40 protein-coding genes and 1 riboswitch are annotated in these 40,741 nt (G+C 69.9%); of the genes, 18 read left to right on the top strand and 22 right to left on the bottom strand.

Going from position 1 to position 40,741, the window contains the following annotated elements; genetic code table 11:
* The first annotated feature begins 124 nt into the window (after window positions 1–124).
* On the top strand, window positions 125–1,354 hold the full coding sequence (locus tag ABT367_RS24125) for a sensor histidine kinase (protein ID WP_352255168.1): 1,230 nt from the start codon (window positions 125–127) through the stop codon (window positions 1,352–1,354).
* The gene (locus tag ABT367_RS24120) at window positions 1,351–2,037 is read left to right on the top strand and encodes a response regulator transcription factor (RefSeq protein ID WP_352255164.1); all 687 of its coding nucleotides are present in this window, start codon (window positions 1,351–1,353) and stop codon (window positions 2,035–2,037) included. Before ABT367_RS24125 ends, ABT367_RS24120 begins: the two co-directional genes overlap by 4 nt.
* Window positions 2,038–2,060: 23 nt before the next feature.
* Here the strand turns inward: ABT367_RS24120 and ABT367_RS24115 are convergent, their stop codons facing one another.
* The 4 genes from ABT367_RS24115 to ABT367_RS24100 all read right to left on the bottom strand — a co-directional run bounded on the left by ABT367_RS24115 (window position 2,061) and on the right by ABT367_RS24100 (window position 4,009).
* A complete protein-coding gene (locus ABT367_RS24115) occupies window positions 2,061–2,363 on the bottom strand; it encodes an immunity 53 family protein (RefSeq protein WP_352255163.1) in 303 nt (100 codons plus the stop codon).
* Window positions 2,364–2,426: 63 nt separating this feature from the next.
* Window positions 2,427–2,570: a hypothetical protein gene (locus ABT367_RS24110; RefSeq protein ID WP_352255162.1), complete on the bottom strand. Its 144-nt coding sequence runs from the start codon at window positions 2,568–2,570 to the stop codon at window positions 2,427–2,429.
* Between the two features lie 158 nt (window positions 2,571–2,728).
* Complete coding sequence (locus ABT367_RS24105) at window positions 2,729–3,148, bottom strand: hypothetical protein (RefSeq protein ID WP_352255161.1); 420 nt, start codon at window positions 3,146–3,148, stop codon at window positions 2,729–2,731.
* Window positions 3,149–3,442: 294 nt separating this feature from the next.
* Window positions 3,443–4,009, bottom strand: a complete 567-nt coding sequence (locus ABT367_RS24100; RefSeq protein ID WP_352255160.1) for a histidine phosphatase family protein — start codon at window positions 4,007–4,009, stop codon at window positions 3,443–3,445.
* Between the two features lie 245 nt (window positions 4,010–4,254).
* Here ABT367_RS24100 and ABT367_RS24095 point away from each other — a divergent pair, with 245 nt between their 5' ends.
* Entirely contained in the window at window positions 4,255–4,494 is a 240-nt protein-coding gene (locus ABT367_RS24095) for a hypothetical protein (RefSeq protein WP_352255159.1), read from the top strand.
* A 229-nt stretch (window positions 4,495–4,723) separates the two neighbouring features.
* Complete coding sequence (locus ABT367_RS24090; protein ID WP_352255158.1) at window positions 4,724–5,206, top strand: hypothetical protein; 483 nt, start codon at window positions 4,724–4,726, stop codon at window positions 5,204–5,206.
* Window positions 5,207–5,297: 91 nt separating this feature from the next.
* On the opposite strand, the gene ABT367_RS24085 is transcribed toward ABT367_RS24090, so the two are convergent.
* The 3 genes from ABT367_RS24085 to ABT367_RS24075 all read right to left on the bottom strand — a co-directional run bounded on the left by ABT367_RS24085 (window position 5,298) and on the right by ABT367_RS24075 (window position 8,325).
* The gene (locus ABT367_RS24085) at window positions 5,298–6,110 is read right to left on the bottom strand and encodes an ABC transporter ATP-binding protein (protein WP_352255167.1); all 813 of its coding nucleotides are present in this window, start codon (window positions 6,108–6,110) and stop codon (window positions 5,298–5,300) included.
* 50 nt (window positions 6,111–6,160) lie between these two features.
* The gene (locus ABT367_RS24080) at window positions 6,161–7,180 is read right to left on the bottom strand and encodes an ABC transporter substrate-binding protein (RefSeq protein ID WP_352255157.1); all 1,020 of its coding nucleotides are present in this window, start codon (window positions 7,178–7,180) and stop codon (window positions 6,161–6,163) included.
* A gap of 281 nt (window positions 7,181–7,461) precedes the next feature.
* Window positions 7,462–8,325 carry an ABC transporter permease gene (locus ABT367_RS24075; RefSeq protein ID WP_352255156.1) on the bottom strand — a complete coding sequence of 288 codons (864 nt, stop codon included), beginning with the start codon at window positions 8,323–8,325 and terminating at the stop codon, window positions 7,462–7,464.
* Between the two features lie 297 nt (window positions 8,326–8,622).
* Between ABT367_RS24075 and ABT367_RS24070 the strand changes: the two genes are divergently transcribed.
* The 3 genes from ABT367_RS24070 to ABT367_RS24060 all read left to right on the top strand — a co-directional run bounded on the left by ABT367_RS24070 (window position 8,623) and on the right by ABT367_RS24060 (window position 12,749).
* Window positions 8,623–9,798: a mandelate racemase/muconate lactonizing enzyme family protein gene (locus ABT367_RS24070; RefSeq protein ID WP_352255155.1), complete on the top strand. Its 1,176-nt coding sequence runs from the start codon at window positions 8,623–8,625 to the stop codon at window positions 9,796–9,798.
* Between the two features lie 272 nt (window positions 9,799–10,070).
* Window positions 10,071–10,709 (top strand): LysE family translocator, encoded by a 639-nt coding sequence (locus tag ABT367_RS24065; protein ID WP_352255154.1) that lies wholly within the window; start codon window positions 10,071–10,073, stop codon window positions 10,707–10,709.
* A gap of 765 nt (window positions 10,710–11,474) precedes the next feature.
* Entirely contained in the window at window positions 11,475–12,749 is a 1,275-nt protein-coding gene (locus tag ABT367_RS24060) for an acyl-CoA dehydrogenase family protein (RefSeq protein ID WP_352255166.1), read from the top strand.
* A 58-nt stretch (window positions 12,750–12,807) separates the two neighbouring features.
* Here the strand turns inward: ABT367_RS24060 and ABT367_RS24055 are convergent, their stop codons facing one another.
* The 6 genes from ABT367_RS24055 to ABT367_RS24030 form a co-directional block, all read right to left on the bottom strand.
* Complete coding sequence (locus ABT367_RS24055; protein WP_165334170.1) at window positions 12,808–13,377, bottom strand: GAF domain-containing protein; 570 nt, start codon at window positions 13,375–13,377, stop codon at window positions 12,808–12,810.
* Window positions 13,374–13,985 (bottom strand): GTP-binding protein, encoded by a 612-nt coding sequence (locus ABT367_RS24050; RefSeq protein WP_165334171.1) that lies wholly within the window; start codon window positions 13,983–13,985, stop codon window positions 13,374–13,376. The genes ABT367_RS24055 and ABT367_RS24050 overlap by 4 nt, the downstream gene beginning before the upstream one ends.
* Window positions 13,963–14,340, bottom strand: a complete 378-nt coding sequence (locus ABT367_RS24045) for a DUF742 domain-containing protein (RefSeq protein ID WP_199546054.1) — start codon at window positions 14,338–14,340, stop codon at window positions 13,963–13,965. Before ABT367_RS24045 ends, ABT367_RS24050 begins: the two co-directional genes overlap by 23 nt.
* Before the next feature lie 2 nt (window positions 14,341–14,342).
* Window positions 14,343–14,771 carry a roadblock/LC7 domain-containing protein gene (locus ABT367_RS24040; protein ID WP_165334173.1) on the bottom strand — a complete coding sequence of 143 codons (429 nt, stop codon included), beginning with the start codon at window positions 14,769–14,771 and terminating at the stop codon, window positions 14,343–14,345.
* A gap of 95 nt (window positions 14,772–14,866) precedes the next feature.
* Window positions 14,867–16,774, bottom strand: coding sequence for an ATP-binding protein (locus ABT367_RS24035; protein WP_352255153.1), 1,908 nt, complete (start codon window positions 16,772–16,774; stop codon window positions 14,867–14,869).
* A gap of 324 nt (window positions 16,775–17,098) precedes the next feature.
* Window positions 17,099–19,246: a GH36-type glycosyl hydrolase domain-containing protein gene (locus tag ABT367_RS24030; protein WP_352255152.1), complete on the bottom strand. Its 2,148-nt coding sequence runs from the start codon at window positions 19,244–19,246 to the stop codon at window positions 17,099–17,101.
* Between the two features lie 55 nt (window positions 19,247–19,301).
* On the opposite strand from ABT367_RS24030, the gene ABT367_RS24025 reads away from it, so the two are divergent.
* Complete coding sequence (locus tag ABT367_RS24025) at window positions 19,302–19,673, top strand: iron chaperone (RefSeq protein WP_352255151.1); 372 nt, start codon at window positions 19,302–19,304, stop codon at window positions 19,671–19,673.
* 47 nt (window positions 19,674–19,720) lie between these two features.
* Here the strand turns inward: ABT367_RS24025 and ABT367_RS24020 are convergent, their stop codons facing one another.
* Together ABT367_RS24020 and ABT367_RS24015 are read right to left on the bottom strand one after the other, a co-directional pair.
* Entirely contained in the window at window positions 19,721–21,283 is a 1,563-nt protein-coding gene (locus ABT367_RS24020) for a glycoside hydrolase family 53 protein (RefSeq protein WP_352255150.1), read from the bottom strand.
* Window positions 21,284–21,457: 174 nt separating this feature from the next.
* A complete protein-coding gene (locus tag ABT367_RS24015) occupies window positions 21,458–23,503 on the bottom strand; it encodes a beta-galactosidase (RefSeq protein ID WP_352255149.1) in 2,046 nt (681 codons plus the stop codon).
* Between the two features lie 284 nt (window positions 23,504–23,787).
* Here ABT367_RS24015 and ABT367_RS24010 point away from each other — a divergent pair, with 284 nt between their 5' ends.
* The 4 genes from ABT367_RS24010 to ABT367_RS23995 are packed head-to-tail and all read left to right on the top strand — an operon-like array spanning window position 23,788 to window position 27,972.
* Entirely contained in the window at window positions 23,788–25,119 is a 1,332-nt protein-coding gene (locus ABT367_RS24010) for an ABC transporter substrate-binding protein (RefSeq protein WP_352255148.1), read from the top strand.
* The gene (locus ABT367_RS24005; protein ID WP_352255147.1) at window positions 25,116–26,042 is read left to right on the top strand and encodes a carbohydrate ABC transporter permease; all 927 of its coding nucleotides are present in this window, start codon (window positions 25,116–25,118) and stop codon (window positions 26,040–26,042) included. Before ABT367_RS24010 ends, ABT367_RS24005 begins: the two co-directional genes overlap by 4 nt.
* The gene (locus ABT367_RS24000; protein ID WP_352255146.1) at window positions 26,039–26,944 is read left to right on the top strand and encodes a carbohydrate ABC transporter permease; all 906 of its coding nucleotides are present in this window, start codon (window positions 26,039–26,041) and stop codon (window positions 26,942–26,944) included. The genes ABT367_RS24005 and ABT367_RS24000 overlap by 4 nt, the downstream gene beginning before the upstream one ends.
* Window positions 26,941–27,972, top strand: coding sequence for a LacI family DNA-binding transcriptional regulator (locus ABT367_RS23995; protein WP_352255145.1), 1,032 nt, complete (start codon window positions 26,941–26,943; stop codon window positions 27,970–27,972). Before ABT367_RS24000 ends, ABT367_RS23995 begins: the two co-directional genes overlap by 4 nt.
* A 92-nt stretch (window positions 27,973–28,064) precedes the next feature.
* Here ABT367_RS23995 and ABT367_RS23990 read toward each other — a convergent pair whose 3' ends face one another.
* On the bottom strand, window positions 28,065–29,249 hold the full coding sequence (locus tag ABT367_RS23990) for an MBL fold metallo-hydrolase (RefSeq protein ID WP_352255144.1): 1,185 nt from the start codon (window positions 29,247–29,249) through the stop codon (window positions 28,065–28,067).
* 302 nt (window positions 29,250–29,551) lie between these two features.
* Here ABT367_RS23990 and ABT367_RS23985 point away from each other — a divergent pair, with 302 nt between their 5' ends.
* The 4 genes from ABT367_RS23985 to ABT367_RS23970 all read left to right on the top strand — a co-directional run bounded on the left by ABT367_RS23985 (window position 29,552) and on the right by ABT367_RS23970 (window position 32,860).
* Entirely contained in the window at window positions 29,552–29,956 is a 405-nt protein-coding gene (locus tag ABT367_RS23985) for a hypothetical protein (protein WP_352255143.1), read from the top strand.
* Window positions 29,957–30,179: 223 nt separating this feature from the next.
* Window positions 30,180–30,950, top strand: coding sequence for a pentapeptide repeat-containing protein (locus tag ABT367_RS23980; RefSeq protein WP_434975522.1), 771 nt, complete (start codon window positions 30,180–30,182; stop codon window positions 30,948–30,950).
* A gap of 64 nt (window positions 30,951–31,014) precedes the next feature.
* Entirely contained in the window at window positions 31,015–32,196 is a 1,182-nt protein-coding gene (locus ABT367_RS23975) for a glutamate dehydrogenase (protein ID WP_352255142.1), read from the top strand.
* A 43-nt stretch (window positions 32,197–32,239) separates the two neighbouring features.
* Window positions 32,240–32,860, top strand: coding sequence for a TetR/AcrR family transcriptional regulator (locus ABT367_RS23970; protein ID WP_352255141.1), 621 nt, complete (start codon window positions 32,240–32,242; stop codon window positions 32,858–32,860).
* 66 nt (window positions 32,861–32,926) lie between these two features.
* Here the strand turns inward: ABT367_RS23970 and ABT367_RS23965 are convergent, their stop codons facing one another.
* Window positions 32,927–33,691: an SIMPL domain-containing protein gene (locus ABT367_RS23965; protein ID WP_352255140.1), complete on the bottom strand. Its 765-nt coding sequence runs from the start codon at window positions 33,689–33,691 to the stop codon at window positions 32,927–32,929.
* Between the two features lie 315 nt (window positions 33,692–34,006).
* Between ABT367_RS23965 and ABT367_RS23960 the strand changes: the two genes are divergently transcribed.
* The gene (locus ABT367_RS23960) at window positions 34,007–34,378 is read left to right on the top strand and encodes an STAS domain-containing protein (protein WP_352255138.1); all 372 of its coding nucleotides are present in this window, start codon (window positions 34,007–34,009) and stop codon (window positions 34,376–34,378) included.
* A gap of 61 nt (window positions 34,379–34,439) precedes the next feature.
* Here the strand turns inward: ABT367_RS23960 and ABT367_RS23955 are convergent, their stop codons facing one another.
* The 3 genes from ABT367_RS23955 to ABT367_RS23945 all read right to left on the bottom strand — a co-directional run bounded on the left by ABT367_RS23955 (window position 34,440) and on the right by ABT367_RS23945 (window position 38,895).
* On the bottom strand, window positions 34,440–35,264 hold the full coding sequence (locus tag ABT367_RS23955) for an SGNH/GDSL hydrolase family protein (protein ID WP_352255137.1): 825 nt from the start codon (window positions 35,262–35,264) through the stop codon (window positions 34,440–34,442).
* A gap of 179 nt (window positions 35,265–35,443) precedes the next feature.
* Window positions 35,444–36,361, bottom strand: a complete 918-nt coding sequence (locus tag ABT367_RS23950; RefSeq protein WP_352255136.1) for a M23 family metallopeptidase — start codon at window positions 36,359–36,361, stop codon at window positions 35,444–35,446.
* A gap of 3 nt (window positions 36,362–36,364) precedes the next feature.
* Window positions 36,365–36,529: riboswitch (cyclic di-AMP (ydaO/yuaA leader) on the bottom strand.
* A gap of 275 nt (window positions 36,530–36,804) precedes the next feature.
* Window positions 36,805–38,895, bottom strand: coding sequence for an alpha-galactosidase (locus tag ABT367_RS23945; protein ID WP_352255135.1), 2,091 nt, complete (start codon window positions 38,893–38,895; stop codon window positions 36,805–36,807).
* 250 nt (window positions 38,896–39,145) lie between these two features.
* On the opposite strand from ABT367_RS23945, the gene ABT367_RS23940 reads away from it, so the two are divergent.
* Complete coding sequence (locus ABT367_RS23940; RefSeq protein ID WP_352255134.1) at window positions 39,146–39,943, top strand: tyrosine-protein phosphatase; 798 nt, start codon at window positions 39,146–39,148, stop codon at window positions 39,941–39,943.
* Between the two features lie 34 nt (window positions 39,944–39,977).
* Here the strand turns inward: ABT367_RS23940 and ABT367_RS41480 are convergent, their stop codons facing one another.
* Both ABT367_RS41480 and ABT367_RS23930 read right to left on the bottom strand, forming a co-directional pair.
* The gene (locus ABT367_RS41480) at window positions 39,978–40,202 is read right to left on the bottom strand and encodes a DUF6126 family protein (protein WP_434975521.1); all 225 of its coding nucleotides are present in this window, start codon (window positions 40,200–40,202) and stop codon (window positions 39,978–39,980) included.
* A partial coding sequence (locus ABT367_RS23930; protein WP_352255133.1) for a helix-turn-helix domain-containing protein occupies window positions 40,199–40,741 on the bottom strand: 543 nt, incomplete at its 5' end. The genes ABT367_RS41480 and ABT367_RS23930, both read right to left, overlap by 4 nt.

The raw sequence follows: 40,741 nt of genomic DNA, 5'->3' as shown, positions 1-40,741 counted from the left end.
TGATTGTTTTTCTGTGTTGTGCTCTTCCTTTTTGTTCACCGTCCGCCCGCGGGCGGCGGGGCGGGGGGCGGGGGCCCGCGGGGCCGGCGGGCGGGCGGCGCGCGGCCCCGCCGACGAGGTCACGCTGTCGAACCGCCGGCCCCTGCGGCCCACTCGGGGCGCCTGGCTGTTCGATGTGCTGCTTGTGCTGGCGCTCGGGATCACCACCGTCTATTACGGCATCGACAACGCCGGCAACGTGGTCGTACGGGAGATCGCACCCGGCGTCCACAGCGTCGTGCCGCGCCCGAGCGGCCCCGGCGGCATGGCCTTCATGGTCACGCTCGCCCTCATCGCCTCGGGCGCCCTGGCCCTGCGCCGCCGGTACCCGCTCGCCGTGCTGTGCGTGGTGACGGCGGCGACGCTCGCGACACCGTCGAGCGTCCTGCGGCTGACCTTCTACGCGTTCGTCATCGCCGTGTACAGCGCGGCCGTCTACAGCCCGTACCGGATGACGACCCTCGCGGCGCTGGTGGTCTCGGTCGCCCTGGTCGGCACCTCGGGGAATTCGGTGACGCCGATCCTTCCCAACGAGTACGTGGTCCTGCTGATCCTGGCACCGATGGCCGTGGCCGCCGTCGGACTGCGCAGCTGGAAACTGCGCACCGACGAGAGCCGCACCCGGCTGTCCGCGCTGGAACGGGAACAGGCCGATTCGCTGCGCCGGGCCGTCGAGCAGGAGCGGGCCAGGATCGCCCGCGAACTGCACGATGTGGTCACGCACAACGTCAGCGTGATGATCATCCAGGCGGGCGCCGCAAGGAAGATCATGAAGAACTCACCCGACCAGGCCGCGGAGGCATTGCTCGCCGTGGAGGCGGGCGGACGGGCGGCCATGACCGAACTGCGGCACGTCATGGGCCTGCTCACGATGCCCGACACGGACCTGGCCGACGGGGACCCTGCCGGCATGGAACCGGTGCCGGCGCCCCAACCCGGCCTCGACCAGCTGGAGTCGCTGGTCGCACGGGTCCGCGACACGGGACTCGCCGTCGACCTGACGGTGACCGGGACGCCGCGTCCGCTGGCGCCGGGCATCGAACTCGCCGCCTACCGCGTCGTCCAGGAAGCCCTCACCAACACCGTGAAGCACGCGTCCGGAGCGACCGCCCACGTGACCGTCTCCCACGCGCCCGACCGGCTCCGGGTGGAGGTCACCGACACCGGCGGGCACCCGGGCGAAGGCACCGGAAGCGGCCGAGGCCTGATCGGGCTGCGCGAACGCCTCGCCGTCCACGGCGGAACCCTGACCACCGGCCGACGCCTGACCGGCGGTTACCGCGTGGAAGCCCTGATCCCCTTGGAGACACCATGACCGAGCCGCTGCGGGTGCTCCTCGCCGACGACCAGACCCTGGTGCGCACCGGGTTCCGGCTGATCCTCGGCGCCGACGGCATCGATGTGGTCGCCGAGGCGGTCAACGGCGAGGAGGCCGTCGACGCGGTCCGCCGGACCCGTCCCGACGTGGTCCTGATGGACGTCCGGATGCCCGAGATGGACGGCCTCGAGGCCACCCGCCGCATCCTCGCCGGCGCCCCCGGCGAACCCCGCGTCATCATCCTCACCACCTTCGACCTCGACCGATACGTCTACGCGGCCCTGTCGGCCGGAGCGAGCGGCTTCCTGCTCAAGGACGTGACGCCCGAGCAACTGACCGCGGCCGTACGCACCGTCCGCACCGGTGACGCGCTTCTCGCACCGGCGATCACGCGCCGCCTCGTGCAGCGGTTCGCCAAGCGCGGCGACGAAGCCGACGCACTCCACCGCGATCTCGCCTCACTCACCCCGCGCGAAGTGGAGGTGCTGGGACTGCTGGCCCGGGGCCTGAGCAACGCCGAACTCGCCACCCGCCTCCACCTGGCCGAGACCACCGTGAAAACCCACGTCGCCCGCATCCTCGCCAAGCTCGGCCTGCGCGACCGGGTCCAGGCGGTCATCGTGGCGTACGAGACGGGCCTGGTCAGCGCGGGCGACCGTGAGGCCTCCGAGGGGGCCTAGAGGTGCGGTGGCTCCCCAGGCGGCTACGCGCCTTCGGCCCAGGCGCGAAACATGGTGAGTACCTCGGTGAGGCTCTTCGGTCCGCAGGAGGCTTCGAAGCGGCGCTCTCGCACACGGGTGAAGATCCAGTCGGTTTCGCTGCGTCGCACGCTCTGTGCCGAGTAGCCCCTGTCTTCGAGCGAGGTCTCCTCGAGATCGATGGCAACCGTCCACCCCGGGTTGTCGAGTGGCCCGATCTTGACGCCCCATGAGTGCTCCCAGTCGCCGTCGCACTGCTCGGCATACCAACGCTGGAGCCAGTCGAAGACATGCTCGGTGCTGTTCACGGCCTGGATCTTAGGCAGGGCATGTTCGATGGTCGAAGACCTTCGCCACGCATCCGACAGAGCTCACGTGAAGTCCGGCATGTCGCTGTCCTGGGTCGGCAGTTGTGCGACGGCCGCGGCCCTCAAAGCCCGACGGACTGCCTGCCGGCCGTGCTCCTGCTCCAGGCCGCTGTCATCGACGGCCTTTCGAAGGACGCCCCCGCTCATCTCGCAAGCGTCAGGTGCGGGTTCTCAGCTTGGGAAGCTCGTGTGATCTAGGGCCTGTTGGGCATCTGACCTGCGGCGGGCCGCCCTGATGGCCTCCAACTTCGCTGAGCCGCCTCCCGATGTTCCCCGTGGTTTCCCGCTCAACCTGGCACGGCTCGTCAGGAATTCTGCGGTCCGACGAGAGCCTCCTCTAGGGCTTCGCCCCTCATCTCGACGATGACAGCATCACGTTGCATAGACGGCGGCAGGTCTGCGTACTCCTCTGTGCGACATACGACCCCAGCCCGGCTCGGATTGATGACAATCGCACCGAGCTGTGAGACCAGCTCCGCGACGATTGACCACACGCCGCCAGCGTGAGGGCGATGTACTGCGATGCCCAAATCATCAACAAACAGCTCGGCTTCGCTGCCGTCGGGAGCCCGGATCCAAAACTGAAGGCTCCCGTCCTCACACACCTTCAGCTCAGGGTTCCCGACATCGTGTGGTTCCAGTACGGCCCGCACCAGCTGCAGATCCAGCGGAACGGGGGATTCGCCACCGTCGACGAACTTGTAGATGTACGGGCTCCAACCCACGATTCCCCCAGTTGTCCAGGTGGCGCACATTACCCGGAGGTCCGCAGAGCCGACCGCCCCAGCCGCAGAAGGTGTCTCCTATCCCATGCCCGCATACGCGAGCGCGCCGCCGTGCGCGGGCTCTTGATGATGTAGGGAAATTCTGTCCGCGTCGCGGACCTTCGGTTGTCCTGCGTTCACGTGATGCTTAACGCTCCGACGCCACTTGACGCTTGACGGCTCCGTTGCCAGGTTGGCTGTCCGCGACTGCTGTCGTGGGGAGGTCCGGGATGATCTCGATGGAGTGGAACGTAATCAGGTACGCGGTGAGGCAGCGCTCGGGGCTCGGTGCAGCTGGGCGCTGACGAATCGCCCATCCTCGAAGTCGAGCCGCACACCGTCCAGATGGCTGAACGGCGCACCCCACGACGCATGATCGGCGTCGGGTAGGCAGCTCACCAGCGCCGGTTCGATGGAGCCGCCGTGTGCGACGACGAGCGCGGTCATGCCGTCTGGTACGGACCGGACCGTCTCGGTCCAGATGTTCCGGTGCTCCGCTGCAACGTCGGCGAGTTCACCGCCACCAGCGATCAACTCGGCGTAGCGGACGTATGGCTGCGGCCAGCCCCACTGGTCGTGGTGCTCGACCTCGCCCGGTACATACCCGGACGGCATGTCGGCGGTATCGTCCACAGCCCATCCCATGGCGACCGCCGTCTCGATCGCCCGCGGCGATGTGCTGGTCACCACGAACGCGAAGGGTCCCAACTCCGCGCCGACAGCTCGCGCGAGCGCGACCCCGTGCGCGGACAGATGCGAGCCACGGCCGCGAGCCGTTCCCTTTTTCGTCGGCGCATGCCGTCGAACCTCAAGCCACCGCATTCCACAACCCTACAAAGACGGGTACGCCGGCCTCGGTCGAGTGCTCGAGGCAAGAGCCCAGGTTGCCTTCAAGATTCGTGCAAGATCGCGATGTCGGGCTCGATTGACTGGAAACCGCCAGTCCTCATCCGACGCAGAAGCGTCAAGATGCGTCTGAAATAAGGCAGTAGCGATTCCGCCGGAGGCTGGTGCGCGCCGGATTCGCTGTGTGATCGGCTCAGGCCGCCTTACGAAGAGGGTTGAGAGTGATCACGTGTCGTGACTGCGGTGAGGGTGTCGTCACGGCGTTCCGTCTGATCAAGGGTGGGCGCCGACTGTGGGTCTGCCATGAGTGCGACTCGGTGTGGCTCGGTGATGCCCCACCCGCCGGCCGCTCGGAGGGCACGCTCTATCTGTACGTCGAGCCCTATGACGGCCCGGGAACACCCACGGACTGGCAGCAGATCGAACGCGTCGGTGCGTGCGTACCTCATGAAGGCGGGTGACGAGAATCGAACTCGCGCTCTCAGCTTGGGAAGCTCAGGTGATCTAGGGTCTGTTGGGCACCTGAGCCGCGACGGAGGGCGTTGGCGCTCCGTCTCCGCACGGATCGGCACCCCGGTGTTCCCCATGGTTCCCCGCGCAACCTGGTACGAGTCCGGCACGGTGGCCGCGGTCACATCGGGCATTGCTGTACCGCGTCCGACTGTCAGTACTGCATGACATTGTGCCGCCGTGACGACAACGACCGAGCTGACCCTCTTCGCCGACTACTTCCAGATACACCTAGCCGATGCTGACTCGGACGCTGATCTGGGCGATGCATGGACGGACAAGGCCGTTGCCGATCACCTTGCGGTTGCCCGGGATGCACTGGGTATCGGCACGACTGTCAACGTCGACGTTGCTGTGACTGTCGCCATCCTGTCCCAGGAGCCGGATGACGACAGTTCAGAGTGTGATCACGTTGTCGAGGGCAGCCTTTACATCTCGGCAGGGCGCCTGACAGTTCTTGGCTGTACGGATTACGGCCCAGATGCCGCCATCTTCGACGTTCGGCCAGGCTGGAATCGTGTCCGAGTGTCTCGAAGCAACCTGGCTCGGGCAGCCGAGGCCGATGTCGACTCTGCCGACAGTCCTGAGACCATCGAGAAGATCCGTATCCAGGTGTGGGCGACTTCGGAGCTTCCGGTAAAGGTCATTAAGCGGTGGCGGTGACCGGTTACGGCGAGATGCAAAGGTTTTGGAAAGCGCCCCGCCCCTTCGTCAGGAAGGGGCGGGGCGCTTTCGTACGGGACCGGGGCGGGTGTCAGTCGTCCTCCGCCGTCGTCCCGAGCAGTCCGCGGATATGTGTGGTCGCGTCGCGGAACTCCGCGCGGCCCATGGTCTCCGCGTAATCCCGCTCGGCCGGCAGGTCCACCTGGATGATCTCCTGGATGGTGCCGGGGCGCGGGCTCATCACCACCACGCGGTCCGCCAGGTACACGGCCTCCGCGATGGAGTGCGTGACGAGGAGCACCGTGGTGCCCGTCTCCCGCCAGATCCGGTGGAGTTCGACGTTCATCTGCTCACGAGTGAGCGCGTCGAGGGCACCGAACGGCTCGTCCATCAGGAGCACCGGCGGCCGGTGAAGCAGCGCACGGCACAGGGCCACACGCTGCTGCATGCCTCCGGAGAGCTCATGCGGCAGCGCGTCCTCGAAGCCTCCGAGGCCGGTCATCCGGATGAGTTCGTCCGCGCGCGCCCGGGCCTGGGCGGCCGGCAGCTTGCGGATCTCCGCCTGCAACAGGATGTTCTTCAGCGCCGAGCGCCACTCGAGCAGAGCGGCCCGCTGGAAGACGTATCCGATGTCATGGCGGGGTCCGGCGACCTGCTCGCCCTGCAGCCGCACCTGGCCGGACGAGGACTTGAGCAGACCCGCGACCAGCTTGAGCAGCGTGGACTTGCCGCACCCCGACGGGCCGACGATGGCCACGAACTCGCCCGGTGTGACATCGAGCGACACATCGGTGAGCGCGGTGACGTCCCGCTTCTTGCTGCGGAAGCGGACGGCCACGTCCTGGATCCGTACGGCCGGTTCCGGTCCGCTGTCCGCTGTCTTGTCCTTGACGAGTTGGGTCATGTTCGCCCCGTCGGGCTGGTCGATTTCCGACATCTGAGCTCCCGGCATGATCAGCTCTTCGGCGCCAGGTCCTGGGCCCAGTAATCGGCCACCGGCTTGGCGTTCTGGACCAGACCCGCGTCCTTGAAGACGTCGATGGTCGTCTGCCAGTCCTCCTCGGTGTTCGCACCGGGGGCCTGGCCTTCGGTGGCGTCCGTGTGCAGCAGAGTGAGCGTGGTCTTGAACTGTTCGGTCAGGACCTCCTCGGGCGGCAACTGCTCCGAGGCACCGTCCATCGACTTCACCGCGTCGGCGGGCGCCTTCTCGGCGGCGGCCCAGGACTCGCTGACGGCCTTCGCCATCCGCTTGGCCAAGTCGCTCTTGGCGAGGGTCTTCTGACCGGCGATCAGACCGTTGGAGTAGAAGTTCAGACCGTGCTCGGAGAAGCGGAGGTACTCGACGTCCTTCTTCGCCTTGTTGGCCATGGTCGGACCCTGGTCGCTCGCGTAGCCGAGCAGGGCATCCGTCTTCCCGGAGATCACCGCGGCGATCTTGCCCGCCGGGTCGGTGTTCTGGACGGTGACGTCCGATTCCTTCAGGTCGTTGGCCGCGAGGAAGGCCGGGAAGGTCTTCGACAGCGCGTCACCCGTCGTACCGGCGATGACCTTGCCCTTGAGGTCGGCGGGCGACTTGATGTCCTGGTCGGCGAAGAACTGCACGGAGGCCGGTGTGGTCTGCAGGAAGACGCCGAGGCTCTTGACGTTCACGCCCTGCTCGACGCCGGCGAGCACCGCGGGGGTGTCGGCCCAGCCGAAGTCGGTCTGTCCTGCGGCGGTGGCCTGCACGGTCTTCTGGGAGCCCTGGCCGGCCTGGATGGTCAGGTCGATGCCGTTGTCCTCGAAGATCTTCTGCGCCTTGCCGTAGTAGAACGGCGCGTGCTCCCCGTACGGATACCAGTTGAGCGTCAGAGTCACCTTGTCCAGCTTCTTGCCGTCCTTGCTGGTCGTGGTGCCGGAGTCATCCCCACCGCAGGCCGTGGCGGCGACCAGGAGCAGCGGGACGAGGCCTATCAGGGTTCTGCGCGGGTGCATGGTGGCCTGCCCTTTCACGAGCGGACGTCGGGGTCACTTGCCTGAAGTGCGGGACGGGGCTTGCTGGTTGTGCCGGTCATACGTGGCGGACGGACCGGATCTTTGCGGTTCGGGTTCGGGGGTCGCACGCCTTTGCGGTGCGGGTTCGGGGGCGCATGCCTTCGCGGTGCGGGTACGGGGGCGCATGCCTTCGCGGAGCGGGTACGGGGATCGCATCCCTTCGCGGAGCGGGTACAGAGGTCGCACGCCTTCGCGGTACGGGTACGGGGATCGCATGCCGGTCAGAACGCGGTCGTGACGCCGGACTCGCGGCGGCTCGCGTGCCAGGGGAGCAGCAGCTTCTCGGCGATCTCGACGATCACGAACAGCACGACGCCGATCAGGGACATCACCAGGAGGCCCGCGAACAGCATCGGGGTGTCGAGGTTGCCGTTGGCCTGCAGGATCACATAGCCGAGGCCCTCGTTGGCCCCGACGAACTCCCCGACCACGGCTCCGGTCACGGCCAGCGTGACGGCGACCTTGAGGCCGGAGAACAGATGCGGCAGGGAGGCGGGGAAGCGGATCTTCACAAAGGTCTGCCAGGGGCTCGCGCCCATCGTCGAGGAGAGCTGGAGCATCTCCGGGTCGACGGCCTTGAGTCCGGTCACCATCGAGATCACCACGGGGAAGAACGCGATGAGGACCGCGATCACGATCTTCGGTGCGATGCCGAAGCCCAGCCACACCACGAACAGCGGCGCGATGGCGATCTTCGGTACGACCTGGGCGAAGAGCAGGATCGGGTAGAGCGTCTTCTCCACGGTCGAGGAGTAGACCATGATCACGGCGGCGAACACCCCGATGGCCACCGCCACGACGAAGCCGATCAGCGTCTCGTAGGTGGTCACCCAGCTGTGCTGCCAGAGATAGTCCGGCTTCTCGACGATCACCTCGAAGGTCTTGCCGGGCGAGGGCACCAGATACGGCTCGACCAGCTCCAGCGCGGCGATCACCCACCAGGCCACGAAGCAGGCGAGCAGCAGGGCCACGGGACGCCAGCTCTTCTCGGCGGCGTCGGCGAACCGCTCACGCGCGCTCGGGCTTTCACGTAGCGCGACACCCGCGGTCTTCACGGGTGCCGAGGACAGTGCGCTCTGACTCACGAGGAACTCCCCTGAGGGTGACTGCAGTTGACGGAGAGCTGGTTGCTCGGGATGGTGCTCGGGCTTTCATCCGATCTTTCATCGGTACCTGGGCCTGCTCTGTGACCTGGTTGCGCTCGGGCTCTGATCGGAAACGCTTTCAGAAAGCGCTTTCTGGTACGCTCCCGGTCACGCTAATGACCGCCCGAGTGCACGGTCAATAGGTCGTGCACAGGTTTCCGCGCCGTCGGCCCCGCGCACCTCGGGGCCGAGGGGTCGCGCGTCCGCAACTCCCCGATCGAGAGGCCTGTGTTGGACATGGAACCGACCGGAGCAAGCTCGCAGCCGGCCGCACTCGCTTCGCTGGTCATCGACCGCGTCGAGACCTTCGCGGTGGCACTCCCCACGCACCGCTCCTTCGGCGTCTCCGGCGGCGCGGTGGCCGTCGCGGGACTGCCGAGCATCCGCGTCCTGGTGAAGGTGAGCGCCGACGGGGTGCACGGCTGGGGCGAGGCGACCCCGATACCCGCCTGGACGTACGAGACGTCCGAGTCGATCGTGACGACCATCGACCGCTATCTCGCCCCGGCCATCACCGGCCGTCCCGCCTGGGACCTCGACGGGGTCGACCGCGCCTTCGACCGCGCGGTGAACCGAGGTTTCAGCATCGGCGCCCCGCTCGCCAAGTCGGCGGTGGACGTGGCCCTGCACGATCTGCTCGGCCGCGCCGCCGGGGTGCCGTTGGGTGTGCTGTGGGGTCAACGGCGCGTCGAATCACTGCGGTTGGGCTGGATCGTGTCGGGCCAGACGCCGTCGCAGGTGGGCGAGAGCGTCGCCGAAGGCCTGGCGCTCGGCTACCAGGCCTTCAAGGTCAAGATCGGGCTGCACGACGAGGAGACCGACCTCGCGGTGGTCGCCGCCGTACGCGAGCACGCGCCGACGGCGCCCCTGTGGGTGGACGCCAACCAGGCGTACTCCGTGCACAGCGCCCTGCGAGTCGCCCGCCGTCTGGACGAGTTGGGCGTCACGGCCTTCGAACAGCCGCTGCCGGCCAACGATGTGGCCGGACTGCGCCGGCTGCGCGACACGTCTCCGCTGCCGGTCGCGCTGGACGAGTCCCTGCGCCACCCCTCGGACCTGGCGACCTTCGTGCGCCTGGAGGCCGTGGACGTGGCCATCGCCAAGGTGCAGCGCAGCGGCGGACTCACCCTGTCGCGGCGGCTGTGCCAGCTGGCCGAGGACAGCGGGGTGCGGCTGATGGGCTCGGGCCTCACCGACTCCGATCTGGGGCTCGCCGCCTCGCTCCACCTGTTCGCGGCCCATGGGATCGACACGCCCGTGGACCTCAACGGCCGCCAGTTCATCGGCTCCCCGTACGCCGGACCGACCGTGACGGTCGACAAGGGCGTGGCCCATGTACCCACGGGGCCGGGGCTCGGGGTCGAGGTGGACGAGGATGTGGTGCGGGAGTTGGCGGTGGACGTGCTGGCGTAGAGGCTGACTCACCGGGGGCGAACCCCAGGCGTCGGGGCCGGCGCGGCACGCCGAGGCCGGCCCGGCAGACGCGGTGGCTCGGCGTGAGCGGCTGACCGACCGGCAGGCGGCCCGGCAGACGCGGCGGGCCGACAGGCAGGCGTCCCAGCAGGCGAGGCAGGCCGGCAGGCGTAGGACGGATCCCGCTCCATCGGCCCGTTCTCAAGCCGCAGCTCCAGCAGGAGAAGGGCGCGCGCTCAGGCCGTGGGACCGGTGTCGTAGGCTGGCCGTCCATGGCAACAAGCACCTCACTGTGGTCCTTCGCCCTCGTCGTAGGGCTTCTCACCCTGACTCCCGGTCTCGACACCGCCCTGATCCTGCGCACCTCGGCCCTCGGCCGGCGCAGACGGGCCTGGGGCGTCGTCCTCGGAATCCAGACCGGCACTCTGCTCTGGGGTGCGCTCACCTCCCTGGGGGTGACCGCGCTCCTGACGGCCTCGCACCTCGCCTACACCACCTTGCGCTGGGTCGGTGCCGCCTATCTCGTCTGGCTGGGCGCCCGCATGCTGCGGGACACCTTCCGCGGCAGGCCCATGGCCGGGGAAGGCGACCCCGGCCTACTCGGCGGGGAGGACTCGGTCACCGGAGGCTGGCGGCAGGGGACGCTCACCAATCTCCTCAACCCGAAGATGGGCGCCTTCTACGTCGCGGTCCTGCCCCAGTTCATCCCCGTCGGCGCCCACCACTTCGCGATGGGGCTGGTACTCACGACCGTGCACGTCCTGCTCGGTCTGCTGTGGTCGGCCGCTCTGATCGGCTTCGCCCGCGTGCTGCACGGCTGGCTGCGCAGGCCTCGCGCCCGCCGTCTGCTGGACCGGATCACCGGGACCGTCATCGCCGCCTTCGGCGTCCGCCTCGCTCTCAGCGACTGAGCTCCACGCTCGGCCGAGCGCAGCGCCTGGGCCAACCGCAATGCATCGCCCAAGCGCAATTCCTGGACTGAGCACCACGCCCGGACCGAGCACCACACCCACCAGCACCCAGACAAAACGCGCCCCCTTCACGCCCCCTCACGCATCCACACGCCCACCCAGCCGCCTCCGTACCAACGTGTAGCCGAACCGTTCCTGCAGCACACGCCTTCCGGACAGCGAACACCCGTTCCCTTTCGGCGGGGCACCTGGGGCGGGCGAGTCCGGGAATGATCTGCGCAACGGCTGTGCCCCGGGCCCGAAACCCCGGCACTCCGGACCTACCCCGGCACTCCCGTATCCCCGTCTCAGGATGCGGAACGCGGATGGCTCATTCCGTGAGTCCAATTCCGGACCGGACAAGGGCGACTGTGTCCGAATTCTGTCGCCCAAGATGGACACTCTGAGCGTTCCGGGCCGATCCGACGACCCGGTCTGCCATATGCCGCGGAAACTGTTGCCCGAGGCATGTGGCAGCCGGATGGCCGAGGGGAATGCCTCGGGCGTGGACCGGATGGACTCACCGCACCCGACGCCGACCCGGCGTATGTCAACTGTCCGCTTTTGCGCCAAAGTTGCGAGACGATCTTGTGGTTGCCTCAAGCTTCAACAAGATGGTGTGGTGGCCTGTTCGGGACGGGACCACTTCGAAGAAAACTCCTGCTCGAACAACCCTGCGAGCAGGCTTTTCACGGAGGAAGGCTCGCGATGGACACCATGGGAACCATGGACAGCTACTTCACCAGCCGACGGCACCATCAACTCCGCGAAGAGGTCAGGAGTTTCGCCGAACGGGAGGTCCTTCCGCGGGTCCCGGCGATGGAGGAGTCGCGTTCCACTGCCCATGGCATATCCCGGCTGATCGCACGGCAGGGCTGGCTGGGGGCGACCATCCCCGAGGAGTACGGCGGGATGGGTGCGGGGCACCTCGCCAAGACCCTCATCATCGAGGAGCTGTCACGGGTCAGCGGAGCGATGGGCGCGATGGTGCAGGCCTCCCAGCTGGGCGTCGCCAAGATCGTGCACTTCGGCAACGACGACCAGAAGAAGACCTGGCTCCCCGCCGTGGCCGCCGGTCACTGCCTGCCCACCATCGCGGTCACCGAGCACGAATCGGGCGGACACGTCCTCGGGATGGCCGCGAGCGCCGTACGGGACGGTGACGACTACGTGCTCAACGGCCGCAAGGTGTACGTGGGCAACAGCCATGTCGGCGATCTGCACGGCGTCATCGTGCGCACCGGGCCGGGTTCCAAGGGGCTCACGGCCTTCCTGGTGGAGTCGGACCGTCCGGGCTTCTCCCTGGGCGAGCAGCAGCCGGCGATGGGGCTGCACGGGTTCAGCTTCGGCGAGCTGATCTTCGACAACTGCCGTGTCCCGGCGGCCAATCGGCTCGGCGCCGAGGGGGACGGCCTCTCCGTCGCGTACTCCTCCAGCGTCCTGTACGGCCGGGCGAACCTCACGGCCGTATCGCTGGGGATCCATCAGGCGCTCGTGGAGGAGACGACCCGCTTCTGCGCGGAGCGCGAGCGCTACGGCAAGCCGCTGCACGCGCTGTCCAACGTCAAGATCAAGCTGGGGCAGATGCAGTCCCGGCTGATGACCGCACGCCTGGCCGCCTATCACGCGGTGCATCTGCTCGACCAAGGCGCCGACTGCGACGCGGAGTTGATGAACGCCAAGGTCGTCAATGTCGAATCGGCCCTGGACTCGGCGCGCAACGCGATGGAGATCCATGCCGCGGCCGGCCTCTTCACCAACCGGCCCATCGAGCGCTTCCTGCGCGACGCGCACCACATCTTCGCGCCCGCGGGCACCTCGGACGTCCAGCTCCTTCGGCTGGCCGAGGTGGCCCTCGGCACGGCGAAGGGCAGCTGGTCGGAGCGGCTCAGTGAGCTCGTACGCAATCAGCCGACGGGTCCGGATCAGGACCTGGACTGGGCGGACGGCAGCTGGGGTCAGGTCCCGCCACAGCGCACGCACTGTGCCGGCAAGGTATGAACTCCCTTGCCGTGAACGGAACCTGTGTCCCCGGGCGGCTCGCCTGAGCGCACCGCGATCAGATGCGACCGTCCTCCCGGCGGTGGATCTGCTCGATCAGCTCGGCGGCCAGGGACTTGATCGTCTCGAGCCCCGCCCTCCCCCAGGGGCGCGGCTCGGTGTCGACCACGCAGATGGTGCCCAGCGCCATGCCCGTACGGTCGATCAGCGGCGCGCCCAGGTAGGAGCGGATGCCGATCTCGTCGACCACCGGATTGCCCGCGAAGCGCGGGTAGTCGCAGACGTCCTCGAGGACCAGGGCCTTGCGGCGGACCACCACATGCGGGCAGTAGCCGTGGTCGCGGGCCATATAGCGGCTGACCCCCGCGCTGGCCGCGGCCGCGCCCAGTTCGGAACCTGAGTGCGTGCCGGTCGGGGTGTGCAGACCGGCGAAGAACTGCCGGTTCTCGTCGATGAAGTTGACCATCGAGAAAGGCGCCCCGGTGACCTCGGCCAGACGGTCCGCGAAGGCGTCGAAGGCCGGGTCCGCGTGTTCGCCGAGGCCGAGCTGGCGCAGGCGCTGCACCCGGCTCGGCGCCTCCTTGTCGATGGGCGTGAGCAGGAGATGCCCGGTCGGGTCGTACGTCATGTCGTTGCTCCAAAGCTCGGGGCCGGAGTGGACTTGGTGAGCAGATGCTGGACGAGCGTCACCAGGGTCTGGATGCCGGACGAGGAGATTCTGGCGTCGCACAGGACCACGGGGACCTCGGGCCGCAGATCTATGGCGGCGCGTACTTCCTCGGGCTCGTAGCGGAAGGCGCCGTCGAACTCGTTGACCGCGACGACGAAGCCGATGCCGCGGCGTTCGAAGAAGTCGACGGCGGCGAAGCAGTCCTCGAGGCGGCGGGTGTCGGCGAGGACGACCGCGCCGAGCGCGCCCTCGGACAACTCGTCCCACATGAACCAGAACCGCTCCTGGCCCGGGGTGCCGAAGAGATAGAGCACATTGCGGGAGTCGAGCGTGATCCGGCCGAAGTCCATGGCGACCGTGGTGGTGGTCTTGTGCTCGACGCCGTCGAGCCGGTCGGTGCCGACGCTCACCGTGGTGAGCAGCTCTTCGGTGCTCAGCGGTTCGATCTCGCTGACCGCCCCCACGAACGTCGTCTTGCCGACCCCGAAGCCTCCCGCGACAAGGATTTTGAGCGCGGTGGGGAAGGGGTCCTGGGCGAAGGCATCAGAGCCGTCGTCGTAGGCCATCGAGCACTGCCTCCAATAGCGACCGGTCGGTGGGGTTGTGCGTGCGGAACGACGGGGCCTTCGCGGTGAGCGCCCCGCAGTCGACGAGATCCGAGAGCACCACCTTGGTGACCACTGCGGGGAGCCGTAAGTGCGCGGCCACCTCCGCCACCGAGGTGGGGCGGGACCCGATCAGACCGAGTGCGTCGGTGTGTTCGGGTCCCATCTGACCGGCCGGCAGGGCGCCGGTGGTCATCACCATCGAGAGAAGATCCAGGGCAGCGGTCGGCCGGGTGCGCCCGTTGCTCACCGTGTAGGGGCGCACCAGTCGGCCGGCCGCGTCGTCGAGCCACGGCCCGTCCTGCGGGGCCGCCATGTTCAGAGCCTCGGACCGGACTCGGCGGCCTGCCGCGCAGGTGTCACCAAGTAGGGCCGCACGCTCTTCACCAGCATCGCCATCTCGTAGCCGAGGACCGCCGCGTCGGCGTCCCGTCCGGCGAGCACCGCCAGACAGGTGCCGGAACCGGCGGTGGAGACGAACAGCAGGGTGGAGTCCAGCTCGACGACGACCTGGCGCACCTCGCCTCCGTCGCCGAAGCGCGCGCCGGCGCTGCGGCCGAGGGAGTAGAGGCCGGAGGCCAGCGCGGCCATGTGGTCGGCGCTGTCGGTGTCGAGTCCGTGGACGGATTTGACCAGTCCGTCGGAGGAGAGGAGCACTGCGCTGCGGGTGTGCGGTACTCGCTGCACCAGGCCGCTCAACAGCCAGTCGAGATCGGAGACATGGCCGTTCGGCACATCGCTCGCCATGGTGGATCGACTCCTTGGGGTACGAGGGTCCTGCGGCGGGGGGTTCAAGGGGGTCGCGGGGTACGCGGCGTTCCTGGAGGGCGCGGGTAATCGGGTCATCCGGTCGGGTCACTCCCCCGGCTGCGGAGGGACTGTTCGCGGTCCTGCGCGGGGTCCTGCGCCGGGTCCGCCGCCTCGGCGAGCCCGATGCCCCGCTGGAACGCGGCCATCAGACCCGGGTCGTGGCCGACCACGTGCCCGTTGTCGGGGCGTGCGGGCGGCTCTTCGCGCAGCTGTGGGGCGATGTGCTCCTGGGCGCGGCGCTTGGGCAGTTGCGGGCGGCCCATGGTGCCGCGCACCGCGCTGTGCACGGGCGCGGGCGAGCTGTGGTGCTCGGTGGCTGCGGCGCGGTCCTCCGGCCGGATCCCGGGGACGGCTTCGGACGGGGTGGCCCGCTCCTCGTGGGTGGCACGCACGGGGAGCGGCGAACCGCCGTTCAGGCGGCTGCCGTTGCCGGTCACCGGGAGTCCGGCGGAGGTGGGCTGGTACGGGGTGTCGTCGCGCTGCGGCTGTTCGGGTACGTGACTCAGCGACGGGGCCGGTGCGGTGTGCGAGGCGAGTGCGGGCGCCTCGGTGGTCCGGGTCACGGGCTGGGGAACCGGCTGCGGCGCGGGCCGTGCGACGGAACCGGTGTGCTGGGCGGTCGATCCCGTGTGCTGGGCGCTGGTGAGCTGGGCGGGCCCGCCGGCTCCGGTGCTCTGCACGCGCGGCTGTTCGGCGGTCTGCCCTGACTGCTGCGGTGCCTGTTCGGAGCCGAGCAGACCCTGCGGCAGCACGATGACGGCCTGGATGCCGCCGTAGATGTTCGACTGCAGCCGTACGGCGACACCGTGCCGCCGGGCGAGGGCGGAGACCACGAACAGGCCGATCCGGCCGTCGGAGAGCAGGCTGGCGACGTTGACCTGGTCTGGGTCGGAGAGCAGGGTGTTCATCTTGTTCTGCTCGGTGACCGGCATACCGAGGCCGCGGTCCTCCACCTCGACCGCGATACCCGCGGTGACATGGCTGGCGCGCAGCAGCACCTGGGTGTGCGGGGCGGAGAACACCGTGGCGTTCTCGACCAGTTCGGCGAGCAGGTGGATGACGTCGGCGACGGCGTGGCCGCGCAGGGTGCCCTCGATCGGGGGCACGAGCTTGACGCGCGAGTACTGCTCGACCTCCGCGATCGCGGAGCGCAGCACCTCGGTCATGGTGACCGGGTTGGACCACTGGCGCCGGGAGATGGCGCCGCCGAGCACCGCGAGGTTCTCCGCGTGCCGGCGGATGCGGGTGGCGAGGTGGTCGACGTGGAAGAGGCCCTTGAGCAGCTCGGGGTCCTCGACCTCGTTCTCCAGTTCGTCGAGGAGCTGGATCTCGCGGTGCACCAGGGACTGCAGGCGCCGGGCGAGGTTGACGAAGACCTCGACCTTCTGTTCGCTGCCCGCGTGGCTGGAGAGCTGGGAGGCCTGGACGACGGAGGCGACGGCCATGTCGTAGGCGCGGCCCAACTCCTCGGCCAGCTGCTCGAATTCGTCGGGGTCCTGGCTGGGGCGTCCGGGTGCCTTGCGGGGCGGCGGTCCTTCGCCGCGGCGCAGCCGCTCCACCAGCTGACGCAGATCGGCCTGGCTCCGTGCGCTGGTCTTGCGCAGGGAGATGAGCCGGTCCCGTGCGGTCCTGGCCGAACGCTCGGCGGCGATGGCCGCCGCGGCGATGCCGGCCAGGGCGACTAAGCCTGCTCCGGCGAGCACGACCCAGAGCTCGGTGTCGGGGCTTGCCTCGGTCGAGCGCAGGGTGAACAGGACGGCGGCCGCGCCGCACAGGGCCACCGCGACGGCGGGCAGCACCGCGATGCGCAGCATCTGTCGGCGTATATGCGGCTCGGGCATACCGGATCGCGCAGTCCGGTCGGCGCGGCTCGGCTGCCTGCCGTGTCGCCCGCCCTCACGGCGATCTGCGCGTGCGGCCGGTTCGCGGAGATTCGACATCAGCGTCCTCGGGTGGAATTCGCTCGGGTTCGGTGCGAGGTGTGGAGCGGAGGGTCGTACAAATGGCGTGGGTCCCGATGCCGTCTCCGGCAGGCGGAACTGTGCGATGTGGCAGCACCGCACGGCCGGTCGTCCGGACGCTGGCTTGCGTCCGGTGCGTAGATCGGCGGACACACACGGTAGTCGTGAACGCATCCTGTGCGCGGGCCAGTTGGCAAAGTCGAGCGAAGCCCGCCGAGCTCTGCTATATGCGTTCGGACTGGTGAACGAAGGTGCAGCCGGGGTCTTCGCGCACGTATCCGGAACCTCACGCGCCACACCCTCTCATCCCCCGGTGAACTCCCCCCACGCGACCTCCCCTTGACCGTCGTACCGGCGTCCGTCGCGTGCGGTGACCGCCAGGGTGCCGTTCCCGCGCAGGCGTCCGGAACCGTCCGGCCGGACGGTGAGGAACCGGCTGGAGAAGTGCGCGCCGCCGCCCACCGCGAGCCGTCCGTCCCGGGTCGGTTCGACGCCGAGCAGACGCAGATAGGCGAGCAGCGGCTGGGCGTGACTGTGCTGGTTGGCGACCGGCCAGGCCTGCATCGCGACGCCGAGGTCGGGCAACACCCAGGTCTGGCCCGGGCGTTCGGACTCGGGCGGCAGATAGGCGTCGGGGCCGGACAGCGTGCCCTCCCAAAGGCCGGGGTACGCCTCGGTGTGCGCGGAGAGGGACATCCGTCGCCATTCGTCCCAGGCGAGAGCGGGGTCGATCCGTGCCGCGGCCCAGATGAGCGTCGCGTTGATCGCGTACCAGTGGCCGCCCATGCCGTCGGCCTTGGGCGGCCAGTGGAGGCGCGCCCCGAGCGGTGCGTCCTTGCGCAGCAACTCGTCGATGGTGGAAAGCAGTTGGCGCGCCTGCACGTCGGTGGCGGCGCCGCACAGGATCGCCCAGGGCTGCCCTTCGAGCCACAAGGAGTCCTCGCCCACCTGTGCGCCGCCAGGTCCGAGCGCGCGCCGGAACCAGCGCCCGTTCCACTCCCCCGCCACGCGCACGCGCAACTCCTCGCCGTAGGACCGCGCCTCGGCCGCGGTCGGCAGGTCGCCGAGCCGCTGCGCGAGCCCGGCGTAGACGGGCAGCACCCATGCGGCCATGGCCGAGTTGAGTACGGATTCACCGTGGTCGATCATCGTCTGCCGGTCGATGCCGGCCTCATCGAGCGCGAGGTCGTTCCAGTCGGCGTTGAGGATGCGGACATGGCCGTGCTCGCCGGTCCCGACCACGTCCTTGAACCAGCGGAACTGCCGCCGCAGATGCTCCTGCAGCGGCACCTGCTCCGCCTTGTGCACGGGATGGAACGGCGCGGGCTGCGCGAACGCGGCCAGGTCCCCGGTCGCCGCCGCGTACTCGGCGGCCAGCCACAGCGTCCAGAGGTTCTGGTCGGATGGCTGGAAGAGATCGGTGCGCGGCTGCTTCATGTTGTCGAGCGCGTACGGGAGTTCGCCTTCGGGGCTCGCCCAGGCGCAGGTGTTCCGCAGCACCGACAGGGCGAGATCGGGCTCTGTGTGGACGAGCGGGAGCGCGTGCTGAAGCGGGTCGCGTGCGGCGCCGTTGAAACCGTGGCGGAACGAGTAGGCCGAGCTCTGGTCGAGGGTGTGCCCGCCGAGGACACCGTCCGCACAGGCTCCGCCCGTCAGCAGCGCGGCATGCCAGGGGATCTCGCGGGCGGCCTGCGGGGCCTGGTCCGCGGCGGCTTCGGGGAGGCGGCGGCGCAGGAGCTCGGGGTCGGCGATCGGGGGCGTAGATGTGTGGCCACCGGACGCGACCGCGAGCCCGAACCGGAAGTGCACCGACTCCCGCTGCCCCGGCCCGAGTTCGAGCGGCAACTCCACCCGGAGCAGCCCCTGCGCTCCCTCGGCCACAGCGCCGGGCCCTTCGAGCCGGAGCGTCTCGCCGCCTTCGTACGCGGGCCGCTGGGTGCGCGCGCCGATCTCCAGGTAGTCGAGGACCCGCTGCCGTACGTCCCATTCCTCGCTCAGGGTCCAACACACGCTTTCGGCACGGCGGTTGGTGACGACGACCTGGATCCGGACGAACGGGTCCTCGCCCTCGGGCACCGTCACGGTGCGTTGCATTGCGAGGTCCGCGGACTCGGTGCCGACGCGCAGATACGTGGGTCCGAACACGATCCGCGGATCGTGCCCCTCCGCGCGCGCCGACGTCAGGAGCACCGACTCCCCGTCGTGCACCTGGCTGACCCCCGTGCCCTGCGGTTCGGGTTCGGTGAGCCAGCGCAGGTCCTTGTGCTCGTCCCAGAGCCCGCACCGGCCGTCCGTATCGGCCACGAGGGTGAGCCTGCGGTTGCCGAGGTGCACCCAGCGGCGGCGGGTCGGCGGGTCGATGACTCGGTTCCAGGCGGGCGGCGGCGGTCCGGTGCGCAGGGCGAACGCGGGCAGTCCCGAGTCGTCGATCCAGCGTCCGTATCCGCTCATGGCATCCCTTCGCCGCCCGATCGGCCCGTCGGGCGCATCGTGCCACACTGATCGCATGAGCAAGCCGACGACTGTGGACGCGTATCTGGAAGGCTTCGCAGGTCCTGCACGCGAGCTCCTCGATCAGGTGTGTGCGCTGGCCGGTGCGGCCGTGCCGGACGCCACCGGTGCGATCAAGTGGGGCCATCCCGCCTGGGTCCACCCCTCGGGGACGATCCTGTTCGCCCTGAGCGGCCACAAGCAGCACGCGAACGTGGTCTTCACGCCCAGCACCCGGGAAGCCTTCGACGCGAAGCTCACCTCGTTCGAGACGGGCAAGGGCTCGGTCAAGCTCCCGTACGGGGAGCCGGTGCCGGGCGAGCTGCTGCGCAGGATGATGGCGTACCGGGTGCGTGAGCACGAGGTGGACGGCGTCAAGTGGATGTGAACCGCCCCCGACCGCCGGGCCTCGGCGGTCGGGGGCGCTGCTGACCCTCAGCGGTGCTTGAACCACCGCATGGCCGGCAGCGGGCGGTCTCCGTATCCGAACAGCGCCTGGTTCTCCCACGCGTTCCCGGTGGACGGATCGGCCGGATCCCAGCCGTTGCCCGCGACCGCCGTCCAGGTGGCGTCCCACCAGAAGACGCCGAGTCCGCGGCCCCCGGGTACGGCCTCGACGACATTGAGCACGTCACGGAACCAGGCGGACTGCCCCGCCTCCGTCGCCGGATACCCGGACACCAGTTCATCGCTCCGGTCGATCACGTTCTCCCAGCTGTCATCGCTGTCGAGCCGGAAGGGGTACGCGGTCTCGGCGACGTACAGCGGCTTCCTGTACCGCGACGCCAGGTCGTCCAGGTTGGCCTGGAGGTCGGACAGGTCGCCGTGCCAGTAGCCGTAGAAGGAGAGGCCGATGACGTCGAAGGGCACGCCCTGGGCGACGGCGTTGTCGAACCACCAGCGGTAGAGCGCGTTGTCGCCGCCGTGCGCGAGGTGCAGCGCGACGAGCGTGCTCGACGAGACGGCTTTCGCCGCCTGCGCACCCGACGTCAACAGGCCCGCGGTCCGGGACCAGTTGGAGGTGCTGCCCGCCGGCCAGAGCAGCCCGGTGTTGATCTCGTTGCCGATCTGCACCATGTCGGCCGTGGTGCCCTGCCCCTTGAGGGCGTTGAGGACGTCGTAGGTGTGGTCGTACACGTCGGTGCGGAGTTGGCTGTACGAGTGGCCGGCCCAGGCGGCCGGCGGGGACTGCACCCCGGGGTCGGCCCAGGTGTCGGAGTAGTGGAAGTCGACAAGGAGCTTCATGCCCTGGGCCTTGATGCGCTTGGCCTGGCTGAGGACGCGGGCCTTGTTGTTGTAGCCGTCCGCCGGGTTCAGCCAGACGCGCAGGCGCGCGTAGTTCATGCCCGCGGACCTCAGGGTGGCGAGGGCGTCGGTCGCCGTGCCCGCACCGTCGCGGTAGACGCCTCCGCGGTCCTCGTTCTTCTTGAGGGAGGAGATGTCGGCGCCCTTCACCGGCACGCCGGTGGAGCCGGGCGTCAAGGTGAAGTCGTCGAAGTTGGCCCACTGGCCCGCGGCGGCGTCCGAGGTGAGGCTGACGGTGCAGGCGCCGCCGGTGACCCTGACCGAGGTGACCAGGCGTATCCACGTGCCGTTGGGCGTGGGCGGCAGATCGGTGCGCTGCTCGGAACTCCCGCAGTTCTTCAGGGAGATGTACGCGGAGTTCTGCCCGCCGCTGGAGCGGACCCAGCCGCTGAGCGTGTGGTTCCCGTCGGTGAGACCGGTGAGGTACTGATACGTCTCGACCTTGTACGCGGAGGCGGAGTAGTGGCTGAGGCGGTGGCCGCCCCCGTGGCCGCCGGCCTCGGAGAAGGAGGCGGCCGTCGTGCCGTACTCGGACCAGCCGCTCGGTGCCGCGCTTCCCGCACCGTCGGCTTCGAAGCCGGTGTTGGTGAGGGTGCTCGCGGCCTGGGCGGGTGCGGCGGGCACGCTGGACAGGGTGGCCAGGGCGAGCGCGGCCGCAAGGGTCCAAGTGGTGCGTACGAGAGGGAGCTTCATCGTCGTCCCTTCGACGTGGGGGGATGTGAAGAACCCCGCCCGGAGCCTCCCCTGATGACGTTCCGGGCGGGGGGTATGTGTGCCTGGCGGAAGCGCCCGTGCCGGGCTCGGTGCCAGGCGATCCGGCGCATCCGGCACATCCGGCGCGACCAGCGCGTCCAGCCGCAGGGCGCCTCAGCCGTCCAGGCGTACGACCCGCACCGCGCCCGCGGGTACGGTGAGCCGACCCGAAGCGCGGTCGACCGTGAGCAGTTCCGTGCCCGCGTCCGGCAGCGGGATCTTGACATCCGCACCGGTGTGGTTGATCGCGAACAGGTACTCGCCGGCGGCCCCGCTGCGGCGTACCACCTCGACGTCGCGCGGGAGTTCGTCGCGCGGCTCGATCCCGGCGTCCGCGCAGGCAGGGGCGAGGATCGCGGCCAGGGCCTCGGCGTCCAGACGGGTGGAGACGTACCAGGCGGCGCCTTCGCCGAGGCGGTGGCGGGTGACGGCGGGGCGGCCCGCGGCGAGTCCGTCCGTATACGACCACACGGTCTCGGCGCCGCGCTCGACCACGAACTCGGTCCATACGTCGCCGGTGAGTGCCGCGCCGTCCGGTCCGGCGAGCGTGACCTGCTGTCCCTTCAGGAGCGGCGAATGTTCCTCGACCGTGAGGCCGAGGACGTCACGCAGCACACCCGGATACGGACCGGGGTGGACCGCGTCGTGTTCGTCGACGATGCCGGAGAAGTACGAGACGACCAGCGTGCCGCCGCCCTCCACGTACGCGCGGAGGTTGCGACCCGCCGCCTCGGTGGCGAGATAGAGCGCGGGCACGACGACAAGTGGATAGGCCGACAAGTCGGCTTCCGGGTGGGCGAAGTCGACCGTGAGGTGCTGGTCGTAGAGCGCCTCGTAGAAGGTGTCGGCGCGTTCGCGGGCGTCGTGGTCCTGGCTGGGGCGCCACTCCAGGGACTGCGCCCACCATGAGTGCCAGTCCCACAGGACCGCCACGTCGGCGACCGTGCGGGTGCCGCGGATCTCGGCCAACGCGCCTACGTCCGCGCCCAGTTCAACGACCTCGCGCCACACCCGCGAGTCGGTTCCGGCGTGCGGCAGCATCGCCGAGTGGAACTTCTCGGCGCCGCGCCGCGACTGGCGCCACTGGAAGAACATCGCACCCTCGGAGCCGCGCGCCACATGCGAGAGCGAGTTGCGCGCCATCTCACCAGGGGCCTTCGCGGGGTTGCGGGGCTGCCAGTTGACACCGCTGGTGGCGTGCTCCAGAAGCAGCCAGGGCGCGCCGCCCGCGACGGAGCGGGTGAGGTCGGCGGCCATGGCGAGGTTGACGTGGGTGCGCCGGCCGTCGGTGATCAGATAGTGGTCGTTGGTGACCAGGTCGACCTCGCGGCCCCAGGCCCAGTAGTCGAGGGAGTCGCACTGGCTGAGCGCGGTCATGAAGTTGGTGGTCACGGGCACGCCCGGGGACAGCCGGTGCACGATGTCCCGCTCTGTACGGAAGTTCTCGCGCATCATCGCGTCGGCGAAGCGCCGGTAGTCGAGCGCCTGGGCGGGGTTGCCCACGGTGGGGGTCGTACGCGGCGGGTTGATCTCGTCGAAGCTCCCGTAGCGCTGGCTCCAAAAGGCGGTCCCCCAGGCCTCGTTGACCGCTTCGAGCGACCCGTGGGTCTCACTCAGCCAGCGGCGGAAGGCGGCCGCGCAGGTGCCGCAGTAGCAGGCGGAGACGGGCACGCCGTACTCGTTGTGGACGTGCCACAGGGCGAGCGCGGGGTGGCCGGCATAGCGGGTGGCCAGAGCGGTGGTGATACGGGTGATGGCCTCGCGGTAGGCCGGGCTGCTGTGGCAGATCGCGCCGCGTGAGCCGAACGCGTAACGCACTCCGTCGGCCGTGACCGGCAGCGCCTCGGGGTGGGCGCGGTAGAACCAGGCGGGCGGCGCCATGGTGGGCGTGCCCAGGTCCACGCGGATGCCGTTCTCGTGCAGCAGATCCAGGACGCGGTCGAGCCAGCCGAACTCGTAGGCGCCTTCGGCGGGTTCGAGCAGCGCCCACGAGAAGATCCCGACGCTCACCATCGTGACGCCGGCCTCGCGCATCAGACGGACGTCCTCGGCCCAGACGCTTTCCGGCCACTGCTCGGGGTTGTAGTCACCGCCGAAGGCCAGTCGCGTCAGGCCGACGGGAGCCGCATCCGGCTCGCCTGCGCGGGTGGTGTCCGCCATCAATCTTCTCCCGGGCTTCGATCTACTGGGAACGTGCACACATCGGCTCAGCCAGCGTGCCCGCACACAATTGCAGCCTCGCAGGCCATTGACAAGTGTCCTAGGTGTTTCTCTACTGTGAACGCTCACAGAGACATGGTGGGCCCCGGAAGCACGACCGGAGGCTCGAGGCCACCCTCCGTCCGCACCGCCGATCGGCGCATTCCGCCTCGCCCATGCGTGGCCGGAAGCCGACAGGACGGGCCCGGATTCAGGCCGTCATTCAGGTCAGGGAGAAGAGATCCATGCCGAACACCCCTCACGGGCGCCTGCTCCGCTGGAGCGCCACCGCCGTTTCGGTCGCCCTCGGCGCGACCGCACTCACCGCCTGCGGCTCGTCCGACGGCGACGACAGCGAGACCGCCTCGGGCCCGGCCTCGCTCACGTACTGGACGTGGACGCCCGGCATGGACAAGGTCGTGGACCTCTGGAACGAGGGACCGGGCAAGAAGCAGCAGATCAAGGTCACGGTGAAGAAGCAGGCGTCCGGCGACACGCTGGTCACCAAGATCCTCACGGCGCACAAGGCGGGCAAGGCACCGGACCTGGTGCAGGCCGAGTACCAGGCACTGCCGACCCTCGTCAGCAATGACGCACTCGCGGACATATCCGGTGAAGTCGACGGTATCAAGGGCAAGTTCGCGGACGGCGTATGGCAGCAGACCACGCTCGGCTCGGACGCGGTCTATGCGGTGCCGCAGGACTCCGGGCCGATGATGTTCTACTACCGGGAGGACCTCTTCAAGCAGTACGGCCTCGAGGTCCCGGCCACCTGGGACGCGTTCGCCGAGACCGCCCGCGCCCTGAAGAAGAAGGCGCCGGACAAGGCCCTCACCACGTTCTCCGCCAATGACTCGGGCCTGTTCGCGGGCCTCGCCCAGCAGGCCGGCGCCAAGTGGTGGACCACCGAGGGCGAGAAGTGGAAGGTCGGCATCGACGACGCGGCGACCCGGAAGGTCGCCGACTTCTGGGGCGGCCTCGTCGAGGAAGGCGCGATCGACAACCAGCCGATGTACACCCCGGCCTGGAACAAGGCGCTCAACACCGGCAAGCAGATCGCCTGGGTCAGCGCCGTATGGGCGCCCGGAACCCTGACCACCGCGGCGCCCGACACCAAGGAGAAGTGGGCGATGGCCCCGCTCCCCCAGTGGAACGAGGGTGAGAAGTCCACCGGCAGCTGGGGCGGCTCGTCCACCGCGGTGACCACGGACTCCAAGCACCAGGCGGCCGCCGCCAAGTTCGCCGCATGGCTGAACACCGACCCGAAGGCGCTGACCGCGCTCGCCAAGGAGGGCGGCATCTACCCGGCCGCCACCACCGCGCAGACCTCGGACGCCTTCGCACAGCCCCCGGCCTTCTTCGCCAACCAGCCGGACTTCTACACACGCGCCGCCGAGATCGCCGAGACCACCGCGCCCTCCGCCTGGGGCCCTAACGTCAACGTCGCGTACACCTCCTTCAAGGACGCCTTCGCCAAGGCCGCCAAGGACAGGTCGGACTTCGGCGCGGCTCTCACGACCATGCAGAACAGCACGGTGGACGACCTCGAGAAGCAGGGCTTCGAGGTCGCCGAGTGACACGCGCACGCCGGGGGCCGTACGGGGTGAAGGGCGCCCCGTACGCCTTCCTCCTCCCCGCCGTCCTCCTCTTCGCCCTCTTCTTCGCACTGCCCATCGGGTACGCGGTCTGGCTGTCGCTGCACAAGATCGAGGTCAAGGGCCTCGGTCTGGGCAGCGGCGCCCGCCAGGAGGTGTGGGCGGGCCTGTCCCACTACGCCGACACCCTCACCGACTCCGAACTCCTCGACGGCGCCCTGCGCGTGCTCGGCTACGGCCTGATCGTCATCCCCGTGATGCTCGGCCTCGCGCTGCTCTTCGCGCTGATGCTGGACAGCGAGCGCGTCCGGTTCACCCCGGTCACCCGGCTTGCGATCTTCCTGCCGTATGCGATCCCGGGGGTGGTGGCCGCGCTCCTGTGGGGCTTCCTCTATCTCCCGGACGTCAGCCCGCTCCACTTCCTGCTCGGCAAGGCGGGCCTTCCGCAGCCGGACCTCCTGGACGGCGGCCCGCTCTACATCGCGCTCTCGAACATCGCGGTCTGGGGCGGCACCGGCTTCAACATGATCGTGATCTACACCTCGCTCAAGGCGATCCCCGTAGAGGTGTACGAGGCGGCCAAGCTGGACGGCTGCAGCCCGCTGCAGATCGCGCTGAAGATCAAGATCCCGATGGTGGCGCCCTCGCTCGTGCTCACCTTCTTCTTCTCGATCATCGCCACGCTCCAGGTGTTCAGCGAACCCACCACGCTGCGCCCCCTCACCAACTCCCTGTCCACCACCTGGAGTCCGCTGATGAAGGTCCACCAGGACGCCTTCGGCAAGGGCGACATCCACTCGGCGGCCGCGACCGCCGTGGTGATCGCCCTGGTCACCCTGGTCCTGTCCTTCGGTTTCCTGCGCCTGGCGAACTCCCGTACCAAGCAGGAGGAAGCAGCCCGATGAGCTCCCTCGCCGTACGCAAGACGGTGCCCGCCGCCGGCACCACACCCGGCACGGCCCAAGGTCCGCCTCTGCGCCGCCGAATCGCCCTGATCCCGACGCTCACGCTGGTCGTCGGGGCGCTGTACTGCCTGCTCCCGGTGGCCTGGGTGGCGATCGCGGCGACCAAATCGGGCACCGAGCTGTTCTCCACGTTCACCTTCCTGCCCGGCACCGGATTCGCCGACAACGTGGCCGAGTTGAGCGCGTACCGCGACGGCGTGTACTGGACCTGGATGGGCAACTCCGCGCTCTACGCGGGCCTCGGCGCCCTGCTCTCCACCGCGGTCTCCGCGATCAGCGGCTACGCGCTCGCCATCTACCGCTTCCGCGGCCGCGAGACGGTGTTCGGCGTGCTGATGGCCGGCGTCCTGATGCCGCCGGTGATCCTGGCCGTTCCGCAGTATCTGCTGCTCGCCGAGGCCGACTTGACCGACTCGTACGCCTCGGTCCTGCTGCCGCTGATCCTCTCCCCGTACGGCATCTATCTCGCGCGGATCTACGCGGCGGCCGCCGTACCGTCCGACGTGGTGGAGGCGGGCCGGATGGACGGGGCGGGCGAACTGCGGATCTTCACCCGGATCGCGCTGCCGATGATGGTGCCGGGCCTTGTGACCGTGTTCCTGTTCCAGTTCGTCGCCGTCTGGAACAACTTCATGCTGCCGTACATCATGCTCAGCGACGACGAGAAGTTCCCGATCACGCTCGGTCTCTACACCCTGCTCGAACAGGGGGCCAACACCCCCGCCCTGTACACCCTCGTCATCACGGGCGCGCTGCTCGCGGTGCTTCCCCTGATCGCCCTCTTCCTGGTCATCCAGCGCTTCTGGAGCCTCGATCTGCTGTCCGGAGCCGTAAAGTCGTGACCATGAGCAACGCGGGGGCCCGACGCAAGGCACCGACCATCCATGACGTCGCGCGGGAGGCGGGCGTCTCCCGCGGCACCGTCTCGCGCGTGCTCAACGGCGGGCACTATGTGTCACCGGCGGCGCGCGAGGCGGTCGAGGCGGCGATCAAGTCCACCGGCTACGTGGTCAACCGGCACGCCCGTTCGCTGATCACCGGCCGTTCGGACTCGGTGGGCTTTCTCCTCACCGAACCGCAGGAGCGCTTCTTCGAGGACCCCAACTTCAATGTCCTGCTTCGCGGTTGTACGCAGGCGCTCGCCGCGTACGACATCCCGCTGCTCCTGATGCTGGCGGGCACGCAGGACGAGCGCCGCCGTATCACCCGGTACATCACGGCCGGCCATGTCGACGGGGTGCTCCTGGTCTCCAGCCACTCGGGCGATCCGGTGGCCGAGGAGCTGCGCGCGGCCGGGGTGCCGCTGGTGGCCTGTGGCAAGCCCATCGGGCAGGCGTCCAAGGTGAGTTACGTGGCGGCCGACGACCGCGACGGTGCGCGGGACATGGTGCGCTTTCTGCACGCCTCGGGGCGCCGGCGGATCGCCACGGTCACGGGTCCGCTCGACACCCCCGGCGGTGTGGACCGGCTCGCGGGGTACAGGGAGGTGCTCGCCGAGCTCGGGATCGAGGTCGACGACCGCCTGATCGAGCACGGCGACTACAGCCGGGCCGGCGGCGAGGCGGCCGCCGAGCGGCTGCTCACGGCGGCGCCGGATCTGGACGCCGTCTTCGTGGCCTCGGACCTGATGGCGCAGGGCGTCCTGAGCGCCCTGCACAAGGCCGGGCGAAGGGTGCCCGAGGATGTGGCGATCGGCGGCTTCGACGACTCCCCCGCCGCCCTCGCCTCGTCCCCCGAGCTGACCACGATCCGCCAGCCGTGGGACCGGATCGCGAACGAGATGGTGCGGGTACTGCTCGCCCAGATCGGGGGCGAGGATCCGGCGGCGGTGATACTGCCGACGGAGTTGATCGAGCGCCGGTCGACGTGAGTCATCGCGGAGCGGCGTAAGGAGAGGCCAGGGGTGGTTCGACGAGAGGGCGGGGGTCCAGGCCCCGCCCCCTCTCCTCGTACGCCCGGTTGCTAGCTCGCCGGCGTGACCACCGTCTCGGACTGCTTCTCCGGCTGCTTCTCCAGCGGTACGACGGCATCGGCCGCAGCCGCGGCAGGCGCCGCCACGGTGCGCCACCACGGCGCGGCCGGCACCGGTCCGGCAGGCTCGAAGGGCAGTCCCGGGTACGGCAGCGCAAGGTCGACGCCGGCCTTGTGCGCCCCGGTGAGTGTGCCCTCGCCGGGCTCCTCCCACGGGTGCGGAGCGAGGTTGAACGTGCCCCAGTGGATCGGCAGCAGCACTCCGTGCGCGCCGCCCTGCAGGTCGAGATGCGCCTGCACGCCCTCCTCGGGCGTCATGTGGATGTCCGGCCACCACTCCGAGTACGCACCGATCTGGATCATCGTCACGTCGAAGGGGCCGTGTGCGCGGCCGATGTCGGCGAAGCCAGGGAAGTAGCCGGTGTCCCCGCTGTGGAAGACACGATGCCGGTCCGAGGCCACGACCCACGAGGCCCACAGGGTGTGCTGGGTGTTGCGCAGCCCGCGGCCGCAGAAGTGCCGGGCCGGGGTGGCGGTCAGGGTGAGGCCGCCGACCTGCGTCGACTCGTTCCAGTCCAGCTCGCGCAGCCGGTCCGGGGATACGCCCCAGCGCTCCAGGTGGGCGCCGACGCCGAGCGGCACCGCGAACACGGTGTCCGTGCCGGCCAGCGCCTGGATGGTGGGCAGATCGAGATGGTCGTAGTGATCGTGCGAGATCACCACCACGTCGACCGGGCCGAGGGCGGCCAGGGGCAATGGCACCGGGTGCAGCCGCTTGGGCCCCGCGAACGAGAACGGTGAGCAGCGCTCACCCCACACCGGGTCGAAGAGCACCCGGCGGCCGTCGATCTCGGCGAGCACGCTCGAATGCCCCATCCAGGTGATCCGCAGCCCGCTGACCGGCGGCTTCGCCAGGTCGGCCAGCGTGGTCGGGTGCACGGGGATGGTGCCGGCGGGGGCGCGCCGTACGCGCTGTTCCTTGTCGAAGTACGTCTTGGCGAACGCGGCCTTCGAGCCCTGGGGCCCGACCTTGGCGTCGACGGGGTTCTGGAAGGTGCCGTTCGCGAAGTTGGGCGAGCGGCGGATGCGCTCCATGCGCTCACCGGCCGGGTCCGCGCCGAACCCGAGAGGCCGGAGCGAGCGGAGTGACGAACTCAGGGAACGCGGCGCGGTCACGGCAGCTCCAGGGTGGGGGTCGTGGGGGCTTCAGTATGGGCGCGCGGGCGCATCGGTCCCTGGCGCACAAAGGGCGGAGCGCTGATCGGCGTCATGCCCTGCTCAACGTGGAAGGGGGACGCAAGATTCCGGGGACTGCGGCCCGTGCGGTACGCCACAGGGGTGACGGGACCGGAATGCGGCGACCGACCGGCGACCGCAGACAGCGATCGGCGACCGGCGACCAGCGACCAGCGACGACAGACCACGGAACACCGATCACCGACCGAACGCATGCCCGAGGCGCCCTAGAATGTCTCCCCATGACCGTCCGCGCCGCCCCGCGCCCCGACCGGACGCGGGCCGAGGCCCGCATCGCCGGTCTGCTCGGCGCACTCGGCCTGGGCACGGCCGTCTGGCTGGACACCTGGGCGGACGGGGAGATCGCGCATGTGGCGTTCGTGATCTGGGCCGCCGTGGGCATCGGTGTGTTCACGGCCGGGATCATCACGCAGTGCGGCCGGATCCGCCGCGAGCGGGGCAGGTCACCGCGGGCTCCCGGCACCTCGCACAATGAGGGGATCGCGTCGCGCCCGGGGACCCCGGTCTCGGTGAGCACGCAGGACTCGGGGAGACAGCCCCTGGTGCCCGCCCCACGACAGGAGAACCCGCACGGTGTCACGGCAGCGCAGGAAGCCCACGCGTCAGGACCGCGAGTCGGGCGGTAAGCCCGCGCAGGGCGAGGGCGGGTCGTCCAAGCGCAGGGGCCGCTCCGCCGCCGGCGAGCGCGGATCGGACCGCCGTACGCAAAGCCCCTCGGCCGGAAGGCGGTCGACGGGCAGCACCGAACCCCGCCGCCCCACCTCTCCCGTCCGGCACCCCGCTCCCGAGCCGACCGGCCACTCCCCACACTCTCCGGACCTGAGGGCCGACTGCGCCAACTGTTTCGCGCTGTGCTGCGTGGCCCTCCCGTTCGCCAAGTCCAGCGACTTCGCCGTGAACAAAGCGGCCGGCACACCCTGCAAGAACCTCCAGCAGGACTACCGCTGCGGCATCCACACCGACCTGCGCACCAAGGGCTTCACCGGCTGCACCGTCTTCGACTGCTTCGGCGCCGGGCAGAAGGTCAGCCAGGTGACCTTCGTCGGCGAGAACTGGCGCACCTCGAAGCAGACCGCCCGCCAGATGTTCGCGGTCTTCCCGGTCGTACGGCAGCTGCAGGAACTGCTCCGCCACCTCGCCGAGGCCCTCACGCTCGAAGCCGCCCGCCCCATGCGCACAGAGCTGCTCACCTCGTACGAGGGGGTCGACGCGCTCACCCGCAAGGACGCCGACACCCTCCTCGCCGCCCACGTCCCGGCCGTACGGCACGAGGTCAACGCCCTGCTGCTGCGCGCCGGTGACCTCCACCGCGCCCAGGCACCCGGCCGCCCCCGCAACCACCGCGGCGCCGACCTCTTCGCCGCACGCTTCGCCGAGGCCGATCTGCGCGGCGCCAGTCTGCGCGGCGCGGTACTCGTCGCCGCCGACCTCAAGGGCGCCGACCTGCGCTGGGCCGACCTGATCGGCGCGGATCTGCGCGATGCCGATCTCTCCGGCGCGGACCTGCGCGACACGGTCTACCTCACGCAGTCCCAGCTGGACGCGGCCAAGGGCGACGCCGGGACCCAGCTGCCCGACGGACTGCACCACCCGCCGCACTGGGCACCTGGCCGGCGTTGACATGTCCGCGGACGCCTCCCGATACTGAACGGCCGATCAGTAGCCGCTCCCGCACGGAGGCACGATGCCCCACACCCCGCTGCTCACCCTCACGTGGAACGACCAGGTCACCGGACACCGGGGTCACTTGGTCGTGGACCGGCTGGTGCGCGGGGTCAGCAGCGGCGGACTGAGAATGCGCGCGGGCTGCACCCTCGACGAAGTTGCCGGCCTGGCGCACGGGATGTCCATGAAGGAAGCCCTGCACTTCCGGCCCGGCGCCCGGTACATCCCGCTCGGCGGCGCCAAGGGCGGCATCGACTGCGACCCGCGCTCGCCCGAGGCGTACGGCGTGCTCGTCCGCTATCTGCAGGCGATGCGCCCGTACGTGGAGAGCTTCTGGACCACGGGCGAGGACCTCGGCCTCACTCAGGACGTGGTCGACAAGGCGATGGCGGAGGCCGGTCTGGTCTCGTCGGTCCAGGCCGTGTACCCGCTGCTCGACGACGAGACCGCGGCGCGGCAGCGGCTCGCGGACGCCTTCGCGCTGCGGGTGGACGGCATCGGTCTCGACGAGCTCGTCGGCGGCTGCGGCGTCGCCGAATCCGCCCTCGCCGCCCTGGACCGCGCGGGAATCCCGTACGCGGGGAGCCGGGTCGCCGTGCAAGGGCTCGGCACGATGGGCGGTGCGACCGCCCGCTTCCTCGACCGGGCCGGACTGAAGGTGGTCGCGGTCGCCGACATCCGGGGCACCCTCACCAACCCGGACGGTCTCGACGTCGAAGCGCTGCTCGCCGCCCGTGACGCGTACGGAGCCGTCGACCGCGCCGCCCTGCGCCCGGGCGACCGCCAACTCCCGGGCGACGCCTGGCTGTCGGTGGACGCGGACGTCCTTGTCCCCGCCGCCGTCTCGTATGCGATCGACGAGCACAACCAGGAACGGATCACGGCCCGCTGGATCGTCGAGGCGGCCAATATGCCGGTCCTGCCCGAGGCCGAGCGGCTGCTCGCCGAGCGCGGGATCACCGTGCTGCCCGATGTCGTGGTCAACTCCGGTACCAACGCCTGGTGGTGGTGGACGCTCTTCGGGGACATCGGCGCCGACGCCGACGAGGCGTTCGCGTACACCCGCCGTGCGCTGCGCGAACTGGTGGACGCGATCCTCGAGCGGTCCGCGGCGAACGGCGTGACCCCGCGCTCGGCCGCGCATGCGCTCGCCGAAGAGCGGCTGGCCGAAATCGCGCAGCTCTACGGCCACTACCGCTGACCCCGGCCCGTCCGGGCCGGTGATCGCCAACTAGGGTGAGCGCGTGGCAAGGGTCCGGTTGAGTGTGGAGGAGCGGCGCGAGGAGCTGTTGCGCGCCGCCGTCGAGCAGATCGAGCAGCGCGGTGTCGCCGCTGTGCGGATCGCCGACGTGGCCGCCTCGCTCGGGGTCAGCAACGCCCTTGTCCTGTACCACTTCTCGACAAAGGAGAAGCTGGTCGCCGCCGCGTTCGCGTACGCCGCCGAGGGCGATCTCGCCCATCTGCACAAGCTTCTGGGCCGTCGCACGACGGCCCTTCGCCGGCTGCGCGCCGCGATCCGCTGGTACGCGCCGACCGGCACCGCCAAGGGCTGGCGGCTGTGGATCGAGGGCTGGGCGGCGGGTCTGCGCGAGCCGGTGCTGCGCAAGGTGACCCGGGATCTCGACCAGCAGTGGAAGTGCGCGCTCGCCGAGGTCATCGGCGAAGGCGTCGCGGCGGGCGAGTTCCGCTGCCCGGACCCGGCCGCGACCGCACTGCGGCTGACCGCGCTGCTGGACGGCCTCGCCGTGCAGAACACCGCGTACGCATCGGGCCCCTCGCGCACGACCATTCTGACCTGGGTGGACGAAGCGCTGGCCGGTGAACTGGGCCTTGCCCGTGAGGCGTTGACGCGGAACGCGCGCTGAGCGCGGCGGCCCGGCGGACACTCGAGTCCACCGGGCCGTACGTCTGTTGCGAGCTCGACCGGCGGCTCAGCGCAGCTCGTACACCTCGGTCACCGTGATCCGGTCCTCGATCTCGCCGGGCGCGACCGGCACACCTTCCTTGTCGAACTGCACCGCCGGAAGCGCCACCGGCCGCGGCATCCCGCTGTCGCCCTCGTTCACGGAGACCAGCCGCCCCAGCTTCATGCCGCTGAGCTCGGCGTACTGGGCAGCCTTGGCGTGTGCGTCCCTGTGCGCCGCCGTACGGGCCCGCTCGCGCAGCTTGCGGGTGTCGGCGACGTCGAAGGCCACCGAGTGGATCCGCCCCGCGTCGCCGGCGGCGTCCATGACCTCCTGCAGAACGGAGCCGGCCTTGTCGATCTCGCGGACGCGCACCGAGAAGACCTGTCCGGCCTGGTAGCCGGTGACCTTGCTGGCACCGTTCGGCTCGTGCTGGGTGACGGCCGAGACATTGAGGCTCTCGGTGCGGACGTCCTTCTCCGCGACGCCCGCCTTGCGCACGGCGGCGAGCATCGCGTCGGCCGCCTTGTTCTGCGCGGCGAGCGCCTGCTGCGCGGTCTTCGCGGTGTTCTCGACGCCGATGTGCAGGACGGCGATGTCGGGCGCCGCCGTGGACTGCCCGTCACCGGTCACGGTCACGAGGGTGGGCGCGGGGGCGGGCGCGCTGTGCGGCGCGGGGGCGGCCGGCTCCGCGGCGAGTGCGGGGACCGCGCCCGCCGTGAGCATGCCGCCCGCGAGGACGGCTGCCGCGGCGGCGCGGACGACGAGCGGTGACGGAGTGCGTACGGCCATGGGGTGAGGTCCTCCGGATCGGGGGGTGCGGTGCGCCCGGGCGGGGCGGCCCGGGCGCGCGGACATCCCAGCACCGACGGCCCGCCCTGCCGGTGCGCCACTCCCGGCGGACCCGCCCTGTCACCTCTCCGGTCCAGCCCGGAAATCAGCCTCCCCCAGCCCTCAAACGTCAAGCAGGACCCCTCAGATTCACGCCATCGAGTGACAGCGCTCCGGCGCACGACCCCGACTTCATGCATGGCCCTTAGATTCGGCGCCGGACACCCCGGCCCCCGGTGTCGCCCGAGCTGCGGCAGCAGACGACCTGGGGGAAAGGTGTTTCCCGACGCTCAACAGTCCGCGCCCCTGATGCGGCGCGAAGGCGAGCGGCTCACCGTGGAGCTGCACGGCGAGCTGGACGTCGCCATGGTCCTGGACATCGAGGACCCGCTGCTCCAGGAGCTTCGCCTGCCGACGGCCGAACTCGTCCTCGACATCCGCCTGTTGACCTTCGTCGACTGCAGCGGGATCGCCCTGATCGAACGGCTGCGGGCGCGCCTCGACCTGACCGACGGCCGTATGGTCCTGATCTGCACGGACCCGTTCGTGCTGCGCATCATCACGTACCTGGGCGTACCCGACTCCATCCCCGTGCTGCCCAGATCCCCGTACGACTCGTACCGGGCCCAGCCCTCGGCCGACGGGTGAGGGCAGGGAGACCAATCGGCAGGCGGCCGCGGGAGGGCCGGCCGACGGGCGAGCGGGGAGATCAGCCGACCGGCGCCTTCAGAGGCAGCAGATCCGGCCGCTTCGCCGACACATGGTCACCCGAGGACTCCCCCCGCAGCCTGCGCCCGATCCACGGCACCAGGTACTCGCGCGCCCACTGGATGTCGTCCCTGCGCACTTCGAGCGCGGTGCGCGGCGGCAGCTCGGGCCAGGCCTGGTCGGGGTCGGCGGGGATCTCCAGACCGAGCACCTGGGCGGCGCGCAGCGCGACACGGGTGTGCCCCTCGGGCGACAGATGCAGCCGGTCGCCGTCCCAGGCGCGCCGGTCCTGCACCGAGCGCAGCGACCACAGATCGAGCACCGGGCACCCGTAGCGGTCGGCGATGGCCCGTACATGCGCCGTGTAGGTGGCGATCTTTCCGCGCAGATGCCGCAGCACCGGCACGTTGCGGGTGTCGAAGCCGGTGGTCACGACGACCGTGCCGACGGCCGCGGTCAGATCGGCGACGGCCCGCTCGAAGCGTTCGGCGACATCGTCCGGGTCGGTGCCGGGACGGATGATGTCGTTGCCGCCGGCGCAGAAGGAGACCAGCTCAGGGGCGAGCTCCTTGGCGCGCGGCACCTGGTCCTCGACGATCTGGTCGAGCAGCTTTCCGCGGACCGCGAGGTTGGCGTAGCGGAAGCTGTGCTCGGGGTGGCGGTCGGCGAGCAGCACGGCGAGCCGGTCCGCCCAGCCGACGAAGGCACCATCGGGGCCAGGGTCTCCGACGCCTTCGGTGAAGCTGTCGCCGATGGCCACATAGGAGGCGAAAACCGCCGGGGTCACGGCGGTGAGGGCTGCTGGTGTCGTCGAATCGTCTGCCACGTCGGGATATCTTTCACCCCGGTACGTGACCTACGCCACCGTAGGTGCCTCTTGACGGCTGGTGAGATAGGACACTCGTAAAGTCTCGCCCAACCTGGAATACGCCCTCATATCCCAAATGCCCGGCATCCGGGGTCTCGTGGACCCCGGATACCGGGCGGGACTTCAGTGACCGGGCGTCAGAGCGATACGCCGTGCGAGCGCAGGTACGCCACGGGGTCCACGTCCGAGCCGTAGCCCGGGCCGGTGCGCACCTCGAAGTGCAGGTGCGCTCCGGTGGAGTTGCCGGTCGAGCCGACGAGGCCGATCTGCGTACCGCCGTCGACGCTCTGGCCGGTGGACACCGACAGCTGCGACATATGGGCGTACTGCGAGTAGCGGCCGTCGGCGTGCTGGATGACCACCTCGTTGCCGTACGAGCCGCTCCAGCCCGCGGAGACGACGGTGCCCTCGCCGATGGACTTGACCGGGGTGCCCGCGGGGGCCGCGAAGTCGGTGCCGGTGTGGTAGCCGCTGGACCACATGGAGCCCGCGGTGCGGTACTGCGTGGAGACACCGGCGGCGACCGGGGCGGTGAAGCCGGAGGTGGTGGCGGCGGCCTGCTCGGCCTTGGGCGCGGGGGCCTCGGCGGCCGGCGCTTCGGCGGTGTCGGCCGGACCGGCGTCGTTCTGAGCGGAGGACTTCGAGGCGTCCGCCGGCGCCCCCTTCTCCGTGCCGGTCGCCCCGGCGGCGGCCTGCACCGCGGCACCGACCTTGAGCTTCACGCCGGGCAGGATCAGGCGGGGGTCGTCGCCGATGACCTTCTTGTTCGCGGCGTACAGCGGCTTCCAGCCGGCGTCGATGCCGAGGTCGTCGGCTATCGCGGAGAGCGAGTCGCCGGCGACGACGGTGTAGGTCTTGTCGGCCGACTCGGCCTTCTTGACCGGCACGCTCTTCACCGGGGCACTGGCCACCGCCGCGGCCTGCGGCGTGGCGGCCTGGGCGCCGGTCGCGCCGAGCAGCGGCAGCGCGAGTGCGGCGCCACCCGTGCCGGCGACGGCGAACGAGCGGGTGAGGCGGGCGGACTTGGGACGGCGGTGCTTACCCTTCGCGGGCATGGCGCATTCCTTCTCCGTCGCCTGCGAGGTGAGCTGTCGGGTTAGGACTGGAGATGTCCCGTCGCACAATGCGACTTCACCCCAAGCCGCTCCGGTGGGACCGGAGACGGCGTCTTACCGTTGGGTCCCCCGCTCCTGCCGTGCACGGGTGTGGGGCGAATTCCGGTGGCGGCAGGATTGGGCGTCCACCGGGTTGTCGGTGACCGTAAGGGAGCGGTGAGGCGGAAAACAAACATCTCAATTCCCTTGGACCACACAGGAGCTGATCCATTCCGGGAATTGCCGTCACCCTGCGTGGATAAACGATCTTTACCATCCGCATACCCAGCGGAATTCACCGACGAAGATCGCCACACACCGTCACGGATATGATCCCGCTCACGCCCGAAACGCCACCACCCTTTAATTCAGGGCCAGTTACCCCTTAGGTACTGAATCGGGCATTAGGGGCGCACCCGACGGAACCGGTAGACACCGGCATCGAAGTCCCCTTCGAGTCCGGTGCGCAGTCCGTGGTGCAGCAGTACCGAGCCCCGGTGCACCTCGTCCGTCCCGAGGAGTTCGTACGAGGCGTCGGCCGCGATCCCGTGCAGGCGCACCCTCGCCACGGGCTCCCCGTACCGCTGAGCCTGCAGCCACGCCAGGACCACGACCTCGTCCCCACGTACGTACTGCACCGCGCTCAGTCCGCCCCGCGGTGCGCGCAGCCGGTACAGCTCGCCGCGCTGGACGGTGTCCCGGATCTCCTTGTAGAGCGAGACCCACGAGCGCGCCTCGTCGAGCTCCTGCCGCGTCCACTCGGCGAGGTCGCCGCCGACTCCGAGCACCCCCGCCATCGCGCTGACGAAGCGGAAGCGCAGCGAGCTGACCCGTCCGTTCAGCTGCACGTTCGGGCTGTCCGTGACCCAGGCGGCCATGACCCGCGGCGGGTGGACATGAGTGAATCCGTGCTGGATGTCCAGCCGGTCGAGCGGGTCGGTGTTGTCCGAGGTCCACACCTGGTCGGTGCGGCTCAGGACGCCCAGATCGATACGGCCGCCGCCGCCCGAGCAGGATTCGAAGGCCACTCCGGGATGGGCCGCGCGCAGTCGGTCGAGCAGTCGGTAAAAGGCATGCACATGCTCATTCCAGAGCTTCTGCGGATAGGCCTCGCCCGGCCAGCCGGCATCGGTGAAACACCGGTTGAAGTCCCACTTCACATAGTCGATCGGCGCCGAGGAAAGCAGCGTGTGCAGCTGCTCCCACAGATACTCCTGGACGTCTTCGCGTGCCAGATTGAGCACCATCTGGTGACGGAATTCGGTGCGTGTGCGACCGGGATGGTGCTGCACCCAGTGGGGATGCGACCGGTACAGATCGCTGTCGGCGTTCACCATTTCCGGCTCGACCCAGATGCCGAACTGCATACCGAGTGCGTGCACTTCATCGGCGAGGGGCTTCAGACCGCCGGGGAAGCGCTCGGGGTTGGGCGTCCAGTCACCGAGCCCGGCCCGGTCACTGACCCGCGCCCCGAACCACGCGTCGTCCACGACGAACAGCTCCACACCCATCTCGGCCGCATGGCGGGCGAGTTCCAGCTGCTGGGGCGCGGAGATGTCGAACCCGGTCGCCTCCCAGGAGTTGAAGAGGACGGGCCGCACCCGGTCCGCGTCAGGGATCACATGCTCCAGCTGATACGCGTGCCAGGCCCGGCTCGCCCCGCCGAAGCCGCCGCCGCTCCACAGCCCGGCGAACACCGGCGTTCGCCAGGTCCGCCCGGGTTCGAGGAGTACCTGCCCCGAGTCGTCGTGTCCGGTGCCGCCGGTGATCTGCACCAGGCCGCCGGGCAGCTTCTGTACGGCGATCCGCCAGGCGCCCGACCAGCCGAGCGCACAGCTGTAGACCTCTCCGTGCTCCTCCCCCGCACCGTCGGCGTCGAGCGCCACCCACGGCAGGGACTGATGCCCGGTGTGGCCTCGCCGGCTGCCGATCACATGCTCCCCGTACGCGAGCGGCACCCGCTCGACCCGTGACTCGGCCGCCCAGCGGCCGTGCAGCTGGGTGAGCCGCCAGGCGCCACGTTCGGGCAGCGTCCAGGCCGCCGAGTCGGCCCGCAGAATCTCGACCGGGGGCCCCTGGCCCTCATGGGCGAGTTCGGCGTCGCGCTCGACGACATCGCCCCGCATCGCGTACCGCAGGGTGATACGCAGCCCGTGCACGTCATCCGTGAAGCCGAGCTTCAGCGCCCCGTCGTCCTGCACGGCCTGGGCGAACCGCCATTCGGTACCGCGTACTTCAGGAGTACGAACCGACAGGGCGGGCCGCACGAACCTCGGCCCGCCCTCGACCGGGTACTCCTCGCGTCCGTCGAGCGGGGACTCGAACCCGCTTGCGGCGGGCTCGGGTTGGACCGCGAGCGCCTCGGCGTCGGCGAGGGCGATACGCGGACCCCAGTGCAGATGCAGCAGTTCGTCGCGCTCCGTCAGCATCAGTGCGTAACTGCTCGTGGGGCCCGAGAGCAGCCAGATCCGTCCGTCTCCGCCGACCTCGATCATCGGGCCCCCACCATTCGTCAACACATTCCGACAGGTACGCGCAGGTGCGCACATCATCCGCGCTCGGCGCGCTCCGCCGCAATGGCCCGGCACCCGTCGTTCGCATGGAGTTCGCCCGTACCGACTGGCCAGAATGTGCGGGCGGGCGCAGATGATTGCCCCAGGAATCCATGTCGTATCGTCGAATGCGCGTGCACCTGATGCGCAGCCGCCGGCAGTCCTGCCGGCGACCACAGTGGGAGGAGCCCCCGTGACGCAGCAGATCCCGTCGACAGAGCCCGAACTCGCCGGGGTACGCAACTTCCGCGACGTGGGCGGCCTGCCGACCACGGACGGCAGGCGGGTACGCCACGGTGTGCTGTTCCGCAGCGGTCATCTCGCCCATGCCACCGAATCGGACGCCCAGTTCCTCACCTCGCTCGGTCTGCACACGATCTTCGATTTCCGCAACGCGGCCGACCAGAAGCTCGAGGGCGCCGACGTCGAGCTGCCCGGTGTGCGCAATCTGAACCTGCCCCTGACGGACCCGGCGGACGGCGCCGAGTTCTGGCAGATGGTCCGCGACGGCCAGGTCGAGGAGTTGCGCGGGATCCTCGGCGACGGCAAAGCGGCGGCGCGGATGTCCCAGACGTACCGTGTGATCGTCCGTGAGCGCACCGCCGACCACCGGCGGGTGCTCGCCGAGCTGGCCGAGGACAGCGTGCCGGCGCTGATGCACTGCGCCGCGGGCAAGGACCGCGCGGGCCTGTCGATCGCGGTGACGCTGCTTGCGATCGGCGTCGAGCGCGAGGCGATCATCACGGACTACCTGGAGTCCAACGCCAAGCACCGCCGCTACAAGGTGCGCCGCTCGAGCGATGCCCCCGAGGCCTGGTCGGCCGAGGTGATGGAGCTGCTCAGCCCGCTCTTCGACGCGCGCGCCGAATATCTGGAGGCGGCGTTCGACGAGATGGAGAAGCTCTGGGGCTCCGTCGACCGCTATCTGGAGGAGGGCCTGGGCGCCACGGCCGAGGTCCGCGAGAGGCTGCGGGCGAAGCTGCTGGACTGACCCTCGTACGTGGTCGCGTGCTCGGCGGCCGGACCTACTGGTTCCGGCCGCCGAGCACGAACAGCAGGTACACGAAGAACGCGAAGAAGTGCCCGGCGATCAGGTACACGAACAGCCTGATCACCAGGCCGCGCGGGAACTTGTCCTCGATGAACCGCCGTGTGCCGCCACGGGGTTCGGGAGTCGCCCCGCCAGCGGAATCGTGTGCGGCCCCGCCAGCCGTTTCGTGCGCCGCCCCGCCACCGGTTTCGGATGTCATCGCCGGACCTCTTTCGTGTACGCGCCGAGGCAGAGCGCCTCGACCGGGCTCTGCAACAGGGTGTGGACGAAGAGGAGTTCGGCCCCTTCCAGGCCGTCGGCCGCGATGCGGTGCGGTGTGGCCGAGTCGAAGTGGGCGCTGTCGCCGGGCTCCAGGACGTAGGCGGTGTCGGCGAGCCGTAGCCGCAGCCGGCCGGTCAGGACGTACAGCCACTCCTCGCCGGGGTGCACGCGCACGATGTCGCCCTGCGCGCCGTACGGCACCTGGACGCGCAGCGCCTGCATCCCGCGCCCTGACGCGCCGGCCTGGCGGTAGGTCCAGCCGCCGGCCGCACTCGGCTCCGCCTCGGCGGCCCGGAGCACGGACTGGCGCTCGGCGGGGGCCTCGCCGAGCAGTTCCGAGACCGTCGTACCGTAGATGCGTGCCAGCGTGAGCAGCATCGGCAGGGACGGCTGGCGGTGCCCGGTCTCGAGCCGGGACAGATGCGCGGGCGAAAGCCCGGCGGACGCGGCGGCCGCTTCGAGCGTGAGCGCCGCGCG

It is taken from the genome of Streptomyces mesophilus (assembly GCF_040300965.1).
GTDB lineage: Bacteria > Actinomycetota > Actinomycetes > Streptomycetales > Streptomycetaceae > Streptomyces > Streptomyces mesophilus_A.
The sequence above is the reverse complement of the archived record's forward strand: the minus strand, read 5'-3'. Positions and strand labels throughout refer to the sequence as shown.

What these genes read in the sequence shown, in the direction of transcription:
- ABT367_RS24120 (WP_352255164.1), top strand. Translation starts at nt 1,351, where the DNA reads ATGACCGAGCCGCTGCGGGTGCTCCTCGCCGACGACCAGACCCTGGTG.
- ABT367_RS24110 (WP_352255162.1), bottom strand. Translation starts at nt 2,570, where the DNA reads ATGAGCGGGGGCGTCCTTCGAAAGGCCGTCGATGACAGCGGCCTGGAG.
- ABT367_RS24100 (WP_352255160.1), bottom strand. Translation starts at nt 4,009, where the DNA reads ATGCGGTGGCTTGAGGTTCGACGGCATGCGCCGACGAAAAAGGGAACG.
- ABT367_RS24085 (WP_352255167.1), bottom strand. Translation starts at nt 6,110, where the DNA reads ATGACCCAACTCGTCAAGGACAAGACAGCGGACAGCGGACCGGAACCG.
- ABT367_RS24080 (WP_352255157.1), bottom strand. Translation starts at nt 7,180, where the DNA reads ATGCACCCGCGCAGAACCCTGATAGGCCTCGTCCCGCTGCTCCTGGTC.
- ABT367_RS24070 (WP_352255155.1), top strand. Translation starts at nt 8,623, where the DNA reads ATGGAACCGACCGGAGCAAGCTCGCAGCCGGCCGCACTCGCTTCGCTG.
- ABT367_RS24065 (WP_352255154.1), top strand. Translation starts at nt 10,071, where the DNA reads ATGGCAACAAGCACCTCACTGTGGTCCTTCGCCCTCGTCGTAGGGCTT.
- ABT367_RS24060 (WP_352255166.1), top strand. Translation starts at nt 11,475, where the DNA reads ATGGACAGCTACTTCACCAGCCGACGGCACCATCAACTCCGCGAAGAG.
- ABT367_RS24055 (WP_165334170.1), bottom strand. Translation starts at nt 13,377, where the DNA reads ATGACGTACGACCCGACCGGGCATCTCCTGCTCACGCCCATCGACAAG.
- ABT367_RS24050 (WP_165334171.1), bottom strand. Translation starts at nt 13,985, where the DNA reads ATGGCCTACGACGACGGCTCTGATGCCTTCGCCCAGGACCCCTTCCCC.
- ABT367_RS24045 (WP_199546054.1), bottom strand. Translation starts at nt 14,340, where the DNA reads ATGGCGGCCCCGCAGGACGGGCCGTGGCTCGACGACGCGGCCGGCCGA.
- ABT367_RS24040 (WP_165334173.1), bottom strand. Translation starts at nt 14,771, where the DNA reads ATGGCGAGCGATGTGCCGAACGGCCATGTCTCCGATCTCGACTGGCTG.
- ABT367_RS24035 (WP_352255153.1), bottom strand. Translation starts at nt 16,774, where the DNA reads ATGTCGAATCTCCGCGAACCGGCCGCACGCGCAGATCGCCGTGAGGGC.
- ABT367_RS24030 (WP_352255152.1), bottom strand. Translation starts at nt 19,246, where the DNA reads ATGAGCGGATACGGACGCTGGATCGACGACTCGGGACTGCCCGCGTTC.
- ABT367_RS24025 (WP_352255151.1), top strand. Translation starts at nt 19,302, where the DNA reads ATGAGCAAGCCGACGACTGTGGACGCGTATCTGGAAGGCTTCGCAGGT.
- ABT367_RS24020 (WP_352255150.1), bottom strand. Translation starts at nt 21,283, where the DNA reads ATGAAGCTCCCTCTCGTACGCACCACTTGGACCCTTGCGGCCGCGCTC.
- ABT367_RS24015 (WP_352255149.1), bottom strand. Translation starts at nt 23,503, where the DNA reads ATGGCGGACACCACCCGCGCAGGCGAGCCGGATGCGGCTCCCGTCGGC.
- ABT367_RS24010 (WP_352255148.1), top strand. Translation starts at nt 23,788, where the DNA reads ATGCCGAACACCCCTCACGGGCGCCTGCTCCGCTGGAGCGCCACCGCC.
- ABT367_RS24000 (WP_352255146.1), top strand. Translation starts at nt 26,039, where the DNA reads ATGAGCTCCCTCGCCGTACGCAAGACGGTGCCCGCCGCCGGCACCACA.
- ABT367_RS23985 (WP_352255143.1), top strand. Translation starts at nt 29,552, where the DNA reads ATGACCGTCCGCGCCGCCCCGCGCCCCGACCGGACGCGGGCCGAGGCC.
- ABT367_RS23975 (WP_352255142.1), top strand. Translation starts at nt 31,015, where the DNA reads ATGCCCCACACCCCGCTGCTCACCCTCACGTGGAACGACCAGGTCACC.
- ABT367_RS23965 (WP_352255140.1), bottom strand. Translation starts at nt 33,691, where the DNA reads ATGGCCGTACGCACTCCGTCACCGCTCGTCGTCCGCGCCGCCGCGGCA.
- ABT367_RS23950 (WP_352255136.1), bottom strand. Translation starts at nt 36,361, where the DNA reads ATGCCCGCGAAGGGTAAGCACCGCCGTCCCAAGTCCGCCCGCCTCACC.
- ABT367_RS23945 (WP_352255135.1), bottom strand. Translation starts at nt 38,895, where the DNA reads ATGATCGAGGTCGGCGGAGACGGACGGATCTGGCTGCTCTCGGGCCCC.
- ABT367_RS41480 (WP_434975521.1), bottom strand. Translation starts at nt 40,202, where the DNA reads ATGACATCCGAAACCGGTGGCGGGGCGGCGCACGAAACGGCTGGCGGG.